Source organism: Clostridium sp. AM58-1XD, from assembly GCF_003464085.1.
GTDB lineage: Bacteria > Bacillota > Clostridia > Lachnospirales > Lachnospiraceae > Lachnoclostridium_A.
The window spans coordinates 1-47,330 of record NZ_QSDR01000033.1; the positions used below are offsets into that span (position 1 = coordinate 1).

Sequence of the window (47,330 nt, forward strand, 5' to 3'; positions counted from 1 at the left end):
GCCTTGGCAGTCTCAGGACATGCCCGGTTCTACGTATGGGCAGTCTCAGGACATGCCCGGTTCTACGTATGATTCTTATGACTCGGATACATCTTCCGCAGCTGCATCGGGTGCTGCAGCCGCTTTTTTGCAGAGGCTTTCCGGGGAGCAGACTTTTTGACAGCCGCTTTTCGGGCCGCAGCTCTGGCAGCCGGTTTATGGCTGTTCTCCTCCAGAAACTCCTTTTCCTTCTGCGCCCGTTCGGCTTCGAGAGTATCCAGCATGTCGTGGAGCTGGCCGGATACATATTTCTGAGCTTCGCTGTCAGCCATCTCCAGATGCTTCTGGAAGACACGGGGATAGGAAAACTTCTTTTCTCCTGTTTTTTCATTGAACAGGACGGAGATATGGCTGCCCTCCATAGAAGTTATGGTTCCCTCTCCAAAAATGGGATGAATGGCCCTTTTGTTCAGCAAATCCATGGTTATTCCTCTCTTTCTTTCATTGCGTGGGAGTTTAGTTGATTGATTTCTTTTTCTATATAGCTTTCTACATGGTCGTAAGGGATATCCAGGACTGCGGATAATTCTCCGTACAGAAGCTCTTCTGCTTTATGTTTAAACTGTTCATCGGTACGGCAGGGCCGTTTTCCATACTGGCGGAGCTGCTGGTTTTTCACGTAAATGGTTTTGATCAGGCGAACCAGATCCTCATTGCGGTGGGATTCAAAAGAAGTGCGGTATTGTTCGGTCATTACTCTCTGGATACGGCTGCTGCAAGTGTCTTCGCTAATTTCCGGGATTCTGGCAATCAGGCGATGGGCTTCGTCCCTTGTCATAACAGGGCGAATAAACAATTTAGTATCGACTGGAATGTAGACGGTTCCGCTTCCGAAGACGGGAGTAAGCTGATAATACTGCCTCGTCTTATCAGAAATGGAACTGTCAGGCGGCGCACCGATATCGTTAATTCGGTATACACCATTCGTCCCATAAACTACCAGGCTGCCTTTTTGAAACATATAATTCCCTCCTAAACAAACTTGAAGCTGACATAAAAAGGTAAAGTAAAACAGCGTGGTCGCCAAATAGACGATCGTTCTTGTGAACTGCACGCTGTATTTATAGTTTAACACAAATTTAGCACAAATGTAAGCGGAAAATTTATTTCGTCGTTTGGAATGCCTGTATTTTCGGCATGTTCGGCTTGTTCAGATTCTATTTGTGAAGTATACTGTAGTGAGAGAGACTGATGAAAAAGAGGTGCGCGATGACGATAAAAGAGATTGCAAAGCTGGCCGGCGTTTCCAATGCGGCCGTTTCCAGATATTTGAACAACGGCTACGTAAGCGAAGAAAAGAGGAAGGCAATTCGTGAGGTGATTGAAAAGACAGGTTTTGTTCCTTCCGCCCATGCTCAGATGCTGCGGAGCAGAAAGACGAAACTGATCGGTGTCATTCTGCCTAAAATCAATTCCGATTCTACCAGCCGCACGGTTGCAGGAATCAGCCGCGTACTTTCAGAAGACGGATTTCAGATTCTGCTGGCAGATACGGAAAACCAGGCGGAAAAGGAACTCGAATATCTGAACCTTTTTCAGAATCATCAGGTAGACGGAATTATTCTTATCGCCACATTCCTGACGAAACGGCACAGGGAGCTTCTGAAAAATGCTCCGGTTCCTGTCGTGGTGATCGGACAGGAATCGAAAGAGGTTTCCTGTGTATATAATAATGATTTTGAGGCGGCCAAATCAGTGGCGGAGCTGCTTATAAAAAGAGGGAGAAAGAAAATTGGCTGTCTGTCTGTGACAAATAAAGATAAGGCGGCAGGACAGGAACGGTTCCGCGGGTTTCTGGCGGCAGTGAGAGAAGGCGGTCTGGATGAGAAAACGGATGTATTCTGCGAGGAGTGCGGATTTGCAATTGCAGACGGTAAAAAAGGTGCGGAAAGGATACTGGCGGACCACCCGGAAACAGACGCACTTTTCTGTGCTACGGATGCCATAGCAATCGGAGCGATGGAAGCGATCCGCGAAGCGGGAAAACGCATACCGGACGATATCAGCATAGTAGGGATCGGCAATACGGAGCTGTCGAGAATCTGCAGCCCGAAACTGACGACGGCTCACTATTATTTTATGACGAGGGGGATGGAGGCTGCAAAACTCATGCTGGAACTTCTGGAGGGGGAAGGAACTCCGGAAGGCGGACAGACAGGAGACGGCAGCGAGGACAGCGGAAAAGTAATTAAACGGATACAGCTTGGATTTTCCGTAAAAGAAAGGGAGTCCGTATAGGCCGAAACGCAGGATTTGGGAGAAGTGCATAAAAAAGAAGGATCAAATTTGTTATCTATGACGGTTTACATGGAAACAAAGAACATTTATAATTGGAAATATGAAAACGATATCATAATTAAGCAAAGCATAAAGAGTGTGACATAAGTGGCAAGCAGAGAAATAATGGAAGAATTCCCTGAAAAATGTCGTATTTTTTTTGAATCAATATGAAAACGATATCACATAATAACGGCAGAATGAAAGACGGGGGAAAGGGAGAGAAAGGAGAAGCATATGGATTACAGGAAAACAGCGGAACAGATACTTGAAAAAATAGGAGGAAAGGAGAATCTGGTTTCAGCCGCTCATTGTGCAACAAGACTGCGTCTTGTGATTGCAGACAATACGAAATGTGATAAGAAAGCGATTGAAAACGTCGACGGGGTGAAGGGGGCCTTTGAAGCCTCCGGCCAGCTCCAGATCATTCTGGGCACTGGCGTTGTGAACAAGGTTTATGATGAATTTATCGTCATGGCCGGCGTGGGCGAGAGCAGCAAAGAAGAAGTGAAACAGGCTGCTGCTGCAAAGCAGAATTTCTTCATGAGGGGAATTAAGACGCTGGGCGACATCTTCGTGCCGATTATTCCGGCAATCGTAGCCAGCGGATTCCTGATGGGAATTATGGAAGCCATGAATTTCATGGTAAACAATAATTTTCTCAGCATTAATACGGGCAGCTCTGTTTACCAGTTTGCAGTGCTTTTCAGCAACGTGGCATATGTATTTCTGCCGATTCTGATTGCGTTCAGCGCAGCCAGAGTGTTCGGTGCAAATCCGTTCCTCGGGGCAGTCATCGGTATGATTATGATTCATCCAAACCTGCAGAATGCATGGACGGTAGCGGCAGAAGGCGTACATACGACACAGTCCGTATTTTTCGGCCTGTATTCTGTGGATATGGTAGGATATCAGGGTCATGTCATTCCAGTAATTATTGCAGTATTTGTGCTTTCCGTAATTGAAAAGAGACTTCATAAAATTGTGCCGGCTATGCTGGATTTGTTTGTTACACCCCTTGTCAGCGTATTTGTTACAGGCTACCTTACGCTTGCCGTGATCGGCCCTGTATTTGTTTTTGTAGAAAACAGCCTTTTAGACGGCGTCCAGTGGCTGATCGCACTGCCGCTTGGAATTGGCAGCTTTGTCATGGGCGGCGCATATGCGACGACAGTCGTTTCAGGTATTCATCATATGTATACGGTGATTGACCTGGGACAGATTGCGAAGTACGGATTTACCTACTGGCTTCCTCTCGCATCGGCGGCGAACGTGGCACAGGGCGGCGCAGCGCTGGCTGTAGCGTTTAAAACGAAAAGCGGCAGGATTAAATCGCTGGCACTTCCATCTGCCCTCAGCGCGTTCATGGGAATTACGGAACCGGCAATCTTTGGCGTAAACCTGCGCTTTTTAAAACCGTTTATCGCCGGCTCCATCGGAGGAGCATGTGGAGCGCTGTATGCCTCCATCGTACACCTTGGAGCGACGGGAACAGGTGTTACAGGAATCTTTGGTATTCTGCTTCACCTGCACAGACCGCTTCAGTACGTAATTGCCATGGCGATTGCAGCAGGAGTTGCATTCGTTCTTTCCTTTATCATGTACAAGGATCAACCGGAGGAATGATGATATGAACAGTTTGCACAGAGAATTGATGCTTTTGACAGAGAAGACGGAAGCTGTAGGGAAGAAGCGGAAAAAAGAGGACGGATGGAGTCCGTCGTTCCACCTGTCGCCTCCTACAGGGTGGTTGAATGATCCTAACGGTCTGTGCTTTTATCAGGGGATGTATCATGGATTTTTTCAGTATTCCCCGTTTGATGCGGAAGGGGGGCTGAAATTCTGGGGACACAGTGCGAGCAGAGACCTGTTCACCTGGAATTACCTGGGAGCGGCTCTCTGTCCGGACCAGCCTTTTGACTGTCATGGAGTTTATTCCGGTTCAGCCCTTGTGGAAGGGAACCGGATGACTTTATTCTACACGGGTAATATTAAGGAATCTGGAGATTTCGACTACATTACGGAAGGCAGGCAGGGAAATCTGGTGATGGTTTCTTCGGATGACGGCATCCATTTCGGAGAAAAGGAATGGCTTATGAAGAATTCGGATTATCCATCAGACTGTACCTGCCATGTCCGCGATCCGAAAGTATGGAAGGACGGCGGCATATATCACATGGTGCAGGGAGCACGCAACCGGAAGGAGTATGGTGAAGTGCTGTATTACCAGAGCGAAGACAAGAAAACGTGGAAGCTGAGGAACCGGTTTACGACGGACCGTCCATTCGGTTATATGTGGGAATGCCCTGATTTCTTTATGCTTGACGGACAGAAAATCCTTTCCGTTTCGCCTCAGGGAGTCAGCCATGAAATGCACCGGTTCCAAAATATTTACCAATCCGGATATTTCCTGTTTGAAGGAGAAGAGGACGCATCCTATAGGCTGAACGGTTTTGAAGAATGGGATTATGGTTTTGACTTTTATGCGCCGCAGACGTTTGAGGACGATAAAGGCAGAAGAATCCTCATCGGATGGATGGGAATGCCGGATACGCCAAAATTCCAGAACAAAACACTGGAATATGGCTGGCAGCATACATTTACCCTGCCAAGGGTACTCCAGTGGACGGATGGCCGCATTTACCAGAAACCGGCAGAAGAAATACTGGAGAAGAGAGGTAAGGCCACGGTTATTCAGCATGGCGTTCAGGAAAAATATCTGAAAAACTGTGAAATCGTGATTGAGAATGGTAACGGAAGTGACTTTGCAGCCGAATTTTCCGGAGGGCTTATGCTGTCCTGGGACAATGCCAAAAAGCTGTTTGCAATGACATTTAAAGGAGAGGCGGGAGGCGGCCGGGATGTCAGGAGAATGCAGCTTGATTCCTGCAGAAAAGCGGACGTATTCATCGATGCTTCCTGTATGGAGGTGTTTGTAAATGACGGAGAAAAAGTTATGAGCACCAGATATTACCCGACAGAGAGAACTGTGAAACTGGATGGAGCGGAAGAAGCCGTAATGTATCCTCTGGGATAGACGTGAAAGGAAAAAAGACAGCACAGAATTAAAACGGGATTTGTATTTCCGGGCGCGGACCGGTATTACATCTGCTGTGGATTCATGTGCTGTTTTTGCATCCATGAGGATCTTTCTGAATCGACATCATTTTGATTCTATGATATAATGTCCGCAGAAAACCGCGCGCTAAAATCCGCCGGAGGCTATGATGGGTGCGAAGCAGCTATCATATGAGGATGCTGAAAAAGGAATATAGCATTGCTGCCGATACCAGATGTAATGACTTGGCTACTGCCTGGAACGAAATCTGGTATCGGCGCCAATGCGGATTCGACTTTTGCAACACCCTCATTCAAAGAACAGTAAAATTTTCTGAATAGAGGTTACGGCAGAAATGAAGGAAGACAGCAGAATCGAACGTCTGGTAAAGGCAGCCAGGCTGTATTACGAAGAAGATATGTCACAGAACGAAATTGCGAAACAGTTTGGAGTATCACGCCCGATGGTCAGCAAACTTCTTAAACAGGCAAAGGATATGGGAATCGTCCGTATACGGATCCAGCCTCCGGGTACAGACCAGGGTTCCGGAGAGCTGACAATCGAAAAGCTGAGGAAGAAGTACGGTCTGTGGGGGGCGGCCGCTGCAGCGGACGGCGGCAACGACCAGCTGACGAATGCTGCTGTGGCTGACGGAGCGATCCGATATCTGGAAGGCTTAAGACAGAACCGGATCGGAATCGGCTGGGGCCACATCATCGGTGATCTCGTATCCAGGATTGAAACGTGCGGCCGTGAGGTTAAGATTGGGACGCACGTCTGTCCGCTGATTGGAAACGGCGGAGTCGGTCTTAAAAATTATCATTCCAATGAACTGGTGCGGGTGATTGCAGAGCATAGCCAGGCGGAGCCGGAATTCCTCTATTCTCCAGCGAGTGTGCTTTCGGAGCAGGAGCTGAATCTGACAATGGGACTGGAAAATTATCGGACGGTATACCAGTCCTGGGAGCACCTTGACGCAGCTCTCGTAAATATCGGAAACTTTCCGTCGGTACCTGATTTTGCGTCGGAGGCGCGGTATGGAGACCTTCTCGTTAAACAGAAGGCGGTTGGCCGTATACTCAATTACTTTGTAGATGGTAACGGAACGATTATCCATTCCGATACGGATTACGCCATACAGATTCCTCTGGAGCTGCTAAGGCGCGTACGCCATGTGGTAGGCATCTGTTCCGCAAACACGAAACCAAAAGCGCTGAATGGCGTACTCAGAAGTGGTTATGTAAACCATCTGATTGCGCCGGAACATGTGATCGAGTCAGTTTTGGAACTCTAAAAGAACAAAGAGGGTGTTACAAAAGTCGAATCCGTATTGCTCTATTCCTTTTTGCAACATCCTCTCGCGCCGGGCGCGGTACGCGATCAAGCGGGGCACGTTGTCCATAGAGGAGCGCTTTTTACTCTCCAGGAATCAAGTACTTTAACACTTCACAAGAACATTCTCGGAAGATAGAAGTAACATAAGTAACCTTGGCGGCATGGGAAAAGGCTTTTGAGGCCTGCGCATGCTGCTTTTTTTGTGCAAAATGCTATAAATTGAGAAGATAAAGACTATATATTGACAATAATGTGAACGAATGATAGGCTAATCTTATTACATGAGATAGAATAAATGGCAAAGGAGGTTACATATGTTACTTTTGAAGGCGGAGATAATCAGAATGTTCCGCAGCGTGTCTCAAATATGGGAAGAGAACAAGGATTTTCTCAGCGAGATTGATTCCCGTTTTGGGGACGGGGATCACGGTGTGACCATTGGAAAGATTGCAGGTCTTATCGGAAGGAGCCTGGACGGATGGGAAAATGACGACATTGAGACATTCCTTGAGGATTTGGGCGACAGCGTTATGGAAATAGGAGGGGGCAGTGCCGGACCTCTGTACGGGACGATGATTGGAGGCCTGTCAGAACCGCTTTCCGGCGGAGCCGCAGTCGACGCCGCCGGATTGAAAGCCATGTTTGCCGGAAGCCTGTCTGCCATGGAGGATATTACCAAGGCAAAAGTGGGAGACAAGACGATGATGGATGCGCTGATTCCTGCAGTGGCGGCAGCGCAGGAGGCTCCGGATGATATTCTGGAGATTCTGAAGGCCGCAGCGGAAGCGGCAGAAAAAGGGGCAAGGGAAAGCGAAAAATACGTGTCAAAGTTCGGAAGGGCCAGAAGCTACAAAGAACAGACGATTGGAACTCCGGATGCAGGAGCGGTCAGCACGTCATTATTTTTTAAGGGACTGTATAAGGGTCTGAGAAACTAGGGGAATCAATTTTATCATGAGAATAGGAGAAGGATGATATGAAGATGAAGAAATTTATTAATGATCCGGAGAATTTGACACCTGAACTGCTGGAAGGATTTGCAGAGGCTCACAAGGACCTTGTAATTCTAGGGGATGAGCGGATGGTAATTAATAAAAACCTGGATCAGGCAGACCGTGTGACCATCGTTACCCAGGGAGGGGCTGGCCATGAGCCGGCGATCAGCGGCTTTGTTGGAGACGGAATGGTGGATATTTCCGTAGTAGGCGATATTTTTGCTGCTCCGGGTCCGCAGGCATGTGTGGATGCGATCAAGATGGCGGATAAGGGAAAGGGCGTCTTATACATCGTTCTGAATCATGCTGGTGATATGCTGACGGGCAATCTGACCATGAAGAAGTGCGCAAAAGAAGGTCTGGATGTGATCAAGGTGGTAACGCAGGAAGACATTGCAAATGCGCCCAGATCCAATTCTGACGACAGACGCGGACTTGTAGGCTGTATTCCGACTTATAAGATCGCAGGAGCGGCTGCGGCAGAAGGAAAGAGCCTGGAAGAAGTGGCGGCCGTTGCGCAGCGTTTTGCGGACAATATGGCAACCCTTGCCGTGGCAGTGACGGGAGCGACTCATCCTGCAACAGGAAGCCTTCTGGCTGACCTGGGAGAAGATGAGATGGAAATCGGCATGGGCCAGCATGGAGAGGGCGGAGGAGGACGTCAGCCGCTTAAGACAGCTGACGAGACGGCTGAGATTATGCTGGACGGACTGATCGCAGACCTGGGAATCAGAGAAGGGGAAAAGATCATGCTGATTCTCAATGGAACAGGCGCCACGACGCTGATGGAACTGTTCATTATCTACCGCAGATGTGTATCCTATTTGAAAGAAAAGAATATTGAAATCGTGGCAAATTATGTAGGAGAACTTCTGACTGTGCAGGAACAGGGCGGATTCCAGATGTTTATGGCCAGAATGGACGATGAACTGCTTCATTACTGGAATGCACCATGCTGTACGCCTTATATGAAAAAATAGCATAAATATGAAAAATAGCATAAAAGGAGGAAATACATATGGCAGCAGAATATATGCATATCGGCATTCCCGTACTGAACAAAAAAGAGGGAATGACTTATAACGAGGCTATGAAATTTTGGGTCAGCAATGTAGATGATTATGACTTTAAAATTGAGTATCTCAAATTTGAAGAGGGGACGCCTTTTCCGGAAATACTGTCCAAGCAGCCACATGTTGCATATAAGGTAGATGATCTGGACCATTATATGGAACAGGCTCAGAGGGTGATATGCGGACCGATGGACTGCGGTCCCGGCGTGCGCCTTGCATTTGTTTTCTGGGATGACGCAATTATCGAATTGTACGAAGAAAAATAAGGAGAGTAGCCGATGTTAGTAAATATGAATACCGTACTGCAGTATGCAGAAGAGAAGCGGTGCTGTATCGGAGCATTTGATACGCCTAATCTGGAAATACTCATGGCGGTGCTTTGCGCTGCGCAGGAGCGGAATGAACCTGTTATTATCCAGCATGCACAGCTTCATGAGCCGGAGATGGCGATCCGCATCATCGGCCCTGTCATGGTCCGGATGGCGAAGGAAGCGAAAGTACCGGTCTGCGTGATGCTGGATCACGGCGAGGATATGGAGTATGTAAAAATGGCTCTGGACCTGGGATTTACGGCGGTTATGTATGACGGCTCTTCCAAGTCATACGAAGAAAATGTCGGCATGACAAGGGAAGTGGTTGCCATGGCTAGAGACTACGGAGCCAATGTAGAAGCGGAAATCGGCATTGTAACAGGCCATGAGGGGCGGGAATTTAAGATCGACAGCTCAGATTCTGCGTATACAGATCCGGAGCTGGCGGCCCGTTATGTAAAAGAAACAGGTATCGACGCGCTGGCAGCTTCCGTAGGCACGGTACATGGTTTCTACACGACGAAGCCGAATCTGGACTTTGACCGGATCGTAAAGATCAAAGAGATGACGGGAGTGCCCCTAGTTATGCACGGCGGTTCCGGCATCAGCGTGGAGGATACCCAGAGAGCGATCCGTTGCGGAATCCGTAAAATCAACTACTTCTCCTACATGTCTCACGCCGGAGTGGAAGGAGTAAAGAAGCTGCTAGAGAAGGGAGAAGTCAAGTACTTCCACGACCTGGCAAATGCGGCCGTAGAAGCAATGAAAGAGGATGTTCTGAACGCAATGGCGATGTTTGCCCTGGAAGAAAGAGCATGATCCGATAAGAATATGAGTAAGAAAGAAACAACAGCATGATAATATGCCGGATTTTCAGACGGAAATAAATTCCGCCGGGAAATCCGGCGTTTTTCTTATACCGCTCTGCCGGCCGCCTCCTGAACTGCCCACACGTAATCCTCCTTGTGATTTTGCCGCCGTATGATATAATATCCAGAAGATGGATATTATATCAGCGCATGCTGGTTTCTGCGTTCACCGCAGAAAGCCAGGCGCCAAAATCCGCCGGAGGCCATGGCCGCGGAGCGGCTATGGAATAATATCCAGAAGATGGATATTATAACGGAGCGGATTGAAAACGGAGGAGGCTGGCTGTGAAACGGAAAACGGACAGAAAAATCATATTGCTTTTTTTAGGCGTCTTTTTTATCGGATTCCTCACCTTTCTGACACGATCTTATTATGACAATGTTCTGGACAAAATAGGTGCTGATAATCTGGAGAACGTCAGGACATTTAAATATCATTTCGTCGCAATTGTGGATAATTCGGAGCTGCCTTTCTGGCAGGATGTATTTCAAAGTATGAAAAAAGAGGCGGAGAACCAGGAAGTCCTTTTGGAACTGTGGGGAAAAAATAAATCCACAGAATATACGACTCTGGATTTCATGGATATGGGAATTGCAGCCAAGGTGGATGGGATTATCCTGGAGTATACAGGTGAATGGAAACTGGAAGGGAAGATTAAAGAAGCACAGGAAAAGGGAATTCCTGTTGTGACGATTTTAAAGGATGCCCCCAACAGCAGACGAGTCAGCTATGTGGGGATCAATTCCTATCAGCTGGGACAGGAATACGGCCGCCAGGTTTTAAAACTTTTGCCGGAAGGAGAGGAACCGGTGCGGGTCATGGCGCTTCTTCATGACAGCTCTGTGGACGGAAGCCAGTCCCAGATATTAAATCAGATTAACAATATTCTGGTAACGGAAGACAGCCATCCGGAGCGGATTACTGTGGAAGAGCAGAAGATCGGTTCCGTGGGGAATTTTGAAGCGGAAGAAACCATATGGAATATTTTTCAAAGCCCCCAGGGGCCTCCTGATGTTTTTATATGTATGAATGAGACGGATACGGAAGCTGTGTATCAGGCGGTCATTGACTTTAATATGGTGGGAGAGGTGCAGCTGATTGCATACTATCAATCAGAACAGATCATAGAAGCGATTAAACGGGGACGGATCCCTGTGACCATGATCGTGGACATCGATCAGATCGGCAGATACAGCGTGGAGGCTCTGGCAGAATATTTGAAGGAAGGCCGTGTAAACTCATATTACAGCGTGGATCTGCAGTTCGTGAACAGAGGAAATTTGGGCGCATATGTAGAAAAACTGGGGGGATACAGATGGATCGCAGAGGAATAAAATTTTGGGACAGGCTTCCTCTTGAGAAAAAGATTCTGATGGAGGTTACCCTGATGGCGCTGGCTCTGTTTGCCAGCAATCTGTTTATTTACTGGCAGGTAAACAGAACGACCCAGAAGATGGATACGGTATATGCCAGCAATGTTAATCTGAGTGAGCTTTCCGATACGCTGGAAGAAGTTCAGCAGGGACTGTACAGCTGTATATCGATTCAAAGTTCGGAAACGCTGGAAAATTACTATAGGAGCGAACAGGAATACAGAAACCTCCTGCATGGCCTGAACCAGAAAATGATTGATAATCCGATTAAAATACTGGAACGGAATATCAGAAATATGTCGGAGTCGTATCTTGATATTGCTGCAGAAGCAGTACAGGCGAAACGCGGCAGAAATGTAGAAAAATATAAGGACTGCTACGAAACGGCCAGTAAGCATTACCAGTACATCAACGATTACATATCACAACTTAACAACTTGCAGTTTCGTAACAACTCTGCCAGATATCTGACACTTCAGCAGGGATTAAAGTATATGGAGGTGGTCAGCTCTTTGATTCTGATCTGCGTGATGGTGGTCGGGATTTCCATATTGATGATGATTACAAGAGATATTGTCAATCCTCTTACGAACTTAGCCCATACGGCAAACCTGGTAGGACAGGGGTGCTTTCATCTGAAAATGCCCGATACCGGGTCAGAAGATGAAATCGGAATTCTAACCAGAACATTTAACAAGATGATTGCCAGCCTGGAGGAATACGTAGGGAGAATCAGGGAAAGCGCGGAAAAAGAGCAGAAGATGATGGAAAAGGAGCTTCTGATGGAAACCCATTTAAAGGAAGCCCAGTTGAAATATCTCCAGTCCCAGATCAATCCCCATTTCCTTTTTAATTCCCTCAATGCAGGCGCCCAGCTTGCGGTTATGGAAGACGCAGAAAAGACATGTACATTTCTGGAACGGATGGCGGACTTTTTCCGCTATAATGTTAAAAAAAGCCTGGAAGACGCTGCGGTGGGGGAAGAAGTGGAAGCTGTGGAGAATTATATCTATATTCTTAACGTCCGGTTTGATGGAGATATCCACTATGAAGCGGATATTGATGAAGACGCCGAAAGCATCCGCATGCCGAGTATGATCCTTCAGCCGATTGTGGAAAATGCCGTAAACCATGGCATCAGAAATATTGATTGGGAGGGAAAAATTTCTCTTACTGTAAAGCGTTCGGACGGTATTTTAAAAATATCCGTCAGGGATAACGGAAAAGGGATGTCCAGTGAAACCATTTGCAGAATATTAAACAGAGGGGAAGCGCCGCAGGGCGTAAGCCGCCAGGGCAGTTCCACAGGCATTGGCATGGATAATGTAAGGAACCGTTTGGAAATGTACTATGACTGCAAAGACATTATGAGTATTACCAGTGAGGGAGAAAATAAGGGGACTGAGGTAACGCTTATGATTCCTTTAAAGGAGGGAAAAGACGATGTACCGGATTTTATTGGCGGATGATGAGGGAATTATGCTGAATTCCTTAAAACATATTATAGAATCCAACTTCGGAAGCGAATGTGAAATCACGTGTGTAAAGACAGGAAGAGGCGTTGTGGAACAGGCCGAGAGCTTCCGGCCGGATATTTCATTTGTAGACATACAGATGCCGGGTCTGAATGGAATCCAGGCGATCAAGGAAATACGGCAGACCAATAAAACCATGGTAATCGTTATCATTTCTGCCTTTGATAAATTCGGCTATGCTCAGGAAGCTGTGAATCTGGGCGTAATGGAGTACCTGACAAAACCGGTTAATAAAAAGACGATCCTGGATGTGTGTATGAGAGCCATGCATCAGGTGGACGATATAAGAAAGAAGAGGAGCGATGATTTAAGGATAAGGGAAAAGCTTGAAATTGTCGTACCCATGATCGAAAGCGGCTTTATTTATAATATCCTTCAGGATGATACGGAGATATATCAGGAAAGCTATGAGGAGATGCTCAACATTACAGATAAGTTCTGTTCCCTGCTCGTGCTGGAGTTTGGAGACAGTGAGGAAAAGGGCGTCATGACAAATGCCGTTGGAGTCAGTGTGAAAGCCAGCAGATTTTATCCGCAGCTCCGTGAAATTATCAAAGATTATTTTGATTGCATCGTAGGCTCTGTTATGGGAAACAGAGTCGTTGCTTACATACCGGTGAAGCGGGAGAATTTTCAGTATGAAGAACGGGTAGAAATGATCACAAGAACCAGAAATATGATTCATAAACTGGAGAACAGGATTGACAGCCGTTTCCGGGCGGGAATCGGAACGGTAAGGCCCATGGAGGAGGCGAAAGAATCCTATAACGAAGCGCTTACGGCCCTGAGGGAATGCGAAGGCCATGTCGTCCACTTCAGGGATCTGCCCAGTTATAAGGAATATGAGGGAGAATATCCGGTCAACCTGGAAAACAAGTACTACCAGAGGGGAGTTAAGGCCGATAAGGCAGGGGCGCTCCGGTGTGCCGGAGAGATTTATGACTGGATGGTGAAAAATTATGGTGACTGCAGGGAGGACATCGAAATTAAGGTTCTGGAACTTGTTATGCAGCTGGAATACAGGGGATTCCAGAAGGGAGGAATGAAATACGGGTTCCGCTACAGGCACAATTATATGAAAGAAGTGCGGGAAGCCGCGGGATTTGAAGAGCTGCGCCGCTGGTTTATGGGTAAGACCGCAAAGATGTGCGAAAGTATGGGAAGCCTCAGAGAAAAAGAGTCGGAAAGCCTTGTTTTCAGGGTAAAGAACTATATCGATGAAAATTATCAGAAGGAGCTTTCTCTTGACGAAGTATCACGGATGGTGGACGTAAGCCCATACTATCTCAGCCGTCTTTTTAAGCAGGAGACGGGTAAGACGTTTATCGAATACCTTACATCGGTCAGGATGAAAGAGGCACGGCGTCTTTTGGCGAATCCGGATTACAGCATTAAAGAAGTATGCGTGATGTCAGGATACGGGGATCCGAATTATTTCAGCCGTATTTTTAAGAAATATGAAGGGATTACTCCCACGGAATACAGGGAAGGGTAGGAGCGTATATGAAAAAATGGTTGTGTATAGGGGCAGCGGTGTGGATCGCCTGTGCGGGAGTCATGTCAGGATGCAAAACAATGGAAACGGATGCGCCGAAAGCGGAAGAACAGGAGACAAAAGTTCCGCAGATCGGGCTCAGTTTTGACTCGTTTGTGATAGAAAGATGGATAAGGGACAGAGATGTTTTTGTCTCCACAATGAAGGCGCTGGGGGGTGAAGTGAATGTTCAGAATGCCAACGGCGATGTGCAGGAACAGATCTCCCAAATCGATTATTTTATTGAAAAGAATATGGATGTGATCGTCGTAGTGGCAGGAGACTGCGAGGCGCTTACCGGAGTCATGAGAAAGGCCAAGGAGGCGGGAATTAAGACGCTTACTTATGACCGTATGATCAAAAACGCGGGTGCAGATCTCCACATATCCTTTGACAATGAAATGGTAGGACGCCTTATGGCGGAAAGCCTGGTTGAAAATATACCGGAAGGCGGGGATATTTTTCTGATTCAGGGGCCGGTGACGGATGATAATGTGGCTTTGATACGAAAGGGAATCGACGGCGTACTGGATGGGAGCAATCTGAGAGTGGCTTATGAAGCCAACTGTGAAGGCTGGCTGGCGGAAAATGCCTATACATATGTGAAGAAGGGATTGAAAAGGACAAGGAATGTCAAGGGAATTATCTGCGGCAACGACGATCTTGCCAGCCAGGTATTCCGCGGGCTTTCAGAAGAGCGCCTGGCGGGGAAGGTCGTGCTCACCGGACAGGATGGAGATCTCGTCGCCTGTCAGAGGATCATGGCCGGAACCCAGGAGATGACAGCTTTTAAGTCGATGGAAGAAGAAGCCAGAATAGCGGCAGAATACGCATATCGCCTGGCGATGGGCGAGGGTATTTCCGATGTGACAAAGACCGTCGACGACGGGACGTATGATGTGCCGTATCTGGAACTGAAGCCCGTTCCTGTGACAAAAGAAAATATGGACGAGGTGATCATAAGCGGCGGTTTTCATGCAAAAGAAGACGTCTATCTGAATGTGAGCCAGGAAGAAAAAAGAGAATAGCAAGGTGTTACAAAAAGGAATATAACGTTGCCATCGATACCGGATGCGGGGACCTGACTACCGTCTGGAACGGAATCTGGTATCGGTGGCACAGCTGATTCCTGACCTTGGCACCTTCGTATTATAGCATATATTTGACAGCAAAAATGTCCTGCTTGACAGGGCATTTTTTTAATTTGGGCATTTCTGTGCAGTAAGGTGACAAGCAAGTCCAGAACGCGTTGTGATATAGTAAACCCATCAAAAGAAACCAAATTTTGGAGGAGGACTTGATATGAAAAGAAAACTTATTGCAACAATGCTGGCAGGGGCTATGGTTATGGGTATGGCAACCGGATGCGGCTCGTCGGATAAGGGAGCGGCAGACGCAGCAGCAACACAGGCGGCAGGAAGTGAAGCGGCAGGCAGCGAGGCGGCAGGAAGCGAGGCAGAAGGCGAGGCGGCAAAACCGGCAGAAGGCGGTTCCCATCTGATAGGTGTTGCAATGCCGACCAAGGATCTGCAGAGATGGAACCAGGACGGATCCAACATGAAAGCTGAGCTGGAAGCGGCAGGATATCAGGTAGACTTACAGTATGCTTCCAATGATGTCCAGACACAGGTGTCACAGGTAGAGAATATGATTTCGAACGGATGCGAACTTCTGGTAGTCGCTTCCATTGACGGAAGTTCTCTAGGAGAGCCGTTAAGCCAGGCGAAAGAAGCAGGAATTCCTGTTATTTCCTATGACCGTCTGCTTATGAATTCGGACGCTGTTACATACTATGCTACCTTTGATAATTACATGGTAGGACAGAAGCAGGGTGAATATCTGGTACAGGCTCTGGATCTGGAAAACCAGGATGGCCCGTTTAATATCGAACTGTTCACAGGTGACCCGGCAGACAATAACTGTGTATTCTTCTTTGGAGGAGCGATGGATGTCCTTCAGCCTTACATCGATTCCGGTAAACTGGTTGTAAAATCCGGTCAGACCGCTTTTGAGCAGGTGGCAACAGCAAACTGGGATTCTGAGAAGGCACAGAACAGAATGGACACGATTATTGCAGGCAACTATTCAGACGGAACAACTCTTAATGCAGTTCTTTGCTCTAACGATTCTACTGCACTTGGCGTAGAAAATGCTCTGGCTTCTTCTTATACAGGTGAATATCCGATCATCACCGGACAGGACTGCGATATTGCCAATGTAAAGAACCTGGTAGCAGGAAAACAGGCAATGTCCGTATTTAAAGATACAAGAACTCTGGCTTCTCAGGTGGTAAATATGGTAGACGCAGTTATGCAGGGCGGCGAAGCAGAAGTCAACGATACCGAGTCCTACGACAACGGCACCGGCGTGATTCCGACATACCTCTGCGAGCCGGTAGTCGTTACGACAGAAAACTACAAAGAAATGCTGATTGATTCCGGCTACTATACAGAGGATCAGTTAAAGTAATTGACAGTATAGAAGATTCATCAATTGAGTGCAGGAGGTTCCATACCCCCTGCACCATCAGTTAGGAGGGGAACAGATTGGCAAAAATACTTCTGGAAATGAAGAATATTGTAAAAACCTTCCCAGGCGTAAAGGCCCTTGATAATGTAAATCTGCAGGTGGAAGAAGGAGAAATTCATGCTCTTGTCGGTGAGAACGGAGCGGGAAAATCCACATTGATGAACGTGCTCAGCGGTATTTATCCATACGGCTCCTATGAGGGAGACATTATTTATAACGGAGAGGTGTGTAAATTCAACAAGATCAGCGACAGCGAGGAAAAGGGAATTGTTATTATCCATCAGGAGCTGGCGCTGATTCCCTATATGTCCATCGGCGAAAATATGTACCTGGGAAATGAAAGAGGAAGAAGCTGCAGCATCAACTGGAACGAGACCTACGGCGAAGCCGATAAATATCTGGAAATCGTAGGCCTGAAGGAATCGTCCCACACTCTGATTAAAGACATTGGAGTAGGCAAGCAGCAGCTTGTAGAAATCGCAAAAGCACTGGCAAAACATGCAAAACTTCTCATTCTGGACGAGCCGACCGCTTCCCTTAACGAAGACGATTCCAAGGCACTTCTGGAACTTTTGCTGAAGTTCAAGGCCGAAGGTATGACATCCATTATTATTTCACATAAACTGAACGAGATCGCATATGTCGCCGATAAGATTACGGTTATCCGCGACGGTTCTACGATTGAAACCCTGGACAAGGCAAAAGACGATATATCAGAAGACAGAATCATACAGGGAATGGTCGGACGGGAACTGACCGACCGTTTTCCAAAACGCCCCGATGTAAAGATCGGCGATGTGGCTATGGAAGTAAAGAACTGGACGGTTTACCATCCTTTATATTCGGACAGGAAAGTAGTGGACAATGTTTCACTGAATATCAGAAAAGGCGAGGTCGTTGGAATCTGCGGGCTGATGGGCGCGGGAAGAACAGAGCTCGCAATGAGTATTTTCGGAAAAAGTTATGGGACCAATATCAGCGGACAGCTGTTTATTCATGGAAAAGAAGCAAAGCTTCATTCCGTAGAAGATGCGATTAAACATAAGCTGGCCTACGTAACCGAGGACAGAAAAGGCAATGGTCTGATTTTAAGCAATCCAATTAAAACCAATACCACCCTTGCAAATATGAAGGCAGTAAGTACGAACGGAATTATCGATCATGACAGGGAGTTTGCTGTTGCGGATGACTACCGTGAAAAACTGAAGACGAAATGTGCCGGCGTGGAACAAAATGTCGGGAATTTGAGCGGCGGCAACCAGCAGAAAGTCCTTCTGGCAAAATGGATGTTTACTGAGCCGGATATTCTGATTTTGGACGAGCCTACAAGAGGCATTGACGTAGGGGCCAAGTATGAGATTTACTGTATTATCAATGACCTTGTAGCCTCCGGAAAATCGGTTGTGATGATTTCTTCGGAGCTTCCTGAAGTTTTAGGAATGTCCGATCGGATATACGTTATGAATGAAGGAAAAATCGCGGGCCAGATGAAGGCGGAAGAGGCGACGCAGCAGTCCATTATGGCGTGTATTCTTAAATCAGATAAAGGAGAATAAACCATGGAAAATAAAATCAAAATTTCTGAAGTGTTTAAAAAGTATACAATGGTCATTGTTCTGGCAGTGATAATTATTCTGTTTACTGCAAAGACAGGCGGAAAAATGCTGCTGCCTCAGAATGTAAACAACCTGATTGCGCAGAATGCGTATGTATTTGTCCTGGCGACCGGCATGCTGTTCTGTATTCTTACCGGCGGCAATATCGACCTTTCCGTCGGTTCTGTCGTGTGTTTTGTAGGCGCTATCGGCGGAAAGATGATGATCGAAAACGGATTCAACCCCTATGTTACGATTGTAGCGATGGCTGTGATCGGAATTTTAGTAGGTGCATGGCAGGGCTTCTGGATCGCCTATGTGCGGATCCCACCGTTTATCGTAACTCTGGCAGGCATGCTTATGTTCCGGGGACTTTCCAACGTAGTGCTTCAGGGTATGACGCTGTCCCCTGTTCCGGAAGGATTTTTAAAGCTTTTCAATAACTACGTTCCTGATTTCTTCGGCGGAAACGGATTCAACATTACCTGTTTCGGAGCGGGAATTCTGGCCTGCGCCGTTTATATCTTTATCGTATTTGCAGGAAGAAAGAGAAAACAGGCAAAAGGTTACCGCGTTGAACCTCTTACCGGTGCGGTTGTTAAACTGTTTGTCATCTGTGCAGTCGTACTGGCGTTTATGTTCCGTCTGGCCCAGTATAAGGGAATTCCGAATTCGCTTGTATGGGTAGCGGTGATAATCGGCATTTACAGCTACATCGCTTCCAGGACGACGGCAGGCCGTTATTTCTATGCGGTCGGCGGCAATGAGAAAGCAACAAAGCTTTCCGGTATCAATACAAATCTGGTTTACTTTCAGGCGTATTTAAACATGGGACTTCTGGCGGCAGTAGCAGGCATGATAACAGTAGCCCGCCTGAATTCAGCAAATCCGACAGCGGGAAACAGCTATGAAATGGACGCGATCGGCGCCTGCTTTATCGGCGGGGCTTCCGCTTACGGCGGCGTGGGTACGGTACCGGGAGTTATTGTCGGCGCTACTCTGATGGGCGTTCTCAACCTGGGCATGAGCATCATGGGCGTGGATCAGAACCTTCAGAAGGTGGTAAAAGGCGGAGTTCTTCTGGCAGCTGTAATTTTCGACGTAGTCAGCAAGAGAAAATCCTTTATTGTGAAGTAAAAGAATACTGGAATCGGAGGAATAGAAGATATGAAAGTTCAGAATGTGGCAGACAAGGCATTTGCCCCATACGGAAGAATTATTGCGGATTTTCCATGCGAAGATATTCTGAAAGCCATGGAAAAAACACCTGTGCCGGATGATGTCGTTTACACAGCTTCCGACGAAGGACTGGAAGCCTGTGTGAACGCCAAAACTGCGGCAGAAAGCCTGTACGGAGGCATGCCTGTTCAGCTGGGGTACTGCAACGGCCATAACAAAAAACTCAATGCGGTTGAGTACCACAGAGATTCGGAGATCAATATTGCTGCAGATGATCTGGTGCTGATATTGGGAAAACAGCAGGATATCGAAGATGATTTTACATATGACACTTCTAACATGGAAGCGTTTCTCGTTCCGGCGGGAACGGTGATCGAGGTATACGCAACAACTCTTCACTATGCGCCCTGTCATGTAAATGACGAGGGATTCCGCTGTGTGATAATCCTTCCAAAGAATACGAATACGGATGTTGAAGAAAGGCATGTGACGGCAGAAGACAGGCTGCTTCTGGCGAGGAATAAATGGCTGATCGGCCATCCGGAAGGCGGACTTTCAGAGCGGGCTTTTATCGGGCTGAAGGGGGAAAATCTGTCGATCGATTAATACTTAAAAATTTATAATCAGGCGGGGCCGGTTACGCGTAAGGTCCCGTAACCGAACAAAAATGGAGGATAGAGATAATATGAACAATATTCCAGAAATAAAAGTTGGTGTTGTGGCAGTCAGCCGGGACTGTTTCCCGGAAAGCCTGTCCGTAAACAGAAGAAAGGCTCTAGTTGAAGCTTATAGGAACAAATATGATGAAACAAATATTTACGAATGTCCGGTCTGCATCGTGGAAAGTGAAATCCACATGGTTCAGGCCCTGGAAGACATAAAGGCCGCAGGCTGCAATGCCCTGGCGGTTTATCTGGGCAATTTCGGTCCGGAGATTTCAGAAACACTTCTGGCTAAACACTTTGACGGTCCGGTGATGTTCATTGCCGCGGCAGAAGAGAGCGGAGACAACCTGATTCAGGGCAGGGGCGACGCATACTGCGGCATGCTGAATGCCAGCTATAATTTGAAGCTGCGCAATATTAAGGCTTATATTCCGGAATACCCGGTGGGAACGGCGGAAGAATGTGCGGACATGATCGAGGAATTCCTTCCAATTGCAAGGACGATGGTGGGCCTGTCCAGTCTGAAGATTATCAGCTTCGGCCCGAGACCGTTAAATTTCCTGGCCTGCAACGCTCCCATTAAGCAGCTTTATAACCTGGGAGTCGAGATCGAAGAAAACTCCGAACTGGACCTGTTTGAAGCGTTTAATCATCATGCGGACGATCCCAGAATCCCGGAAGTAGTAAAGGATATGGAAGCAGAGCTGGGAGAAGGAAACAGGAAGCCGGAAATCCTTCCGAAGCTGGCCCAGTATGAGCTGACGCTCCTTGACTGGATTGAAGCCCATAAGGGATACAGGAAGTATGTTGCCATCGCAGGAAAATGCTGGCCTGCATTCCAGACACAGTTCGGCTTTGTTCCATGTTATGTCAACAGCCGCCTGACAGGCAGGGGAATTCCTGTTTCCTGTGAGGTAGACATTTACGGAGCGCTGAGCGAGTTTATCGGAACGTGCGTCAGCCAGGATGCGGTGACCCTTCTGGATATCAACAACAGCGTTCCTGCCGATATGTATGAAAAAGAGATTAAGGGAAAATTCGATTATACTCACAAAGACACTTTTATGGGATTCCACTGTGGAAATACGTGTTCCAGCAAACTTTCGTCCTGCTCCATGAAATATCAGATGATTATGGCGAGAGCTCTGCCGGAGGAAGTGACACAGGGAACGTTGGAAGGGGATATCGTGCCTGGAGATATTACATTCTTCCGCCTTCAAAGTACGGCGGACTGCCAGTTGAGGGCGTATGTGGCACAGGGGGAGGTCCTTCCTACTGCAACCCGTTCCTTTGGCGCTATCGGTATCTTTGCGATCCCGGAAATGGGAAGATTTTACCGCCACGTTCTGATCGAGAAGAATTATCCTCATCACGGCGCGGTTGCCTTCGGCCATTACGGAAAAGCGCTGTTCGAAATATTTAAGTATCTCGGTGCGGAGGATATTGGCTTTAACCAGCCAAAAGGAATGATGTATCCGACTGAAAATCCCTTTGCATAAGAGACGGCGATCCTGTAAGATAGACATAAGAAGACGAGGCAGCGGCGAAAGACGTGAAACGTAAAATAACAGGGGGATTTGAAATGTATTATATCGGCGTGGATTTAGGAACTTCTTCTGTCAAGCTTCTATTGATGGATGGTTCCGGAACAATTGAAAAAATCGTTACAAGGGAATATCCGATTGATTTTCCTCATCCCGGTTGGTCGGAACAGAATCCGCAGGACTGGTGGAAGGAGACAAAAGAGGGAATCCGGGAGCTGACAGAGGGATTTGACAGGAGCCGGATCGCCGGCATCAGCTTTGGAGGGCAGATGCATGGTCTTGTCATTTTGGATCGTGAGGACCAGGTAATCCGTCCTGCGATTTTATGGAATGATGGAAGGACCCAGAAACAGACGGATTATCTGAATCATGTGATCGGCAGGACCAGGCTGTCTGAGTATACGGCTAATATCGCTTTTGCAGGCTTTACGGCGCCAAAGATCCTCTGGATCAGAGAGAACGAGCCGGAGAACTTTAAAAAGATCGCAAAGATCATGCTGCCGAAGGATTATATTGCCTACTGCCTGACGGGCGTACATTCTTCTGATTATTCGGATGCATCAGGAATGCTTCTTATGGATGTAAAGAACCGCCGCTGGTCGGAAGAAATGATGGAGATCTGCGGTGTAACAAAAGATCAGCTTCCGAAGCTTTATGAAAGTTTCCAGGTGACGGGCACTTTAAAGAAGGATGTGGCAGGAGAACTGGGGCTGCCGGAAACGTGTGCGGTAGCGGCGGGAGCCGGAGATAATGCGGCGGCAGCTATCGGAACAGGAACCGTAGGGAACGGAAAATGTAATATTTCTCTTGGAACCAGCGGTACCATCTTTATTTCCAGCAGTGAGTTCTGTGTGGACAAATCTAATGCTCTTCATGCATTTGCTCATGCAGACGGCCACTACCACCTGATGGGCTGCATGCTCAGCGCTGCTTCCTGTAACAAGTGGTGGATGGACGAGATAATCGGGACAAAGGATTACCGCAGGGAACAAAGCGGCATTAAACGGCTGGGGGAGAACCATGTGTTCTTTCTGCCATATCTGATGGGCGAGCGTTCTCCTCATAACAATCCGAACGCCAGAGGAACATTTACCGGACTGACCATGGACAGTACAAGAGAGGATATGACTCAGGCCGTATTGGAAGGCGTAGCTTTCGCCATCAGAGATTCTCTGGAAGTAGCCAGAGCGCAGGGACTGAACATAATGAGAACGACAATCTGCGGAGGCGGAGCCAAAAGCGCTTTGTGGAAAAAAATGATTGCCAACATCCTCAATATGGAAGTAGACATCATCCGGTCGGAGGAAGGCCCTGCCTTAGGAGGGGCTATGCTGGCGGCGGTTGCCTGCGGTGAATTTGCTTCTGTAGAAAAAGCTGCCGAGGCGATTGTAGAAGTGGTGGATACGGTGAAACCAGAGCAGGAACTGGTTGAAAAGTATGAAAAAAAATACAGAGTTTTTGCAGAGATTTATCCGGCATTAAAGGAAGTCTTTGATAAAATAGCGGAATAAATGTATAGGAGCATGAAATAAAAGCGTGGAATAAAAGCTGCCGTATCGGTGAGAAACTTACCGGTACGGCGGCTTTTTTTTACATAGGAGAGTTCTCCGAACTATCCTATGTAAAAAAAGCCCTCCGGGCAGGGTCGCCCTGCGGCGGTAAGGAATGATGCCGCTGAAGCGACCCGCCGCAGGCGGAGAATCCCGCGAGCGGGACTATTTCTTATTCTGGGAAAGACCTTGTTCTTTTACCGTATTGCGGCAGATCGATATATAAAACTGAAGTATTACGCCGGAAATAAATTTTATAAATGAAGTGAAAAATTGATTTGATTGTATAAATTACATAATAAATTAAGCGAAATACATATCAAATATGTGAAAAAACAGGGTGAAATGCTGAAAAATATATGGAATATTTACTTCACTATGGAGCGAATATATAATGAAAACATAAAATTACTTCATAGACAACGGCAAAAATGGAGGAGGAAAATGAACGATTTACTGGTACGGATCAAGTTTCAGCTGCCGTCTCTGCCAAGAGCGGAGAAGATCGTTGCGGAAGAACTTTTGGAAAATCCGGAAGCGATCACCGACCTTACGCTGGCGGCGATGGCAAGAGAAACAGGGAGCAGCGAAGCGTCAATTATCCGTTTTTGCAGAAGGATGGGTTTTAACGGCTATACGGAATTAAAACACGCCTTTATGAAAGCGGTTAAAGAAGGGGATGAGGTACAGTCAGAAGAAATTAAAGATCATGACGACATGAGGACAATACTGAAGAAGGTATTTCAGAGCAATATTCAGACGCTCAACGATACGCTGTCACTTGCAACGGACAACTATGACAGGGCTTTGGCGGCCATGTTGAAGGCAAAAGCAATTCACTTTTTCGGAACGGGAGACGCCTTTTCCGTATGCCAGCTGGCTTATATGAAATTCAGCAGGCTGGGAATTGAAGGGAGCGCCCACAGCGACGTGATGCTCCAGCTGATTGCAGCATCGAATTTAAAGCCTGACGACGTGGCATTTGCCGTGTCATATGAAGGGCGTTCGCGGAATATCGTCAACGCTGTGAAGGTTGCGAAGGAGATGGGGGCTACAATCATTTGCATTACGAAAATGAATAAATCCCCCATGCTGAAATATACGGATATCAACCTGTTTACATCAATCAGCGATTTGACGGTAGGCAGGGACAAGGTGACACGGAGGGTTTCAGACCAGGCAATATTAGATGCACTGTATCTTGGGTACATCACAAAGTGCGGGCAGAAGCAGAACATGAGCAGGTATTTAAAGAGAGTACAGAATGCAATTGACTGTAATAAAATTTAGGAGGATAACATGAAAAAAAGATTATTATGTATGGGATTGGGACTTTTACTGGCAGCAGGCATGACAGGCTGTTCTACGGAAGGCAAGGAACCGGCAGCTGAAACGACGGCGGCAAAGACGGAAGCGCCGGCGGCAGGAGGAGAAACGACAGAGGAAAAAACAGAAGAAAAAGCAGAGGAAGGCAAAACGACGGACCCGAAATCAGTGAAACTGGCGTATGTCAGTATGAACCTGGCAAATCCCTGGAACGCAACGGTTAAAAAGGGATTTGAAGCGGCATGCAAGGATCTGGGATGTGAATTTATCACCATCGATTCCGAATATAAGGTGGATAAGCAGGTGTCTTCACTGGAAAGTCTTGTAAATGACAAATACAGCGGATTTGTATTCACTCCGATTGATCCAAATGCCACATGGGATATCGTGGAACAGGCTAAAAAGCAGGGGGGGGCGACAGCTACGATCGCCCAGCAGCAGGATAACGTCAATCTTATTTACGGCATGAAAGAGTATGATTACGGCCATTCAATCGGAACCCAGGCAGGCGAGTGGATCAGGGACAACCTGGGCGGCAAGGCGAAGGTTGCGATTATTTCTCAGGACAACGTGGAATCCGTGATTGCAAGAGGAGACGGTGTAGAGGAAGCGATTAAGGAAATCTGTCCGGACGTGGAAATCGTAGCGAGACAGGCAGGGGATACGCTGGAAGGCGGCATGAAGATTATCGAATCCGTGCTGGCACAGACGCCGGACCTCAACGTAGTCGTAGGAACGAATGACTCCGGCGCTATCGGCGGATATCAGGCCATGGTCAATGCAGGAATGACCGGCGACGACAAGGCGGTATTTTCAGGAGATGCAACGGCAGAAGCGATCGAATACATCGGACAGGAAGACAGCATTTACAGAGGTACGGTAGATTTGGAACCATATGTAGGCGGATATAACTGTGCGCAGATTTTATATAAATATGCAACAGAAGGCATCCCGAGCGAACAGCAGATCGAAATGCTCAACTATAAGCCGGTGCCGAAGCAGGATGTTCTGGACGGAACATTTAAAGCGGTCGAATAATTTCATTTATTTGGGGGCGCTGCAAAGGTGCAGCCCCCTCTTTGTTTAAGGAGAAGATAAAGTGGAAGATATAATTTTAAGAGTACAAGGTCTGTCTAAATATTATGCGAAGGTAAAAGCTCTTGATGATATTTCCATGGAAATCAAACGGGGCGAAACCCACGCGCTGTGTGGAGAAAACGGGGCGGGAAAATCCACCTTTATCAAACTGCTGACCGGCGCCATCCTCCCTTCTTCAGGAACGATTGAATTCGAAGGAACGGTCTATGACAAACTCACTCCGTCCCTATCAATGCGACTTGGAATTGCTGTCATCTACCAGGAGTTCAGCCTTGTTCCGTATCTGACGGTGGCAGAGAATATTTTTTACGGCAGAGAACGTTCCAGGATGGGGATACGGTCCATACAGCAGATGAATGCAGAGGCGGAGAAGCTCTGCAGGGATATGGGCGTCGAAATCAATGTAAAAACGAAGGTGTGCGGGCTGGGCGTGGCTTACCAGCAGATCGTAGAGATACTGAAAGCAGTTTCTAAGAATGCAAAATTTATCATTATGGATGAGCCGACGGCTCCGCTGACGCTGAAGGAAACTGAAATTTTCTTTCAGATCATCAAAAAATTGAAAGAAAAAAAAGTCACGATTATTTTCATTTCCCACAGGCTGGAAGAGGTATTTGAATTATGTGACCGTGTGACGGTATTTTGTGACGGCCGGTTTATCACGACGAAGAGGACAGAGGAAGTCACGAAAAAAGCGTTGATTTCCTACATGGTAGGCAGAGAACTGACCGATGATTATCCCACCTCTTCCGGTAAATTCGGGGACGTAGTCTTTGAAGCGCGCTGCGTGTCAAATAAACGGATTCATGATATTTCTTTTAAGGTGAGAAAGGGGGAAGTGCTGGGCATCGGCGGACTCGTGGGAGCGGGACGGACGGAGACGGCCAGAGCCGTTTTTGGTGCAGACCCGATAACGTCGGGAGAATTTCTGTTTCAGGGAAAGAAATACGTGCCGAAATCACCGAAAGAGGCCCTGGGACTGGGGATCGGGCTGATTCCTGAAGACAGAAAAAAACAGGGGCTGATTCTGGAAGCTTCGGTGAAAGACAATTCGGTGATCAGCATACTGGGGAAGTGTTCCAGAATGGGAATTATTGATAGAAAGAATGAGAGCGGCATCGTTAAAAAATACGTGGATGAACTAAGAATAAAAACGCCGGGAATCAACCAGCTTGTCAAGAATCTTTCCGGTGGCAACCAGCAGAAGGTAGTGCTGGCCAAAATGCTGGCAACCAACTGTGAAATTCTCATCTTCGACGAGCCGACGAGGGGCATTGACGTCGGCGCAAAGCAGGAGATTTACCATTTGATCAGAGAATTGACGCTGCAGGGAAAGTCGGTGATTATGATCAGCTCCGAAATGCCTGAACTGATCGGAATGTCGGACAGGATACTCGTAATGGCGGACGGCAGGATGAAAGGCGAGATCGGCAGGGAAGAGTTTTCACAGGAACGTATTTTAGAAATGGGATCGGAAATTGATTAATCGTGGAGGAAACTGCTAATGAAAAGGAACAGACAAATAATCAACATTCTTCTGGAATATGGCATAGCGGTGGTGCTGCTGCTTCTGCTCATTATTTTCTCAGCCGCATCATCGAACTTTTTGTCGGTCAATACGGTAATGACGATCCTGAAACAGGTTTCGATTACTGGAATTATATCGGTTGGAATGACATTTGTTATACTGACCGGCGGTATCGATCTTTCAGTGGGATCGATCGCAGGGGTTTCTAGCGTAACGGCGGCTCTCTTTATGATGAATGGATTCAACATTCCCGTAACATGTGTTTTAACTTCTTTGATCGCGCTCATTTACGGGGCGTTAAACGGGCTTTGCGTGACAAAACTGAATATGCCTCCGCTGATTGCAACGCTTGGAACCCAGACGGCTCTGAGAGGCATGGCGTATATCATTACCGGCGGCCTGCCTGTATTCGGCTTCAGCGCCGTATTCGGCAATTTTGCAAAGACGTCCATAGCCAGGATTCCGTTGATGGTAATTCTGATGATTGCCATATTTTTTATCGGTAAATTCGTGCTCGACCGGTGTAATTTCGGCAGATATATCTACGGCATAGGCGGCAACGAGGAAGCGTCTTTCCTCTCCGGAATCAATGTCATGAAAATCAAACTGTCCGCCTACGCCATAAGCGGCCTGCTGGCAGGGATCGCCGGACTGGTGCTGCTATCCAGGACAAACAGCGGCCAGCCTTCCGCAGGGGTTGGATATGAAATGGATGCGATTACGGCCGTTGTCCTCGGCGGAGTGAGCCTCAGCGGAGGACAGGGACGGATTTCCCAGGTTATGATCGGAGTTCTGATTATGGGAGTGCTGTCCACTGGTATGATTATGCTGGGAATCAATGACTACGTACAGCAGTTGATCAGAGGCCTTGTATTGATCGCAGCCGTTACGTTTTCAGAATTCTCAACCAGAATGCGGAATGTGACTTCGACAGAGGGAAAATAATATGGGAAAATATACAATTGGAATCGATTTTGGAACGCTTTCAGGAAGATGTGTGCTGGTTGATTCGGAAAACGGAAAAACAGCTGCGGAATCCGTGTGTGAATACAGACATGGAGTCATGGATGAGGCGCTGCCGTCCGGCAGGCGTCTGCCTCTGGGGGGCTGGGCGCTCCAGCATCCGGACGACTACGTGGAAGTTTTAAAAACTACAATCCGCGAAGTCGTTGAACAGGCTGGAATCAAAGTGGAAGAAATATATGCGGCAGGTATAGATTTTACGGCATGCACCATGCTTCCTGTGCTGAAAGACGGAACGCCTCTTTGCAGAACTGAAAAATATTCTGATGAACCAAATGCATACGTGAAGCTCTGGAAACACCATTCGGCGCAGAAATATGCGGACAGGCTGAATGAGCTTGCCATGGAGAGGAAGGAGCCGTTTCTAAAGAGGTACGGCGGAAAAATATCCAGCGAATGGATGATACCAAAGATTATGCAGACACTGGATGAAGCTCCGGAGCTTTACAGAGATACGTATTCATTTATGGAGGCTGCCGACTGGATTGTCATGCAGCTGACAGGAAATATGACGAGAAATACGTCTTCTTTGGGATTTAAGGCAATATGGAATCCAAAGGACGGATACCCGCCGGCAGAATTTTTCAAAGAGCTGATGCCGGGTCTTGAGCATGTGGCCACAGAAAAGCTGCAGGGGCGGATCATCAGAATCGGCTCACGCGCAGGCAGCATAACAAAGGAGGCGGCTCAGCTGACAGGGCTAAAGGAAGGAACTGCCGTCGCTGCGGCCCATCTGGATGCGGCTGGGGCAAGTGTCGGCGCCGGGGTCATCACGCCGGGCAGAATGCTGATTATGATGGGCACATCCAGCTGTCACGAACTGTTGGCGGATGAGGAAGTGTACGTACCGGGAGTGTGCGGCTATAATAACGACTGCGTCATCCCGGGATATATCGGATACGAAGCGGGACAGAGCTGTGTCGGCGACCATTTTGAATGGCTGATTAAGAATTGTGTGCCGCAAAGATACTTTGAGGAAGCGGAAAAGAAAAAAATCAGTATGAATGCATACCTGAGTGAAAAGGCTGCAAAGAAGCTTCCTGGTGAAACGGGACTGATCGCTCTGGACTGGTGGAACGGCAACCGGTCGGTTCTGGTAAACGGGGATTTGACCGGGATGATCGCAGGTATGACGCTCCAGACCAGGCCGGAGGATATTTACAGGGCCCTGGTGGAGGCGACGGCCTTCGGCACGAGAAAAATTATAGAAAATTATATTAGCCATGGAATAGGAATTGAAGAAGTGATTATTGCCGGCGGAATCGCTCAGAAGAATCCGTTTATTATGCAGATCTACGCCGATGTGCTGGGTAAAACAGTCAGAATTGCGGGATCGAAACAGAATGCGGCTTTGTCCTCTGCTATTTGGGCCGCATATGCTGCAAAGTCGGAAAATGGAGGTTACGACAGGCTGGAGGAAGCGGTGGAGCACATGGCAGATATTATGGAACGGCAGTACCGGCCGGATCAGCAGGCGAAAGAAGTTTACGATATGTTGTATGAAGAATACGAAAAACTGCACGACTATTTTGGACAGGGACTGAATCCTGTTATGAAAAAACTGAAATATCTGGCAGTGGAACAGAATAAAAGAAACGGCGAGGTGGAAAGGAATGAGCATTGAAGCGTTAAAAAAGGAAGTATTGGTGGCAAATCTGGACCTGGTAACAAGGAATCTTGTTATTTCGACATGGGGAAATGTCTCAGGATACGATGAGGAAACAGGATTAATCGTAATTAAGGCCAGCGGTGTGCCATACAGCGAGATGAAGCTGGAGCACATGGTTACGGTCGATCTGGAAGGAAATGTCATAGACAGCAAATATACGCCTTCCATTGATACGCCAACTCATATTGAGTTGTATAAGGCATGGAAGGACAAGGGTATAAGGGGCATGGTTCATACCCACTCTGTTTATGCCACCATGTGGGCCCAGCTGGGTATGGATATTCCGGTTTACGGAACGACCCATTGCGACTATTTTAACGGCGATATTCCGTGTACAAGGCTGATGAAACAGGAGGAGATAAACGGGGACTATGAAAAGAACACAGGGACGGTGATCCTGGAACGGATGGAAGAGATCGATCCCGTCCGCATGAATGCCGTTTTGGTGCACAGCCACGGGCCGTTTGTGTGGGGAACGTCCCCCGCCGCCGCAGTGCTGAATAGCCAGGTCCTGGATTATGTAGCTAAAATGGCGTATATGAATTACATGATGACGGACGGAAAATGCGCCAGGGTACAGAAAGAAATACTGGATAGGCATCAGAGCCGTAAATTCGGTCCGAATTCATATTACGGCCAGAAAAATATATGAGGAAAATCAGATGAAAGAGACGATATGCAGTGTTTTAACAAAGGAAGCGGAAGAAATCCTCCGCTTGACGGAGACACTGGACTACAATCAAGTCGCATATGTGGCTGAAACAATTAAAAACTGCAGCGGGAAAGTCATTTTCAGCGCATGCGGAACCTCCGCGCAGGCCGCCAGAAAGTCTGCGCATACTCTGTGCTGCATCGGATGTCCGGCGCTCTTTATCCCCCCCTCAGATGCGCTTCACGGAGGACTGGGATTAATAAGGGAAAACGACGTGCTGATTCTGATATCGAAAGGAGGCTGTACGAGGGAAATCAATCAGATGATAGAACCGGCGCGGAAAACAGGAGCAAGTGTAATTATGGTTACAGAAAACGAAGAGAGCAAATGGACAAAAGGCTGTGACGGGATTCTGACAATCAGGGTCCGAAGAGAACCGGATCCATTTAACATGCTGGCAACTGCCTCGACGCTGGCTGTAATTGCCGTTTTTGATGCCATAAGCATATGGCTGATGAAGGAAAAGGGATATACGAAAGATCACTTTGCCAGAATCCATCCGGAGGGCGAGGTAGGAAAAAGGCTGGCTGAGGAGGAAAGGTAGTGGCTGAAATTTATGCTTCGGTATTTTCGGCAGATATCTTAAATATGGGATCTGACATAGACAGAATCAGAACGGCCGGTGCCGACGGCCTTCATATTGATGTTATGGACGGACAATTTGTTCCTCTGTTTGGATTTAACGACATGTGGATACGGCAGATTCAGGAGTACAGTGATATGCCTCTGGATTTACATATCATGTCCAATATGTCAGAGGAAGTGATGGAAAATCTGGATATGGGTCATGTGAAAACGGCCGCGGTACACCTGGAAAGCAAAGATGAACCGGCTCTGAAGCGGGAATTGAGCTTTATCAGACAGAAGGGGCTGCGTTGTGGAATCGCGGTGTCTCCCCGCACGGATGTAAAGCAGCTCATACCGTACCTGGACGAGATTGAAGAAATACTTGTTATGAGCTGCCAGCCTGGAATTTTGGGCGCAGAATTCTCAGATGCAACGTATGGCAGGATAATAGAGATTAAAAAGCTCTTAGGGGCCAGGCAGAATATTATCATAAGCGTTGATGGGGGACTAGATATGGAGAAAGCTCAGAAATGTATTGAATGCGGCGCTGACAGGGCGATTATCGGCAGATATTTATTTCAACATGCAGACCCTCAGACAGTCATCGAACAGATACATGAACCAGGGTGAGGAGGAAATCCTATGTTGAAAGAAGATTTAGGGCTGATTGTAAAAGAGATAGAAGAGGCCTTAAACGAGTATGACGGGCAGAATGATACGGAGATTATTAAGAGCATACTGAGTTCGGGAAAAATCTTTGTAACGGGAGCCGGCCGCAGCGGCTATATCATGCGCTGCTTTGCCATGCGGCTGATTCATTTAGGCTTTTCCGCCTACGTCATCGGGGATACGGAGATGATTGCGGCAAAAGAGGGGGATCTGCTCATGATCGGTAGCGGTTCCGGCGAGACGAAAACGTTGCAGGTATACATGGACCAAGCCAGGAAGCTGGGGATGAAGACCATTTTATTTACATGCAATGAGGATTCTACAATTGCCAGAAGTGCAAAGTTTGTCTGCACGATTAATGCACAGGCAAAGTTCCAGAATAAAAAACTGGTATCGGTTCAGCCCATGGGAAGCCTGTTCGAGCAGCTGCTCCTCATCGTTACGGACGGAATCATCCTGAAACTGGCTAAACAGATGAAGATCGATTTTGAACAGCTGAAAAACAGGCATTCAAATCTGGAATAAAAATATGATTATGTAAAAAAACCTTGAATTAAAAAATGTATGCAGAATAAACTACGGGACATGGAGAATGAGGGTGTTGCAACATCCTCATTCTTTTTTTGCTATAGAAGCAGCAGGAATTATGAAGAAATTCTGAATGGCTAAATTTTTTTCGAATATCAGTTGACAAATACCATTAATGTGATAATATAAACATATGAATAGATGTTCATATGATAAAATATAAGGAGGAATTCAGATGGCATATAAAAAGGATACGGATATTATTGAACAGTGTGATTTAATTTCCGTCCATCAGGATATTGTGGATCAGGTAAACCGTGTGATGCCGGATGAGGAAAAACTGCAGGATCTGGCTGATTTTTTTCGAATATTCGCAGATTCTACCAGAATCAGAATTCTTTATCTGCTCAGTCAGTCGGAGATGTGCGTATGTGACATTGCCAGCCTCTTGAATATGGGGCAGTCGGCGATTTCACATCAGCTGCGGGTACTGAAGCAGATGAGACTTGTCAAATACAGAAGAGAGGGAAAAACTGTATTTTACTCCCTGTCTGACGGCCATATACAGACAATTCTGGCCCAGGGCCTGGAACACGTAGAAGAATGAAAAAAACCTGAGCGCATGGAAAGCGCGAAGGTTTTTGCTACGGCTTGACCATAAGGTCAAGGCGGTTCCCACTATTTTAAGGAGCGAGGGAGCGAGCGGAGTAAAATATGAGCGCATGGAAAGCGCGAAGCGAATGAATGTATAATAGAAAGGGGAAAATTAAGATGAAGAAAATTGTAAAATTAGACGGATTATGCTGCGGCAACTGCGCAGCTAAAATCGAGGAAGGGATTAAGAAAATCGATGGCGTTACAAGCGCTTCTTTAAGCTTTATGACCCAGAGGCTTGTAATGGAAATTGTGGATGGAGAAGAGGAACGCGTTCTGGAAGAGGCGCGCAGAATCAAAGAAAAAATCGAACCAGAAGCGGAATTTCGAATTATCCGCTGAGGAAGGGAGCAAATATGAATAAAAATCAGAGGATTATGGTGAAGCGCCTGATTGCAAGTGCAGTATTCCTGATCGGCGGAGCAGTTATGGAAAAGGAAATGCAGGGACTTTCCTCTATACTGTTTCTGATTTCCTATCTGGCAGCCGGTTATGATATTCCTTTAAAAGCGGTGCGCAATATACGCAACGGCCAGGTATTTGACGAGAATTTTCTGATGACCATTGCAACTTTCGGCGCCGTAGCAGTAGGAGCGCTGGAAGAAGCGGTAGCGGTTATGCTTTTTTACCAGGTAGGAGAACTTTTCAACAGTTATGCCGTAGGAAAGTCCAGAAAATCGATTACGGCTCTGATGGACATTAATCCGGAATATGCCAACCTCCTGAAAGACGGAAAAGAAGAAAAGGTGGATCCATACGAGGTTGAAATCGGAGATGTGATTATAGTTAAGGCGGGAGAAAAAGTACCTTTAGACGGCATTGTGGTGAAAGGGACATCATCCCTGGATACAAAGGCTCTTACAGGAGAAGCGCTGCCGGCAGAAGTGGCGGAGGGCGACAGGATTATCAGCGGAACTATCAACTTAAACGGAGTTCTGGAAGTAAAAGTTACGAAGCTATTTGACGATTCCACAGTGGCAAAGATACTGGAACTGGTGGAGAATGCCAGCCTTAGAAAGGCAAAAGCGGAAAACTTTATTACACGTTTTGCCAGAGTGTATACGCCTGTTGTCGTGGGACTCGCGCTGATTCTGGCAGTCGTCCCTCCGGCTTTGTTCGGCCAGCCATGGGGCGTATGGGTATATCGTGCATGCAGTTTCCTGGTTGTATCCTGTCCATGTGCTCTGGTAATATCCGTTCCACTCAGTTTCTTCGGAGGCCTGGGGGCTGCTTCGAAAGAGGGGATTTTGTTAAAGGGAAGCAATTATCTGGAAGCCGTTGCGGCTCTGGATACGGTAGTCTTTGATAAAACGGGAACGCTGACGACAGGAAAATTCAGCGTTACAGAGGTCCGTGCCGCAGGAGGAAATGAGGATGACCTGCTGCGCGTTGCAGCGCTTTCAGAATATCATTCCAATCATCCGATTGCCATGTCGGTAAAAGAGGCTTATAATAAGAGGCATGGAAAAGAGATCCTGCCGGAAGAGGTAATTGATGTAAAAGAGATTGCCGGACAGGGGATCAGAGCACAGGTCATGGACAATGGCAGAGTGCGAAGCATTGCAATAGGAAACAGAAAGCTGATGGAAGAAAGCTCAGTGAATATGAGCGATGTCCTTCAAAAGACGGAAAAGGATTACGAGGATACGGCAGGAACGGTGCTTTACGCGGCAGAAGGAGATACGTATCTTGGAGCAGTTATCATTTCTGATACGGTGAGGGAGGATGCGGCGGCAGCCATTGTACAGCTTAGGAAAGAAGGAGTCCGGCAGATGGTGATGCTGACGGGAGACCGGGAAGAAACCGGGCGGAAAGTTGCGGATCAGCTGGGGCTCGACCGTGTATTTGGAAATCTCCTTCCCGGCGATAAGGTTGCCAGGGTGGAAGAACTTCTGAAGGAAAAAGCAGCGGAAAAGACCCTTGGGTTCGTAGGCGACGGGATCAATGATGCCCCTGTTCTTGCGCGGGCCGATATCGGCATTGCCATGGGAGGAATCGGCTCCGATGCGGCAGTAGAAGCGGCCGATATGGTCATCATGACGGATGAGCCATCTAAAATTGCAGATGCCATGGCAATTGCAAGAAAGACGATGGGAATTGTAAAGCAGAATATTGTTTTTGCAATCGGTATCAAAGTTCTTGTTCTCGTTCTGGCAGCGATTGGCCATGCATCCATGTGGGCGGCCGTATTTGCAGACGTAGGCGTATCAATCCTTGCAATTCTCAATGCAATCCGTGCACTGTATTATAAGAGACGGACTGCATAGTACAATACCTTCCGGACAGCCGGCAGAATGGCAGAAAAGGAGAATGAAATGAGCAGATATACGAAGGAAGATATTATTCGAATGGTAGAAGAAGAGGATGTGGAATTCATCCGCCTTCAGTTTACCGACATATTCGGAATATTTAAAAATGTAGCAGTGACTTCGAGTCAGCTGGAACGTGTTCTGGACAATAAGTGTATGTTTGACGGCTCCGGTATCGAAGGATTTATGCGGATCGAGCAGTCGGATATGTACCTTTGTCCCGATCTGGATACCTTTGAGATATTTCCCTGGAGGCCGCAGCAGGGTAAAGTTGCCCGTTTCATCTGCGATGTACGCCGGCCGATGGTACCCCATTTGAAGGTGATCCCCGCTATATCTTGAAAAAAGTGCTGGAAGAAGCAGAGAAGATGGGCTATACATTCATGATAAGACCGGAATGTGAATTTTTCCTCTTTCATACGGATGATGAAGGGCAGCCTACTACGAATACCCATGAGAAAGGCAGCTATTTTGACGTAGGCCCGATTGATCTGGCAGAGAATGTCAGGCGTGACATTGTGCTGTCACTGGAGGATATGGGATTTGAAATCGAGGCCTCTTACCATGAAAAATCACCGGCCCAGCATGAAGTCGATTTTCATGAGACGGAAGGGCTTAAAACAGCCGACAATATCATGACTCTCAGGATGGCTATTAAAAATATTGCAAAGCGCCACGGTCTGTACGCCACCTTTATGCCGAAGCCAAAAGAAGGAGTAAACGGCTCCGGACTCCATATCAATATGTGTCTTCTGGATGAAAACGGAAACAATGTGTTCGGCGACAGAAGCGACAGGCTGGGGATGAGCCGGACGGCATATCAGTTTATCGCCGGAATTTTATCTCATATGAAAGAGATGATGCTGCTGACAAACCCGTTGATTAATTCTTATAAAAGGCTGATTCCCGGCTATGACGCGCCGAACTATATCGCGTGGTCCGAATACTCTAACAGAAGCGCGCTGATCCGGGTGCCGTCCAACTGCGGTGAACAGGCAGGGATTGAACTGCGCTGCCCGGATTCTGCAGTAAATCCATATCTGGTTTTCGCTGTCTGCCTGGCAGCAGGGATGGACGGAATAAAGAATGAAATGGTACCTCCGGCAAGTGTCAGCGGAAATATTTATGCCATGTCGGAACAGGAACGGGCAGAGCGCGGTATCGACCGTCTGCCGGAAACGATGCGGGAAGCCATTGATGCGTTCCGCGGCAATGCATTTATCCTAAGCGTTCTGGGAGAGCATATTTACACGAAATATCTGTCTGCAAAAGAAGGAGAATGGAATGAATTCCGTGCTCATGTGACGGACTGGGAAGTGAAAGAATACCTCAACAAATACTAAAGAGGCATCAGAACACATAAGCGGAAAAGCCAGGAAATATACGGAAGGCCGGCTGACTTAGAGCCGTCCGTCCCGGAGAAGCGGGAGGTGAACAGGTGGCCAATGTAATTGTGGCATTTTCCAGACCGGAAAACGGAAAGAATATTAAAAATATACTGGTTAAAAACGGATATCATGTCGTGGCCGTCTGTACATCAGGAGCTCAGGTACTGGCGACCGCAGGAGAACTGGACGGCGGCGTGATTGTATGCGGCGGCCGTTTTGAAGATATGGTCATTCAGGAATTGTGTGAAGACCTGCCATTGGAATTTACCGTGCTTCTTGTAGCGGCTCAAAAGAGCATGCAGGGAGGGGTTCCGGAACGTGCTGTGCTCTTAGGACAGCCTCTGAAGGTATACGACCTTGTAAGCACAATGGAGATGGTGATGAGGGAGCAGGCCAGGCAGAAAAAGAAGAGGCGCTCACGGCCTAAAATGCGCAGCGAGGAAGATAAAAAGATTATTTTTGCTGCCAAGCGCCGTCTGATGGAAGAAAATTATATGACAGAAGAAGAGGCCCACCAGTACATTCAGCGCTGCAGTATGGACAACGGCTGCAGTATGATTGAGACAGCTCAGAGAGTCATTGCAATGTAAAAGGCAGTTTGGGACAGAATACAGGTTTTTCAAGGAGAGATAAAAAAGATGAAATTCACAAAGATGCATGGAATCGGCAATGATTATGTTTACGTCAATTGTTTTGAGGAAGAGGTTGAAGATCCGTCGGCTGTGGCTGTCAAAGTCAGTGACCGTCATTTTGGAATCGGTTCAGACGGCCTGATTTTGATTAAACCGTCGGACACAGCTGACTGCCAGATGGATATGTACAATCTGGACGGTTCCAGAGGAGCGATGTGTGGAAACGGAATTCGCTGTGTAGGAAAGTACGTATATGATCACGGAATTGTTTTTCCAGATAAGAAGCGGATTTCGGTGGAGACTCCTTCCGGGATTAAATATCTGGATCTGCAGACGGAGAACGGAACGGTCAGATCGGTAACAGTAGACATGGGAGAGCCGGAGCTGACTTCGCGAATTGCCGATACCCTGGAGGTGAACGGAACGGAATACGTCTTTACCGGCATATCCATGGGAAATCCTCATGCTGTCCTTTTTCTGGAGGGCAAAAATCTAAAGCAGCTGAAAAAGACACCGATGCTCTTGGCGCCGGTATGGAGAGCGGGGGAGATGTCCGACAGAAAAGGAGAAGCAAAAACGGTTCTCGATCTGCTTAATCTGGAGACGACAGGGCCGGAATTTGAGGCCCATGAGAGATTTCCAGACCGTACCAACACGGAATTTATCGTTGTAGAAGATGAAACACATCTCCTTATGCGTGTATGGGAAAGAGGATCAGGGGAGACGCTGGCCTGCGGGACAGGAACATGTGCCAGCGCAGCGGCTGCTGTACTTAACGGCTATGCAGGAAAGGATACAGATGTGGACGTATCTCTGCTGGGTGGCCACCTAATCATACGCTGGTGCAGCGAGGATAATCACATTTACATGACAGGAGAAGCCACAGAGGTATTCAGTGGAGAAATTGAGATTTAAACGGAACGGCGCAGAACGATCCTCCCTCCTGAATAATTATATTTTAACATCATTTGATGGGAAACATTCCTTCCGGTAAGCATACTTTATTAGTAGAATTTACTGGAAGGAGTTTTTAGTTTGGCAGAAAGAAAACGGATAATTATAGACGCCGGTCATGGAGGGGATGAGCCGGGAGCCATTTATAACGGCAGAATGGAAAAAGATGATACGCTTCGCCTGGCATTAGCGGTAGGTCAGGACCTGGAGAATGCAGGGCTGGATGTTATGTATACGAGGGTAGAAGACGTTTATCAGTCACCGATGGAAAAAGCCAGGATCGCCAATCGCTCAGGAGCGGATTACTTCGTGTCTCTGCACCGGAACGCCATGCCGGTGCCAGGCACCGCATCCGGCGTTATGAGCCTTGTTTATGAAAACGAGGGAATTGCAGGGCAGATGGGAGAAAACATCAACAACGCCTTAGAAAGAACTGGTTTTGAAAATCTAGGAGTCATTGAACGTCCGGGACTGATTGTCCTTCGCCGTACTACAATGCCGGCGGTACTGGTCGAAGCCGGGTTTATTGACAACGAAAGAGACAACCAGCTGTTTGATGAAAACTTCAATGAGATTGCAGCTGCAATTGCCGACGGAATTGTAGAGACAATCCGGGAGGAGGAAGAAGCCGTACCAGAGTACTATCAGGTGCAGGTTGGAACCTTCCGGGAGCCTGAAATGGCGAGAGCACTTGTTATGGAATTAAAAGCGCAGGGATATCCCGCATTTATGGTATATCAGGACGGATTGTATAAAGTCCGTGCCGGAGCCTTTCTGAATGTAGACAACGCAGCACATATGGAGCAGGAATTGAGACAAAATGGATATACGACAATGATTGTACGAGAAAAAGCAATTTTATAACATAATATTTTATTAATTAAAGAAAAACATCTTAAATATTTCCATAAATTATGGTATAATGTTCAAGTAAGCAATGAGCCGGGCTGGATCAGGTAAGAAAGTATGGGCGTCATGCTTGCATGTAAGCTGCTACTTTCTTACCTGGTTCAATTGGGCGAAAGCCCGTGACCGAAAAGAAGCGAAGCGTAATTGAGGTCCCAGCCTGGCGAATAGGTGGCAGGACCAGAAAAAGGGTGAATGGCTGGATCAAAACGGCACTAAAATTTATTTAAAATACTGAGGAGGGCGGGATTATGGAAGAAAGACGACTTATTATTTCGATTGGCAGGCAGTATGGAAGCGGAGGTTCAGAGGTTGGAGCAAAGCTCGCCGAGGAATTGGGCGTGAATTTCTATGATAAGAACATTCTCCGTATGAACTCCGACGAAAGCGGGATTAAAGAAAGTTATTTCCACCTGGCTGACGAAAAGGCTGGAAATAAGCTTTTGTATAAGATCATCAGCGGGATGATACCGGAGAAAAAGGCGCCTTCCTTTGGAGCGGATCTTGTTTCAGCAGATAATCTGTTCCGTTTTCAGTCTGAGGTAATCCGCAAACTGGCGGCTGAAGAATCATGTGTCATCATCGGAAGGTGTGCAGACTATGTTCTGGACGGGGCAGAGGGTCTTGTGAGAATTTTTATTTATTCGGATATGGAATCCAGAATTGAAAGAATTGTCAGAAAAGGCATTGCAGCCAAGGACGACGCTCCGAAGATGATTAAGAGAATGGATAGGGAACGCCGCGATTATTACCGCTACTATACAGGAAAAGACTGGAGCAGCGCCGAGAATTATGATATCATGATTAATACGGCAAAACTTGGAATAGACGGAACCATAAAGGCAATTAAGAATTATCTCATTTTGAGAGGTTTCGAAATCTAGTATATTTTACTTGAAAAAAATCAGTGATTCTATATACTATGAAATATGTGTTCTTCAGGAAGACATATTTCATAGTATTTTTAGTTACATAGGAAACTTCTTCGAACTATCCTATGTAACTAAAAATCCCTCCGGGCAGGGTCGCCCTGTGGCGGTAAGGAATGATGTCGCTGAAGCGACCCGCCGCAGGCGGAGAATCCCGCGAGCGGGATTCTTTCTTATGTAAGAGTCCGCCGCTTTGTTTTTGAAAAAGGAAATCGGAATTTCAGGAGGATGGATAAAATGATAAAAGCCGTAATATTTGATATGGATGGAGTAATTATTGACAGCGAACCGATGTATCTGACGATACAGTGGGAATATGCCAGGACGAAAAATCCGGATGTGAAATACGAGGAGCTCTTTCCAATGGTGGGAGCCACGAAAAAAGATGCGTGGTCTGTTATGGAGAAGGCCATACATAATGGCCAGACGTGGTCAGAACTGCGCGCGGAATTTAAAAGCAGAGTGGACATGTTTACCAATACGGATTACAGGACTGTTTTCCGTCCGCAGGTATGCTGTGTATTAAAAACGCTGAAGGAAAAGGGTTACAGGCTTGCGGTCGCATCTTCGACTCAGCTGGATGTGGTCGAACGCGTTATGCGGGATAATAATATATACGGTTATTTCGATGTGCTGGTCAGCGGCGATCAGTTTACGATGAGCAAGCCGGATCCGGAAATTTATCATTATACGGCCGAAAAGCTGAGGGTGAGAGAAGATGAATGTCTGGTTGTGGAGGACTCCCCATTTGGTATTCTGGCAGCTCACCGGGCCGGAATGAAAATCGTGGCGTTGGAGGACAGCCGTTTTCATTTCGATCAGAAACTGGCGAACTGGCATATAAAGGATGTGAAAGATGTAACGGCAATTGTCAGTATGCTGGAGAAGGAAAAAGGATGAGAATAAGACAGATGTGACCGCGTATATAATGGAATAAGAACGCTTGACAAGGCGGTATGCATCTATGAAATATGTGAAAGAAATTTTGAGGGGGCTTTTGATTGGCATAGCAGGAATTGTTCCTGGAGTCAGCGGAGGCACCCTCGCTGTGTCTATGGGGGTGTATGACAAGATCATAGGAGCTGTTACCCATATGGCTTCAGAACCAAAGGAAAGCCTGCGCACCCTGTTTCCATATGCCCTGGGGGGAGCTGTCGGAATGAGCGGGCTGGCATTTATCATTGAAGTACTGTTCGTAAAATTTCCGTTTGCGACAAGTATGACATTTATCGGGCTCATTGTAGGAGGAGTACCGGCTCTCAGAAAAAAAATCGACAGGCATCAGAGCGGAATGAAAGGATATGCAGCATTTCTGATCGTTTTCTGCCTGATGATCATCATGACAATCGCAGGCGGAGAAAAGGGATCCGGCAGTGTCAATCTGGTTGGAGCGTATACGGGAGGCATTTCCAGCCGTTTTTCCGTATTTCTGTGCCTGATCTGTGTCGGTATGATTTCAGCAGCGACGATGGTAATACCCGGAGTAAGCGGAACGATGCTGCTTATGATGATGGGGTATTACCAGCCGGTGCTGTCTTCCTTCAACAGGCTTCAGAGCGGTGTCCTGACGCTGAATGCGGCACAGGTGATTGCCGAGCAGAAGATACTGATTCCTTATACGATAGGCCTTGTTTCCGGAATTTTTCTGTGCGCTCATATGGTAGAAAGTCTGATGGAAAATTATGAGAGTATTACGTATTGTGTAATACTTGGTCTGGTTCTTTCTTCTCCCGTCGTCATTCTATGGGGAATCCCTTTCAGCACCCTGGGAATTGGAGAAATAGCGGCAGGCTTGATTTCCGTAGCGCTCTGCACGGCAGGCGTCGCCAGAATGGGTGAGTAGAACATCGGTTAGTTCAATTCGGCGATGCCTGTAATTCCTACATAAATATGAGAAATTTTATTCCAGGTAGCAAAATCTATGACACCTGTCTGTGGAAGCCCGAAAATAGACTGGAATTCCCGTACGGCTTCGGCTGTTGCGGGGCCATAGATGCCGTCGGCATTAATACGCGGAATAGCAGAGTAAATAGTGGCTACCGTATCCAACTGTTCCTGCACATGGCGGACTTTATCCCCTGTTGAACCGATGACAAGATCATAGCCGGGCCAGGAGATCGGGATTCCGGCAATCTGTTCGGCCGTATTGATGTATATGCTTTCCCCATAGTAATACCGCAGGATTTCAATGGGGCTGTAGCCCTGTTCGCCCAGGGAGCAAGAGCCCCACTGGGTCATCCAGATGGAAAGGGCATATAAAAGAGATCGATATGGTCCTGCTCCCGGTAATAGACAATTTTTTTAACAACGCTTTTTAAAGCCGTGTTTTTTTCGGAATTGGTAAACGAATCAGAGATAAGAATGTCATACAAATTCTTTACCTGAGCTGACTGGTTATTTCCGGCAATCCTGCTGCCGCCTGTTCGGCAGGACAGCTGCTTCCGATCTATGCCTGTGATCGGAACGGATTGGGAAGAACCAGCGCTGGTTTCTCCAATATTGCATGCCTGTACGGCCGCTTCCAACAGCTGCCGCTCTTCACAGATTTTTTGCTTGTTTAAGCAATACTCTTCTTTCGTATCAATTCCGTCCAGATATGCCTCTCTTGCGCGTTGCTCTTTCGTAGAAAGCTTTTTCAGCTTCTTTTCAATTATTACTGCTTGATTTGAAACATTATCCGGCTTGAATGGAGCCATTTCATAAGAGACAGTCTGGTATTCAGAGATTTCTTTAATGGCGTTCAGCACTGCCGGAACAATCAGGTCTTCCGATACGTATGAATTATGGACGCATTTACCCTTTAGGTAGCCGTAGCATTGGAAATAAACGGTATCCTCAAGGGTTTTTCTGCGTCGTACACAGGAAGACAGGCTGCGTCCGCATTCGGGACATTTCAGAAGACCGCTCAGCCAATGACGTGCAGTCTCACTCGGTCTGACTCCTTTGGCGCGGTATTCAGACTGGAAACGTTCTTGTGCGCGATGAAACAATTCTTCTGAAATAATGGGAGGGTGATTTCCGTTCTGCATTATCCATTCTTCCGGACTGCGGATCTCATTCGTTGAGCTGCGTCTGCGGTTCCAGCGGATGCTGCCGATATAAAACGGATTTTTAAGAATGTATTCCAGCGCCCGTTTTTCAAAAGGATTGCCTTGAGAAGTCTTAAAACCGCTGCCGTTTAAAAACTTCGCAATGGCAAAAAGGCTCAGATGTTCATTGACATATTTTTCAAAAATTAAGCGGATAACGGCTGCTTCTTCGGGAACGATTTCCGGTACGGCGTTGTGGTAGGGAATCCGGTAACCAAGAGGCGGACGGCATTGGCAGCCTCCCCGCAGAGCTTTTTCTGTCATCCCCCGTCTTACATCTCCGGAAAGACGGATAGAGTAAAATTCATCCATCCATTCAATAATCCGTTCAATCAGGCTGCCAAAGGGGCCGTCAACGAGAGGTTCGGATATACTCACTACTTCCACACGGCATTTATTGCGGAGCATGGACTTATAGACGATACTCTCTTCCTGATTTCTGGCGAAGCGGGAGTATTTCCATACAAGTATCACATCAAATGGATGTTCCGGTGATTTGGCTGCTGCGATCATACGCTGGAACATCGGCCGTTTGCCGGCTTTCCTTCCGGAGACCCCATTCTCCTGATAGATATGGTGTTCTGGCACGGACATCCCATGTGCAGAGGCATAGTCTAACAGCAGACGGCGTTGGGAATCAGGCGAAAGCTCTTCTTGATCATGTGTAGAAACACGGATATAGAGAGCCGCCGCTTTTTTTCCGTCCTGATTGGTATTGTTTTCCATATGCAATCATCTCCCTTGTAAAGCTTATGAAAAAAAGGGGTAAAAAGAACGGCAGAAGAGGAAAGAGGTACAGGCAGACGTTCATAAAATAAATGGGGTGACGGAGAATGAAAGAACTGACATACTGCAATCTGGCAGGCGAGGACGAAAAAGAAATTCCATTCCTGGAGATGAACGGGGAACAGAAAGAAAAATTGGGAAATATGTTGTGTATGAGACCGATGGAATGCCTGGGATACAGGAGGAAGGAAAAAAGCGGAGATACTGACTTTCTGTAAAAGAACAAAGAGTTCCGCAAGCGGAACTCTCGCGCTGAGCGCAGTACCCGATAAAGCGGGGCATGCAATCGCATTAGCGACATAATTCCTTTTGCGCGAGTGCGCATCCATAGCGGAGCGTTTTTGCTTTCTAGGAAATCATACGATTTATCACTTTACAATAACAAGGTCTTTCCTAGAAAGCAAAAAAGTGCAACAGAAAGTCTGCTGCACTTTTTATGACCTCACCGGGAATCGAACCCGGGTTTACGCCGTGAGAGGGCGTCGTCTTGACCGCTTGACCATGAGGCCGTCAATGTAAATCGTCTGCTTTACAAGTAAGCTTGAATATAATATCATTAATTCGACAAAAAAGCAAGAGGAAATTAAAAATAGACAGTAATATCAGAGACGGTCACTTGACAATCAGGCCGGCAGACGGTAAAGTCGCAGGATTGTCCTCGGCAGCATATAATAAAGAAAAAGGACAAGGAAAATGACCTATGAAGATTTGCTTGGATGCCGGTCATTACGGAAGATATAATCAAAGTCCTGCAGACAGCCGGTATTTTGAATCAGAAATGACTTGGAAGCTGCATTTGCTTCAGAAGAAATATCTGGAGGAATATGGAATCGAAGTGATTACTACCAGGGAAAAGCAGGAGACGGACAGAGGGCTCTATGCAAGAGGAGCAGCTTCAAAAGGCTGCGATCTTTTTATTTCCGACCATTCCAATGCTGTAGGAAACACTGTGAATAACAGTGTGGACTATCCGGCTGCTTATTGCGAAATTAATGGAAGCGCCGATGGTATCGGTATGGCATTGGCTCAGTGCGTAGAAGTTGTGATGGATACGAATCAGCCGGCCAGGATTGAACACCGAAGAGGACAGAACGGAGATTATTACGGCGTGCTCAGAGGAGCTGCTGCCGTTGGAACGCCGGGACTTATTCTGGAGCATTCCTTTCATACAAATACGCAGATAGCCAGATGGCTTCTCGATGAAGCGAACCTGGACCGTCTGGCGCGGGCGGAAGCAGATACGATTGCCATGTACTATAACATTGCAGATCCGGAACCGGAGAAGAAATCCGGCTGGTACGAAGAGAACGGAGGGTGGCGATTCTACCTTGGAAATACGGGGGAGCCGGTGAAAAATGACTGGTACAAGGATGGATCTAACTGGTACTGGTTTGACGGCGCAGGCATGATGGTTCACGATACCTGGAAGACAGGATCGGACGGCAGATGGTATTATCTGCAGAGCAGCGGAGCCATGGCCAGAGACCAGTGGGTAATCTGGAAAGAGGAATTGTACCGCCTAACAGGCGACGGCAGCCTCTTTACAGGAGAAATGTGCCTGAGAACAGATGAAAAAGGTGCGCTGAAAGAGAAATAAGAATGAGACAAGACGGCCGGTTCGTGGTATCCTTTCTTTGGCTGTTAAAAAGCCAAGGAGGTGAACGTATGGTAAAGTACGATAAGTTATGGAAAATGATGAAGAAAAGGGGAGTCAGCCAGTACCGACTGATCAAGTATTATGGAATCAGTGCAGGGCAGATCGACCGGCTGAAAAAGAGCATGCATGTGTCGACAAGAACGCTTGAAAAACTGTGTCATGTACTCAGCTGCAAACCAGGGGATCTCATTGAATTCGTAAACGAACCCGTAGAAAAGCCATAACTGCCTGATTTTGCGGCGGAGTTGTATCACGTTTCGGACTGGTCCGACGACAAGTGCAGTTCCGCCGCTGTTAGATGCGAAAACTGCCTGAAAGGTAGAGCCATGCTTTGGAAATAGATCGGATATTTTCTGATTTGAGGATTTTATCAACTTTATACGCTTTGACGTCATGGTCATCCAGTTCGGGCACTGTACTCTTCGGCCGTCACAGTACTGGGTAAGGATCGGCTGTCTCACGTCAGGACGGGAGAGATAATTGTCAAAGATTTCGTCCACGACAACAGAGATGCTTTCGTAGATATTTCGGCCGTAAATCCATTTGTGATCGAATGCAGTGGAGGAAGTAATTGTGAAATCATAACCCTGGCCGCGATACCACTCCGTATATACGCGATTCAACGTAAAAGACATAATCGCCAGAACATTTGCAACAATCGTAGACTGAGGCCATGTGGCATAAATTTCACTGGAAGCTACATTCTTTATATAATCACGGTATGGAACATAGTAATTCGGAGCAGAAGCATTAGTAGGAACGCCGTCATGGACAATTACCGTCTGCGGAACGACAACTCTTGAGAGAACAATCTCTCCTGTATCAGCGACCGGCTTGATTTCGGACTCCGCTATTTTAGGAGGATATTCGCCGTACAGGGTGTGGTCAGGTATGACGATGCTATTGTCGGCAGGAGTGTTGTCATCTTCAGGCTCCAGACGGACGTTTTGAATAGCTGTCGCGCCGGAGAGAATTTCCGTACCGCTGATTTCAACCGGCTTAAATCCGGGAGCAGAGATTCGGAGATAGTATTCAGAATATGGACGGACATCTCCCGGTTCCAGGCTGTATTCTTCGGGAGGTGCGGGAAGGGCGATGTCTTCCGTCTGACCGGAACTGTCGGTCCGCAGTTCTTCGATTGTATCGTCTGGAGAACCTTCCGGTGCGATGGAAACCGTTGCATCCGTAACAGGAAAATTGTTCTGAGAGGACACGACATCCACTAAAAGAAAACCGGAAGAACCGCGGGAAGTCTCTCCATCTGCCTGTGTCGTTCGGAGAAATGGATAATTCATATATTTTATACCTCACTGAGATATCATTTAATATTAGTATAAGTCCGTTAAGGGTAAGTGGTGAGTAAGGAAGAGGAAAAAGAAAAAATGCATATTTATTAAAATTAAAATGCATATTTAACGATTCTGCCATGGAATTGAGTTTTACA

At 47.1% G+C, this 47,330-nt stretch carries 41 protein-coding genes, 1 tRNA gene and 4 pseudogenes; 40 read left to right on the forward strand and 6 right to left on the reverse strand.

Annotation, left to right across the window (positions count from 1 at the left end; genetic code table 11):
• Window positions 1-62 precede the first annotated feature (62 nt).
• Entirely contained in the window at window positions 63-461 is a 399-nt protein-coding gene (locus DXA13_RS16990) for a hypothetical protein (protein WP_118246270.1), read from the reverse strand.
• Between the two features lie 2 nt (window positions 462-463).
• The gene (locus DXA13_RS16995) at window positions 464-1,000 is read right to left on the reverse strand and encodes a CarD family transcriptional regulator (protein WP_118246271.1); all 537 of its coding nucleotides are present in this window, start codon (window positions 998-1,000) and stop codon (window positions 464-466) included.
• A gap of 248 nt (window positions 1,001-1,248) precedes the next feature.
• Here DXA13_RS16995 and DXA13_RS17000 point away from each other — a divergent pair, with 248 nt between their 5' ends.
• The 37 genes and pseudogenes from DXA13_RS17000 (at window position 1,249) to DXA13_RS17180 (ending at window position 42,197) form a co-directional block, all read left to right on the forward strand.
• Complete coding sequence (locus tag DXA13_RS17000) at window positions 1,249-2,277, forward strand: LacI family DNA-binding transcriptional regulator (protein ID WP_118246272.1); 1,029 nt, start codon at window positions 1,249-1,251, stop codon at window positions 2,275-2,277.
• A gap of 276 nt (window positions 2,278-2,553) precedes the next feature.
• Window positions 2,554-3,936 (forward strand): annotated as a pseudogene (locus DXA13_RS17005) (PTS transporter subunit EIIC); the annotation flags it as partial.
• A gap of 10 nt (window positions 3,937-3,946) precedes the next feature.
• Window positions 3,947-5,353: a glycoside hydrolase family 32 protein gene (locus DXA13_RS17010; RefSeq protein WP_118246273.1), complete on the forward strand. Its 1,407-nt coding sequence runs from the start codon at window positions 3,947-3,949 to the stop codon at window positions 5,351-5,353.
• A 376-nt stretch (window positions 5,354-5,729) separates the two neighbouring features.
• Window positions 5,730-6,668, forward strand: coding sequence for a sugar-binding domain-containing protein (locus tag DXA13_RS17015; protein ID WP_118246274.1), 939 nt, complete (start codon window positions 5,730-5,732; stop codon window positions 6,666-6,668).
• Between the two features lie 355 nt (window positions 6,669-7,023).
• A complete protein-coding gene (locus DXA13_RS17020; RefSeq protein WP_118246275.1) occupies window positions 7,024-7,647 on the forward strand; it encodes a DAK2 domain-containing protein in 624 nt (207 codons plus the stop codon).
• Between the two features lie 38 nt (window positions 7,648-7,685).
• Window positions 7,686-8,684: a dihydroxyacetone kinase subunit DhaK gene (locus DXA13_RS17025; RefSeq protein ID WP_118246276.1), complete on the forward strand. Its 999-nt coding sequence runs from the start codon at window positions 7,686-7,688 to the stop codon at window positions 8,682-8,684.
• 38 nt (window positions 8,685-8,722) lie between these two features.
• Window positions 8,723-9,043: a hypothetical protein gene (locus DXA13_RS17030; protein ID WP_118246277.1), complete on the forward strand. Its 321-nt coding sequence runs from the start codon at window positions 8,723-8,725 to the stop codon at window positions 9,041-9,043.
• 12 nt (window positions 9,044-9,055) lie between these two features.
• A complete protein-coding gene (locus DXA13_RS17035; RefSeq protein WP_118246278.1) occupies window positions 9,056-9,907 on the forward strand; it encodes a class II fructose-bisphosphate aldolase in 852 nt (283 codons plus the stop codon).
• Between the two features lie 335 nt (window positions 9,908-10,242).
• On the forward strand, window positions 10,243-11,292 hold the full coding sequence (locus DXA13_RS17040) for a substrate-binding domain-containing protein (protein ID WP_118246279.1): 1,050 nt from the start codon (window positions 10,243-10,245) through the stop codon (window positions 11,290-11,292).
• Window positions 11,274-12,800, forward strand: a complete 1,527-nt coding sequence (locus DXA13_RS17045; RefSeq protein WP_118246280.1) for a histidine kinase — start codon at window positions 11,274-11,276, stop codon at window positions 12,798-12,800. Before DXA13_RS17040 ends, DXA13_RS17045 begins: the two co-directional genes overlap by 19 nt.
• The gene (locus DXA13_RS17050) at window positions 12,775-14,361 is read left to right on the forward strand and encodes a helix-turn-helix domain-containing protein (protein ID WP_118246281.1); all 1,587 of its coding nucleotides are present in this window, start codon (window positions 12,775-12,777) and stop codon (window positions 14,359-14,361) included. The genes DXA13_RS17045 and DXA13_RS17050 overlap by 26 nt, the downstream gene beginning before the upstream one ends.
• Before the next feature lie 8 nt (window positions 14,362-14,369).
• Entirely contained in the window at window positions 14,370-15,428 is a 1,059-nt protein-coding gene (locus DXA13_RS17055; protein WP_118246282.1) for a substrate-binding domain-containing protein, read from the forward strand.
• Window positions 15,429-15,702: 274 nt separating this feature from the next.
• Window positions 15,703-16,869 carry a multiple monosaccharide ABC transporter substrate-binding protein gene (gene chvE / locus DXA13_RS17060; RefSeq protein WP_118246283.1) on the forward strand — a complete coding sequence of 389 codons (1,167 nt, stop codon included), beginning with the start codon at window positions 15,703-15,705 and terminating at the stop codon, window positions 16,867-16,869.
• 77 nt (window positions 16,870-16,946) lie between these two features.
• Window positions 16,947-18,485, forward strand: a complete 1,539-nt coding sequence (gene mmsA / locus DXA13_RS17065; RefSeq protein ID WP_118246284.1) for a multiple monosaccharide ABC transporter ATP-binding protein — start codon at window positions 16,947-16,949, stop codon at window positions 18,483-18,485.
• 3 nt (window positions 18,486-18,488) lie between these two features.
• Window positions 18,489-19,661, forward strand: a complete 1,173-nt coding sequence (gene mmsB, locus DXA13_RS17070; RefSeq protein WP_118246285.1) for a multiple monosaccharide ABC transporter permease — start codon at window positions 18,489-18,491, stop codon at window positions 19,659-19,661.
• Window positions 19,662-19,691: 30 nt separating this feature from the next.
• Window positions 19,692-20,309, forward strand: coding sequence for a DUF4867 family protein (locus DXA13_RS17075; protein ID WP_118246286.1), 618 nt, complete (start codon window positions 19,692-19,694; stop codon window positions 20,307-20,309).
• Window positions 20,310-20,388: 79 nt separating this feature from the next.
• The gene (locus DXA13_RS17080; RefSeq protein WP_118246287.1) at window positions 20,389-21,867 is read left to right on the forward strand and encodes an L-fucose/L-arabinose isomerase family protein; all 1,479 of its coding nucleotides are present in this window, start codon (window positions 20,389-20,391) and stop codon (window positions 21,865-21,867) included.
• 83 nt (window positions 21,868-21,950) lie between these two features.
• A complete protein-coding gene (gene xylB / locus DXA13_RS17085) occupies window positions 21,951-23,423 on the forward strand; it encodes a xylulokinase (protein WP_118246288.1) in 1,473 nt (490 codons plus the stop codon).
• A 483-nt stretch (window positions 23,424-23,906) separates the two neighbouring features.
• Entirely contained in the window at window positions 23,907-24,752 is an 846-nt protein-coding gene (locus DXA13_RS17090; RefSeq protein ID WP_118246289.1) for a MurR/RpiR family transcriptional regulator, read from the forward strand.
• A gap of 9 nt (window positions 24,753-24,761) precedes the next feature.
• Window positions 24,762-25,826 (forward strand): sugar ABC transporter substrate-binding protein, encoded by a 1,065-nt coding sequence (locus DXA13_RS17095; protein WP_118246290.1) that lies wholly within the window; start codon window positions 24,762-24,764, stop codon window positions 25,824-25,826.
• A 61-nt stretch (window positions 25,827-25,887) separates the two neighbouring features.
• Window positions 25,888-27,372: a sugar ABC transporter ATP-binding protein gene (locus tag DXA13_RS17100; RefSeq protein WP_118246291.1), complete on the forward strand. Its 1,485-nt coding sequence runs from the start codon at window positions 25,888-25,890 to the stop codon at window positions 27,370-27,372.
• Window positions 27,373-27,390: 18 nt separating this feature from the next.
• The gene (locus DXA13_RS17105) at window positions 27,391-28,359 is read left to right on the forward strand and encodes an ABC transporter permease (RefSeq protein WP_118246292.1); all 969 of its coding nucleotides are present in this window, start codon (window positions 27,391-27,393) and stop codon (window positions 28,357-28,359) included.
• Window position 28,360: 1 nt separating this feature from the next.
• Entirely contained in the window at window positions 28,361-30,061 is a 1,701-nt protein-coding gene (locus DXA13_RS17110; protein ID WP_118246293.1) for a ribulokinase, read from the forward strand.
• Window positions 30,051-30,758 carry an L-ribulose-5-phosphate 4-epimerase AraD gene (gene araD / locus DXA13_RS17115; protein ID WP_118246294.1) on the forward strand — a complete coding sequence of 236 codons (708 nt, stop codon included), beginning with the start codon at window positions 30,051-30,053 and terminating at the stop codon, window positions 30,756-30,758. The genes DXA13_RS17110 and araD overlap by 11 nt, the downstream gene beginning before the upstream one ends.
• Before the next feature lie 10 nt (window positions 30,759-30,768).
• The gene (locus DXA13_RS17120; RefSeq protein ID WP_118246295.1) at window positions 30,769-31,362 is read left to right on the forward strand and encodes an SIS domain-containing protein; all 594 of its coding nucleotides are present in this window, start codon (window positions 30,769-30,771) and stop codon (window positions 31,360-31,362) included.
• The gene (locus tag DXA13_RS17125; protein WP_118246296.1) at window positions 31,362-32,015 is read left to right on the forward strand and encodes a ribulose-phosphate 3-epimerase; all 654 of its coding nucleotides are present in this window, start codon (window positions 31,362-31,364) and stop codon (window positions 32,013-32,015) included. Before DXA13_RS17120 ends, DXA13_RS17125 begins: the two co-directional genes overlap by 1 nt.
• A gap of 12 nt (window positions 32,016-32,027) precedes the next feature.
• Window positions 32,028-32,579 (forward strand): 6-phospho-3-hexuloisomerase, encoded by a 552-nt coding sequence (gene hxlB, locus DXA13_RS17130; protein WP_118246297.1) that lies wholly within the window; start codon window positions 32,028-32,030, stop codon window positions 32,577-32,579.
• A 238-nt stretch (window positions 32,580-32,817) separates the two neighbouring features.
• A complete protein-coding gene (locus tag DXA13_RS17135) occupies window positions 32,818-33,189 on the forward strand; it encodes a metalloregulator ArsR/SmtB family transcription factor (RefSeq protein WP_118246298.1) in 372 nt (123 codons plus the stop codon).
• Window positions 33,190-33,353: 164 nt separating this feature from the next.
• A complete protein-coding gene (locus tag DXA13_RS17140) occupies window positions 33,354-33,578 on the forward strand; it encodes a heavy-metal-associated domain-containing protein (RefSeq protein ID WP_118246299.1) in 225 nt (74 codons plus the stop codon).
• 14 nt (window positions 33,579-33,592) lie between these two features.
• On the forward strand, window positions 33,593-35,503 hold the full coding sequence (locus DXA13_RS17145; protein WP_118246300.1) for a heavy metal translocating P-type ATPase: 1,911 nt from the start codon (window positions 33,593-33,595) through the stop codon (window positions 35,501-35,503).
• Window positions 35,504-35,551: 48 nt separating this feature from the next.
• Window positions 35,552-36,888, forward strand: a pseudogene (glnA, locus tag DXA13_RS17150) (type I glutamate--ammonia ligase).
• A 95-nt stretch (window positions 36,889-36,983) separates the two neighbouring features.
• Window positions 36,984-37,523 carry an ANTAR domain-containing protein gene (locus DXA13_RS17155; protein ID WP_118246301.1) on the forward strand — a complete coding sequence of 180 codons (540 nt, stop codon included), beginning with the start codon at window positions 36,984-36,986 and terminating at the stop codon, window positions 37,521-37,523.
• A 48-nt stretch (window positions 37,524-37,571) separates the two neighbouring features.
• A complete protein-coding gene (gene dapF / locus DXA13_RS17160; protein WP_118246302.1) occupies window positions 37,572-38,480 on the forward strand; it encodes a diaminopimelate epimerase in 909 nt (302 codons plus the stop codon).
• Window positions 38,481-38,600: 120 nt separating this feature from the next.
• Window positions 38,601-39,383 carry an N-acetylmuramoyl-L-alanine amidase gene (locus DXA13_RS17165; RefSeq protein ID WP_118246303.1) on the forward strand — a complete coding sequence of 261 codons (783 nt, stop codon included), beginning with the start codon at window positions 38,601-38,603 and terminating at the stop codon, window positions 39,381-39,383.
• Between the two features lie 293 nt (window positions 39,384-39,676).
• Entirely contained in the window at window positions 39,677-40,309 is a 633-nt protein-coding gene (locus tag DXA13_RS17170) for a cytidylate kinase-like family protein (RefSeq protein ID WP_118246304.1), read from the forward strand.
• A 282-nt stretch (window positions 40,310-40,591) separates the two neighbouring features.
• Entirely contained in the window at window positions 40,592-41,254 is a 663-nt protein-coding gene (locus tag DXA13_RS17175) for an HAD family phosphatase (RefSeq protein ID WP_118246305.1), read from the forward strand.
• 64 nt (window positions 41,255-41,318) lie between these two features.
• A complete protein-coding gene (locus DXA13_RS17180) occupies window positions 41,319-42,197 on the forward strand; it encodes a DUF368 domain-containing protein (protein ID WP_118246306.1) in 879 nt (292 codons plus the stop codon).
• 8 nt (window positions 42,198-42,205) lie between these two features.
• Here DXA13_RS17180 and DXA13_RS17185 read toward each other — a convergent pair.
• A pseudogene (locus DXA13_RS17185) lies at window positions 42,206-42,595 on the reverse strand (peptidoglycan-binding protein); the annotation flags it as partial.
• On the reverse strand, window positions 42,589-44,169 hold the full coding sequence (locus DXA13_RS17190; RefSeq protein ID WP_118246307.1) for a recombinase family protein: 1,581 nt from the start codon (window positions 44,167-44,169) through the stop codon (window positions 42,589-42,591). The gene DXA13_RS17190 and the pseudogene DXA13_RS17185, both read right to left, overlap by 7 nt.
• Window positions 44,170-44,276: 107 nt before the next feature.
• Between DXA13_RS17190 and DXA13_RS21100 the strand changes: the two genes are divergently transcribed.
• The gene (locus tag DXA13_RS21100; RefSeq protein ID WP_181995725.1) at window positions 44,277-44,447 is read left to right on the forward strand and encodes a hypothetical protein; all 171 of its coding nucleotides are present in this window, start codon (window positions 44,277-44,279) and stop codon (window positions 44,445-44,447) included.
• A gap of 219 nt (window positions 44,448-44,666) precedes the next feature.
• Here DXA13_RS21100 and DXA13_RS17195 read toward each other — a convergent pair.
• Window positions 44,667-44,738, reverse strand: a tRNA-Glu gene (locus DXA13_RS17195).
• Window positions 44,739-44,929: 191 nt separating this feature from the next.
• Here DXA13_RS17195 and DXA13_RS17200 point away from each other — a divergent pair.
• Both DXA13_RS17200 and DXA13_RS17205 read left to right on the forward strand, forming a co-directional pair.
• Window positions 44,930-45,826 carry an N-acetylmuramoyl-L-alanine amidase gene (locus tag DXA13_RS17200; protein ID WP_118246308.1) on the forward strand — a complete coding sequence of 299 codons (897 nt, stop codon included), beginning with the start codon at window positions 44,930-44,932 and terminating at the stop codon, window positions 45,824-45,826.
• Window positions 45,827-45,924: 98 nt separating this feature from the next.
• Entirely contained in the window at window positions 45,925-46,110 is a 186-nt protein-coding gene (locus tag DXA13_RS17205) for a helix-turn-helix transcriptional regulator (RefSeq protein ID WP_243009201.1), read from the forward strand.
• Window positions 46,111-46,281: 171 nt separating this feature from the next.
• On the opposite strand, the pseudogene DXA13_RS17210 reads toward DXA13_RS17205, so the two are convergent.
• A pseudogene (locus DXA13_RS17210) lies at window positions 46,282-47,181 on the reverse strand (carboxypeptidase-like regulatory domain-containing protein); the annotation flags it as partial.
• Window positions 47,182-47,330: the final 149 nt, after the last annotated feature.

What these genes read in the sequence shown, in the direction of transcription:
- DXA13_RS17090 (WP_118246289.1), top strand. Translation starts at nt 23,907, where the DNA reads ATGAACGATTTACTGGTACGGATCAAGTTTCAGCTGCCGTCTCTGCCA.
- DXA13_RS17140 (WP_118246299.1), top strand. Translation starts at nt 33,354, where the DNA reads ATGAAGAAAATTGTAAAATTAGACGGATTATGCTGCGGCAACTGCGCA.
- DXA13_RS16990 (WP_118246270.1), bottom strand. Translation starts at nt 461, where the DNA reads ATGGATTTGCTGAACAAAAGGGCCATTCATCCCATTTTTGGAGAGGGA.
- DXA13_RS17035 (WP_118246278.1), top strand. Translation starts at nt 9,056, where the DNA reads ATGTTAGTAAATATGAATACCGTACTGCAGTATGCAGAAGAGAAGCGG.
- DXA13_RS17010 (WP_118246273.1), top strand. Translation starts at nt 3,947, where the DNA reads ATGAACAGTTTGCACAGAGAATTGATGCTTTTGACAGAGAAGACGGAA.
- DXA13_RS17050 (WP_118246281.1), top strand. Translation starts at nt 12,775, where the DNA reads ATGTACCGGATTTTATTGGCGGATGATGAGGGAATTATGCTGAATTCC.
- DXA13_RS17200 (WP_118246308.1), top strand. Translation starts at nt 44,930, where the DNA reads ATGAAGATTTGCTTGGATGCCGGTCATTACGGAAGATATAATCAAAGT.
- DXA13_RS17030 (WP_118246277.1), top strand. Translation starts at nt 8,723, where the DNA reads ATGGCAGCAGAATATATGCATATCGGCATTCCCGTACTGAACAAAAAA.
- DXA13_RS17095 (WP_118246290.1), top strand. Translation starts at nt 24,762, where the DNA reads ATGAAAAAAAGATTATTATGTATGGGATTGGGACTTTTACTGGCAGCA.
- DXA13_RS17000 (WP_118246272.1), top strand. Translation starts at nt 1,249, where the DNA reads ATGACGATAAAAGAGATTGCAAAGCTGGCCGGCGTTTCCAATGCGGCC.
- DXA13_RS17045 (WP_118246280.1), top strand. Translation starts at nt 11,274, where the DNA reads ATGGATCGCAGAGGAATAAAATTTTGGGACAGGCTTCCTCTTGAGAAA.
- DXA13_RS17170 (WP_118246304.1), top strand. Translation starts at nt 39,677, where the DNA reads ATGGAAGAAAGACGACTTATTATTTCGATTGGCAGGCAGTATGGAAGC.
- DXA13_RS17180 (WP_118246306.1), top strand. Translation starts at nt 41,319, where the DNA reads ATGAAATATGTGAAAGAAATTTTGAGGGGGCTTTTGATTGGCATAGCA.
- DXA13_RS17025 (WP_118246276.1), top strand. Translation starts at nt 7,686, where the DNA reads ATGAAGATGAAGAAATTTATTAATGATCCGGAGAATTTGACACCTGAA.
- DXA13_RS17175 (WP_118246305.1), top strand. Translation starts at nt 40,592, where the DNA reads ATGATAAAAGCCGTAATATTTGATATGGATGGAGTAATTATTGACAGC.
- DXA13_RS17110 (WP_118246293.1), top strand. Translation starts at nt 28,361, where the DNA reads ATGGGAAAATATACAATTGGAATCGATTTTGGAACGCTTTCAGGAAGA.
- dapF (WP_118246302.1), top strand. Translation starts at nt 37,572, where the DNA reads ATGAAATTCACAAAGATGCATGGAATCGGCAATGATTATGTTTACGTC.
- DXA13_RS17020 (WP_118246275.1), top strand. Translation starts at nt 7,024, where the DNA reads ATGTTACTTTTGAAGGCGGAGATAATCAGAATGTTCCGCAGCGTGTCT.
- DXA13_RS17120 (WP_118246295.1), top strand. Translation starts at nt 30,769, where the DNA reads ATGAAAGAGACGATATGCAGTGTTTTAACAAAGGAAGCGGAAGAAATC.
- mmsB (WP_118246285.1), top strand. Translation starts at nt 18,489, where the DNA reads ATGGAAAATAAAATCAAAATTTCTGAAGTGTTTAAAAAGTATACAATG.
- DXA13_RS21100 (WP_181995725.1), top strand. Translation starts at nt 44,277, where the DNA reads ATGAAAGAACTGACATACTGCAATCTGGCAGGCGAGGACGAAAAAGAA.
- DXA13_RS17105 (WP_118246292.1), top strand. Translation starts at nt 27,391, where the DNA reads ATGAAAAGGAACAGACAAATAATCAACATTCTTCTGGAATATGGCATA.
- hxlB (WP_118246297.1), top strand. Translation starts at nt 32,028, where the DNA reads ATGTTGAAAGAAGATTTAGGGCTGATTGTAAAAGAGATAGAAGAGGCC.
- DXA13_RS17075 (WP_118246286.1), top strand. Translation starts at nt 19,692, where the DNA reads ATGAAAGTTCAGAATGTGGCAGACAAGGCATTTGCCCCATACGGAAGA.
- DXA13_RS17015 (WP_118246274.1), top strand. Translation starts at nt 5,730, where the DNA reads ATGAAGGAAGACAGCAGAATCGAACGTCTGGTAAAGGCAGCCAGGCTG.
- DXA13_RS17145 (WP_118246300.1), top strand. Translation starts at nt 33,593, where the DNA reads ATGAATAAAAATCAGAGGATTATGGTGAAGCGCCTGATTGCAAGTGCA.
- DXA13_RS16995 (WP_118246271.1), bottom strand. Translation starts at nt 1,000, where the DNA reads ATGTTTCAAAAAGGCAGCCTGGTAGTTTATGGGACGAATGGTGTATAC.
- araD (WP_118246294.1), top strand. Translation starts at nt 30,051, where the DNA reads ATGAGCATTGAAGCGTTAAAAAAGGAAGTATTGGTGGCAAATCTGGAC.
- chvE (WP_118246283.1), top strand. Translation starts at nt 15,703, where the DNA reads ATGAAAAGAAAACTTATTGCAACAATGCTGGCAGGGGCTATGGTTATG.
- DXA13_RS17190 (WP_118246307.1), bottom strand. Translation starts at nt 44,169, where the DNA reads ATGGAAAACAATACCAATCAGGACGGAAAAAAAGCGGCGGCTCTCTAT.
- DXA13_RS17205 (WP_243009201.1), top strand. Translation starts at nt 45,925, where the DNA reads ATGAAGAAAAGGGGAGTCAGCCAGTACCGACTGATCAAGTATTATGGA.
- xylB (WP_118246288.1), top strand. Translation starts at nt 21,951, where the DNA reads ATGTATTATATCGGCGTGGATTTAGGAACTTCTTCTGTCAAGCTTCTA.
- DXA13_RS17135 (WP_118246298.1), top strand. Translation starts at nt 32,818, where the DNA reads ATGGCATATAAAAAGGATACGGATATTATTGAACAGTGTGATTTAATT.
- DXA13_RS17080 (WP_118246287.1), top strand. Translation starts at nt 20,389, where the DNA reads ATGAACAATATTCCAGAAATAAAAGTTGGTGTTGTGGCAGTCAGCCGG.
- DXA13_RS17055 (WP_118246282.1), top strand. Translation starts at nt 14,370, where the DNA reads ATGAAAAAATGGTTGTGTATAGGGGCAGCGGTGTGGATCGCCTGTGCG.